Here is a 40,851-nt window from a genome sequence, read left to right as displayed (position 1 = left end):
CTCGCCTCGGCCCAGGCCTTCCTCTACGCCGCCGCCGTCATGATCCTCGTCCGAAGGCTCGGGCGAGCATCATGACTTATCGGACGGACTCTCAGGATGCGAAGCCCTCATCGGTACGAGCCTCGACAAAAGTCGCACATCGGAAAAACCGGCTCGTTCTCTGCAAGATCACGCGGCGAACGCTTGTAGGAGTGTCCGTCTGGTCCGGATCGAGGGCACGGGGAGTGCCAAGCGGCAGGGGACCGAGCGTCGGCGGTCGAGGTGGGCGAGACGTCGGGCCATCGCATCCGAATAATGACCGTGACGGCACGCGGCTTGACGAAACGCCCCCCATGGGGCATTGACCGCGCCGGAATTCGGCCGGGGCTTCCCGGCCTTTTGCGTTTCGCCCGCGCTGGCGCCGCCACCAGCGATTCGCCCCTCGACCCGCTTTAGGAGCGCCACGCCATGGCTAAGGCCGTTACCGTCAAGATCCGCCTCGTCTCGACCGCCGACACGGGCTACTTCTACGTCACGAAGAAGAACTCCCGTACGCAGACCGAGAAGATGGTCATGAAGAAGTATGACCCGGTCGCGCGCAAGCACGTCGAGTTCAAGGAAGCCAAGATCAAGTAAGTCCAACTCCCGGACGCCGACCGCCTTCGGGCCGCCTCGGTGCAACCGGGAGCGAGATATGAGGCGTCCGCTTCCTCGGGAAGCGATGCGGCAAGGCCGCTCCGGCATCGGGGCGGCTTTTTCGCATTCCGGTGCCCGCTTCATTCGGCCTCGCCGCATCCTCACGGATTGCTGACGAAGGAGCGGCTCCGCGTAACGCTCGCGCAAGCGATTGCGTCTAGGGTCGACGCATGAACGCCTTGCCCAGCTGCCTCGCTCCGGCCGGTATCGGCCTCACCATCGCCTCGGCCGCCACCGTCCTGGAACGGTCCGGCTATGCGCATTCACCCGAGATCACCTTGGGGGCCGCCCTGGTGGCGACCGCGCTCGTCGTGTTGATGCGCGCCGCCCCGACCTGGTTCCGGGTCAGCTGACGTTTTCGCCAGGACGCGGCCGGCCGTAAGGCTCAGGCGCGGTCGAGCCGGGCCGTCAGCATCCGCACCTTGAGGCGGGGCGAGAACGGCAGGCCCGCGAGCACCCGCTCCCGCCGCACCACATCGCCCGCCCGCGGTCCGCTCACGCCGACGACGCTCTCCCCCCGCGCGGCGATCCGAGCCGGTAGGGCGGTGTGCGCCCGCCGCATCCGGCCGAGCGCCATGTCCGGCCGCGCCGTGCCGACGAAGCGGTCGAGGCTGCGGATCCAGCCCTCCGCCGGGATGTCGCCCGGCTCCAGGCAGAGCAACCACTCGCGCCGCGCCACCCGCGCGCCCGCGCCCCACGGGTTGCCGCCGGGCGGGCGCACCACCAGGGTCGCGCCGCTGCCCTCGGCCACCGTCTCCAGTGCCGGGCAGGATTCCGCCGTCACGATCACTGCGTCGCCCACGAGCCCGGCGGCCACGCCCGCGACGAGTGCGCTCAGCGTGTCGGCGAGGCACTCGATCGCGGCGGGGTCGGCGGATCGCGCCACGTGGATGAGGCCGGAGATCATGCGGAGCGAATACCCGATTTTCCGCCCCCGCGAAGCACTCGTTGCGCTGCCCTCGATGCATTTCGATGAAGTGGTCACCGGTTCGCCGAGAGAAGGCGCGTCGAAACAAAGACCTGAAGGCGCCGACCCGATGCCATCCGGTCGGATACGGCTCTCGCCTTCGATCGCCTCGGAGGACGGACAAAGCCTGCACCGGCGCGAAACCTGTGCATCCCCGCTTTTCATGTTCGCGTTATGTTCTTAAGACAAAGGCGAGCGTGGCCGCGGCATGACGGTGGAGTTCGGGGTGGGTAACGGACAGACGCCGCTTCGGGGCAAGCGGAGTGGCTTCTCAAGCGGCGGTTCCCAGGTGGCGCCGGAGGCGCGGCGCGGGCGCGGGGCGACGGCCAACCCGGAGGGGCGCTTCGAGGCGACCCGGCACGAGACCTTCGACGACGGCTGGCCGGAGCAAGGGGAGCGCGTGCGGCGCACGGAGGTGACGTCGGAACGCGCCCGCCACATCATCACCCGCAACGCCTCGCCGGACATCTCGTTCGACCGCTCGATCAACCCGTATCGCGGCTGCGAGCACGGCTGCGTCTACTGCTTCGCCCGGCCGAACCACGGCTATGTCGGGCTCTCCCCGGGGCTCGATTTCGAGACGCGGCTGTTTTCCAAACCCGATGCGGCCGTCCTGCTGGAGCGCGAATTGTCGGCGCCGGGCTACCAGCCACGGACCATCGCGCTCGGCACCGCGACCGACCCCTACCAGCCGATCGAGCGCACGCACGGCATCACCCGCGCCGTGCTGGAGGTGCTGGCCCGTTTCCGCCACCCGGTCGGCATCGTCACGAAGTCGAACCTGATCCTGCGTGACCGCGATCTCCTCGCCGAGATGGCGGCGCAGAACCTCGTGAAGGTGGCGATCTCCGTGACCACCCTCGATCCGGATCTCGCCCGCCGCATGGAGCCGCGCGCGCCGCATCCGCGCAAGCGCCTGGAGGCGATCCGCGTTTTGAGCGAGGCGGGCGTGCCGGTGATGGCGATCGTCGCGCCCATCATCCCCTCGCTCAACGATCACGAGATCGAAGCGATTCTCGAAGCCAGCCGGACAGCAGGCGCGCGCGAGGCCAACTACGTGCTGCTGCGCCTGCCGCACGAACTCGACGAGCTGGTGGGCGACTGGTTCTCGGAGCATTATCCGGGGCGCAAGGCGCACGTCTTCTCCCTGCTGAGCGGGGCCCGCGGCGGCAAGGCCTACGACGCCGCCTTCGGCACCCGCATGATCGGGCAGGGCCCCTATGCCGACTTGATCCGCCGCCGCTTCGCCCTGGCCAAGCGCCGCCTCGGCTATCCGGACGAGCCGGTGCGCCAGACGACCGAGCTGTTTCGCCGGCCGGAGCGAGCGGGGGATCAACTCGCGCTGTTTTGAGGAGACTCAGGGGGGAGTCGCGTCACGCGTCCGAGAGGGCGCGGGCGGCCTCGAACCGCCCCGTGAAACTCACCCGGTGATGCGGGCTGCGGCCTTGCGCGGTGAGGCCGGCGAGGTGGGCGGCGGTGCCGTAGCCGGCGTTGCGCTCCCAGGCATAGGCCGGGTGGCGCAGGGCGAGGCGGCGCATGATCTCATCGCGGCATGTTTTGGCGACGATGGAGGCGGCGGCGATCTGCGGCACGAGGCGGTCGCCGCCGATCACGGCGCGGCAGCCCTGCGTCAGGCCGGGGATCGGATCGCGCCCATCCACCAGCACGGTGGCGTCGAGCCCGAGGCCCGTCACCGCCCGGCGCATGGCGTCGAGGGTCGCCCCGCGCACGTTCACCCGATCCACCAGCGCCCGCGAGCCCGCCGCGAGCGAGACCCGCGCATGGGCCCGGATCAGCGGGGTCAGCGCCTCGCGCGCGGCGCGGTCCAGGCGCTTGCTGTCGTCGAGCCGGGCCAGGATCTCCGGCGGAAAGGCCACGGGGTCGAACCACACGGCCGCCACCATCACCGGACCGCACAGGGCGCCGCGCCCGACCTCGTCGCAGCCGATCACGGCCGGATAGGTCGCGGCAAGCGCGGGATCGAACGGGCGCGGGGCTTTGACGGATTTCGGTCGAGGGGCCATGGCGCGGACCCTGGCATCCTCGCACTCACCCGTCATCCCGGGGCGGGTCAAAAGCCCGCGGACAACCAGGGCGCAGCGAGCATGAAGCCGCCGCCGTCCGATCGGTCCTGTCGGCTTCGCTCAGCCGGGGCGCGGCAGCGGGGCGCGGCTCGGATGGCGGGCGGCGCCCCGGACCGATCCGAGGGCGTGAGCGGTCGCGATGTTGTCGTAGAACTGGCGCGCGCTCTCGGCCCAGGTGTAGCGCATCGCCTCCGCCCGGCAGCGCTCCCGCGGGATCGCGAGCGCGGCGAGGGCCGCCGCGCGCAGATCCGCATCGAGGGCGCCCGCGCCGGTGCCGCCGATGACGTCGAGGGGGCCGGTCACGGGATAGGCCGCCACCGGCAGGCCCGAGGCGAGCGCTTCGAGCAGGACGATACCGAAGGTATCGGTCAGGCTCGGGAACACGAAGGCGTCGGCACGCGCGTAGACTCGCGCCAGCGCCTCGCCGGTCAGCGCGCCGAGGAAGTGCGCGTCCGGCGCCAGTGCCTGGAGCCGCGCCCGGTCCGGCCCGTCGCCGACCACGACCTTGGAGCCGGGCAGGTCGAGGCTGAGGAAGGCGGCGAGGTTCTTCTCGACCGCGAGCCGGCCGACCGAGAGGAAGATCGGCCGCGGCAGATCGGGAAACGGGTTCGCCCCGTCGTCGCCGTCACGGGGGCGGAAGAGGTCGGTGTCGACGCCGCGGGTCCAGCGCATCAGGTGGGTGAAGCCGCGCCCCGCCAGCTCCCGTTCGAGGGAGGGCGTGCTGACCATGGTGCCGCTCGCTGCGGCGTGGAAGCGGCGCAGCCAAGCATAGCTCCAGGCCTCCGGCACGGGGGCGCGGGCGGCGAGATATTCGGGAAAGCGGGTGTGGTAGCTCGTGGTGAAGGCCTGCCCCCGCGACAGGCAGGCGGCGCGCACGGCGTGGCCGATCGGCCCTTCGGTCGCGATGTGCACATGAGTCGGCGCGAGCCGCTCCCAGCGTGACAGCACCCGGCCGCGGGTGATCAGCGAGAGCCGGATTTCGCGGTAGCCCGGCATCGGCAGGGAGGGGAAGTCGGCCGGCGTCAGCATCAGCGGCTCGACGCCGAGGCCGGCGGCGGCCTCGGCCATGCGCTCGACGGAGCGCACCACACCGTTGACCTGCGGGTGCCACGCATCGGTGGCGAGCAGCAGCCTCATGCGGGTCTCGTCTGTCCGTGAGGGGCGGGCATCACCCCGAAAGCTGGCCGCCGGCTTTCGGGAAACGATGATGCGAAAACAACAGCCCGGAGCGCCGTCCTGGATCCGATATCCAGGGTGGCGCCCTAGGCGACGGCGCGGCGGATCTCGGGCTCGAAGGTCTCCGCCGCGCGGCGCTCGCGCAGCAGGGTCGGGTAGTGCAGCACCTCCATGCGGCCGTCGTAATGCTCGACGATGCCGGTGCAGGATTCCACCCAGTCGCCGGTATTGAGATAGGTCAGCCCCTCGACCTCGCGGTGCGCGGCATGGTGGATGTGGCCGCAGATCACCCCGTCCGCGCCCTGGCGCCGGGCCTCCGTGGCGAGGAAGGTCTCGAACTGCCCGATGAAGTTGACCGCGTTCTTCACCTTGAGCTTCGCCCAGGCCGAGAGCGACCAGTAGGCGAGGCCGAGGCGGCGGCGCACCCGGTTGACCACGGTGTTGACCGCGAGCGCCGAGGTGTAGGCCCAATCGCCGAGATGGGCGAGCCACTTGGAGTGGCGCACCACCATGTCGAACTGGTCGCCATGGATGACGAGGTAGCGCTTGCCGTCGGCCGCGACATGGACCCGGCTGTCGGCGATCTCGATGCCGCCGAAGGTCATGCCGATATAGTCGCGCAGGAACTCGTCGTGGTTGCCGGGCACGTAGACGACGTGAGCGCCCTTGCGCACCTTGCGCAGCAGCTTCTGCACCACGTCGTTATGCGCCTGCGGCCAGTACCAGCCCGAGCGGAGCTGCCAGCCGTCGACGATGTCGCCCACGAGGTAGATCGTGTCGGCATCGACGTCGCGGAGGAAGTCGAGCAGCAGGGCCGCCTGGCAGCCCTTGGTGCCCAGATGCAGATCGGACAAGAAGAGCGTCCGAACGCGGATGGTCGATTCCGGATCCTGTGACACTGGCGCCCCCGGCTCTTCACAACCGCATCGCGACGGGGAAGAGCCAAATCGCATTCCGATCTCAGTTTGATGACGGCGGGGTGCATCATTCTGCCCCGCTTCCGCGCACCGGGCGGTCCCCCCGGTTTCCGGCGCGGCACACGCCCATGGCTCGCCGCAGGCCCCGCCCGCAGCCGGTGCATGCGAAAATCTTTTTGTTTTTCAGTTCAGTTTTTTCCGTTTTCCATTCCCCGGCGCGGGAGGCATAACGGCAGCCAAGGTCATCCGCCGCGCGTGCCTCGGTATGCGCAGCAGCACCCGACAGAGGTGTGGGAATGGCCGCGACGGATGGGAGCGCTGGACACGCAGCAGGAGCGCGCATGAATGCGGCGCCGGGCTGACGCATCGAGGGTTCGGTCCTTTGGAGGCGACCGGCGCGGCTGCACGCGCCGCGACGCGAGCGGCACGATGGCCGCTTCGCCGCTCCGGGACGATCAACGATCCGACATCGCAGGGGTACGGTCCCGGCCGGCGGAAGGCATTTTCGCGCGCGGCTTTGCGGCGGGGCTGAACGACGTTTCGCGGCGGGCTTGCGCCCGCCATCAGGATCGGGCGGGATCGCGGCCGCGAAGGGCCGCTCCGCCCAGAACGACTTAATTGGAGGAAATTCTCATGGCGGCAACGAGACGTCCGGGACGCAACCACCTGTTCGTTCCCGGCCCGACCAACATCCCGGACCGGGTGATGCGCGCCATGATGGTGCAGTCCGAGGATCACCGCTCGGTCGATTTCCCGTCCCTGACGAAGCCGCTGTTCGAGGACACCAAGAAGGTGTTCGGCTCGACCGACGGCACGATCTTCCTGTTCCCGGCCTCCGGCACGGGCATCTGGGAATCGGCGCTGGCCAATACGCTCGCCCGTGGCGACAAGGTGCTGGCTGCCCGCTTCGGCCAGTTCAGCCATCTCTGGATCGACATGGCCCAGCGCCTCGGCCTGGACGTCGTCGTCCAGGAGGAGGAGTGGGGCACCGGCGCCAAGCCCGAGAAGATCGAGGAGGCTCTGCGCGCCGACAAGAACCATGAGATCAAGGCCGTCATGGTGGTCCATAACGAGACCGCGACCGGCGTGACCTCCAATATCGGCGCCGTGCGCAAGGCGATCGACGCCGCCGGCCACCCGGCCCTGCTGTTCGTGGACGGCGTGTCCTCCATCGGCTCGCTGCCCTTCAAGGCCGACGAGTGGAAGGTCGATTGCGCCATCGCCGGCTCCCAGAAGGGCCTGATGCTGCCCGCCGGCCTCGGCGTGATCTGCGTCAGCCAGAAGGCGCTCAAGGCCGCCGAGGGCCAGTCCGGCCGCAACGACCGGCTCGCCCGCGTCTACTTCGACTGGGAAGACCAGAAGAAGCAGAACCCGACCGGCTACTTCCCCTACACCCCGCCGCTGCCGCTGCTCTACGGCCTGCGCGAGGCGCTCGCCTGCCTGTTCGAGGAAGGCCTGGAGAACGTCTACCACCGCCACGCCGTGCTCGGTGAGGCGACCCGTCAGGCCGTGGCCGCCTGGGGCTTGAAGACCTGCGCCAAGTCGCCGGAATGGAACTCCGACACCGTCACCGCCATCATGGCGCCCGAGGGTGTGGATGCGGCCAAGATCATCAAGCACGCCTATGTGCGCTACAACCTCGCGCTCGGCGCCGGCCTGTCCCAGGTCGCGGGCAAGGTGTTCCGCATCGGCCACGTCGGCGACCTGAACGAACTCTCGCTGCTCGGCGCGATCGCCGGCGCCGAGATGTCGCTCATCGACAACGGCGTGAACGTGACCCCCGGTTCGGGTGTCGCCGCCGCCTCCAGCTACCTGCGCGAGAACCCCCTCGCGAAGGCCTAAATACTGGGCCTGATATCTGGGCCTGATTTTTGGGGGCGGCGCCGGTTCCAACGGCGCCGCTTCCGCTAAATAGAGAAAGGCGCCCCGCGGAACGGCCGGCTCATCGGCGGTCCGCGGGAGACGCTTCGAGACAGGTGAGGAACGGGGCCGGCACTGTGCCTCACGAATCGCCCGGTCGCTGACCGTTCTCGCTCCGGCGACGACGGGGCGGCCGGAGTTTTGTGAGCGACAGGATTGCCCGCCGGTCGATCCGGAAGGGGTCCAGAATGACAAAGAAAGTCGTCTTCCTCGATCGCGAGTCGCTCGACGCGACCGTGCGCGAATTCAACTTCCCGCACGAGTACAAGGAATACGAGTCGACCTGGACGCCGGAGGAGATCGTCGAGCGCCTTCAGGGCGCCGAGATCGCGATGATCAACAAGGTGCCGATGCGCGCCGATACGCTGAAGCAGCTTCCTGACCTGAAGCTGATCGCGGTGGCCGCCACGGGCACGGACGTCGTCGACAAGGCCGCGGCGAAAGCCCAGGGCATCACGGTCGTCAACATCCGCAACTACGCCTTCAACACCGTGCCCGAGCACGTGGTCGGCCTGATGTTCGCGCTGCGCCGGGCGATCGTGCCCTACGCGAATTCCGTGCGCCGGGGCGATTGGAACAAGTCGAAGCAGTTCTGCTACTTCGACTACCCGATCTACGACATTGCCGGCTCGACGCTCGGCATCATCGGCTACGGCGCGCTCGGCAAGTCGATCGCCAAGCGGGCCGAGGCCCTCGGCATGAAGGTGCTGGCCTTCGACGTGTTTCCGCAGGACGGGCTCGTGGATCTCGATACGATCCTGACCCAGTCCGACGTGATCACGCTGCACGTGCCGCTGACCCCCGACACCAAGAACATGATCGGGGCCGAGCAGCTCAAGAAGATGAAGAAGTCCGCGATCCTCATCAACACCGCCCGCGGCGGGCTGGTGGACGAGGCGGCCCTGCTTCAGGCGCTCAAGGACGGCACCATCGGCGGCGCCGGCTTCGACGTGGTGGCCCAGGAGCCCCCGAAGGACGGCAACATCCTCTGCGACGCTGACCTGCCGAACCTGATCGTCACTCCGCACGTGGCCTGGGCGAGCAAGGAAGCGATGCAGATCCTCGCCGACCAGCTCGTGGACAACGTCGAGGCTTTTGTCGCGGGCAAGCCGCAGAACGTCGTCGAGGCGTAGCCTCTACGGGTATCCCGCTCTCACCCTCATCCTGAGGTGCCGCGAAGCGGCCTCGAAGGAGCCTCCAGGACCCGCGCGATCCCTGGAGCACCCTTCGAGGCCTCCGCTTCGCTCCGGCACCTCAGGATGAGGGCGGGGGTGGGATCATCCGAATAAATGAGGTTTCGACGGTGACGGCCGTCGCCATGGCGACAGGCGCCAAGCCATCCTTATGAAGCGGTCGTGCGCTTATCCGCGCGGCCAGCCAACAGCCAGAGGCACAATGACCAAGAAGCTTCTCTTCCTGTTCGACACCGATGCGGTTCCGAGCGTGTTCGACACGGTCGTCGGCTATGACGGCGGCGCCGACCACATCACCGGCTACGGCAATGTGACGACGGACAATGTCGGCGCGCTCGTGGACGGCACGATCTATACCCGCGGCGGCTCGGAGAAGAAGTCGACCGCGATCTTCGTCGGCGGCGGCAACATGGCCGCGGGCGAGGCGGTGTTCGAGGCGGTCAAGAAGCGCTTCTTCGGCCCGTTCCGCGTCTCGACCATGCTCGATTCGAACGGCTCGAACACCACCGCGGCCGCGGGCGTCGCCCTCGTCGTGAAGGCGGCGGGCGGTTCGGTTCAGGGCAAGAAGGCGGTCGTGCTCGCCGGCACCGGCCCCGTCGGCATGCGCTCGGCGGCGCTTCTCGCCAAGGAAGGCGCCGAGGTGACCCTCGCCGCCCGCCAGCTCGACCGGGCGCAGGCCGCGGCGGATTCCGTCAACAAGCGCTTCGGCGTCAACGTGAAGGCCGCCGCCACCCCGGACGAGGCTTCCCGCGTCGCCCTGGTGAAGGGTCAGAACCTGATCTTCTCGGCCGGCGCCATCGGCATCGAGCTGCTGCCGGAATCCGGTTGGAAGGACGAGGCCTCGATCGAGATCGTCGCCGACTACAACGCCCAGCCCCCGCTCGGCTTCGGCGGCATCGACGCCATGGACAAGGCCAAGGAGCGCCACGGCAAGAAGAGCTTCGGCGCCCTCGGCATCGGCGGCCTGAAGCTCAAGCTGCACCGCGCCTGCATCGCCAAGCTGTTCGAATCGACCGAAGGCGTGTTCGACGCCGAGGAGATCTACGCGCTCGCCAAGGAAATGGCCTGACGCTCCCGGTCTGAAGGCAGCGCCGGCCCATGTCGGCGCTGCCCCGTGCTAACCAACAAGAATCGGAAGGGGAGGGACCCATGGCCGCGAACGAGACGATCGAAACATTCCTCGACGGCCTGGCGAGCTCGGCCCCGACCCCCGGCGGCGGCGGTGCCGCGGCGATCTCCGGCGCCATGGGCGCGGCGCTGGTCTCGATGGTCTGCAACCTCACCATCGGCAAGAAGAAGTATGTCGAGGTCGAAGCCGACCTGAAGCAGGTGCTGGAGAAGTCGGAAGGCTTGCGCCGCACGCTCACCGGCATGATCGCCGACGACGTCGAGGCGTTCGACGCGGTGATGGGCGCCTACGGGCTGCCGAAGACCACCGACGAAGAGAAGGCCGCGCGCGCTGCCACGATTCAGGAGGCGCTCAAGACCGCGACCGACGTGCCGCTCGCTTGCTGCCGCGTCTGCCGCGAGGTGATCGATCTAGCCGAGATCGTCGCCGAGAAGGGCAATCTCAACGTGATTTCGGATGCCGGTGTCGCGGTGCTCTCGGCCTATGCCGGCCTGCGCTCGGCGGCCCTCAACGTCTACGTCAACGCCAAGGGTCTCGACGACCGTGCCTTCGCCGAGGAGCGGCTGAAGGAGCTGGAAGGCCTTCTGGCCGAGGCGGGCGCGCTCAACGAGCGGATCTACGAGACCGTGAAGTCCAAGGTGAACTGAGCCGTTCGGTTCGTCGCTCCGCGTCCCTCGCCATCATCGCGAGGGATGCGAAGCGATCCAGCGGAACGACGTTTCCGGGCAGGGCTGAGCCCTCGATTGCTTCGGCCCCGCCTCGCCATGACAAGGGAGCGCAAGGACCGAGAGCGGATGTCCGCCGTCCAACCCTGCCCCTCATCCTGAGGTGCCGCGAAGCGGCCTCGAAGGATCCTCCAGGACCCGCGCGATTTCTGGACGATCCTTCGAGGCCCGCTCACGCGGGCACCTCAGGATGAGGGCAAGGGCAGGACGAGCGTTGCTAAACCCCCAGTGCCCGCACCGCCCGATCCTCAGTTTAGAAGCCCGCTAAGTCACTGACGGGCAAGCAAACTGAAGCACTACAAAAGAAAAAATTGAGAGCTGACCCGCTTCCCGAAAAGTAATTTTTCCGCGAAGGTCGGCCCAACAAAAACGACGGAAACGCGAAGGAGGTCTCGATGGACGTTCACGAGTACCAAGCCAAGGAGCTGCTCGCGAGCTTCGGGGTCGCCGTCCCGAAGGGCGCCGTGGCCTTCAGCCCGGATCAGGCGGTCTATGCGGCGACCGAGCTCGGTGGCTCGTTCTGGGCGGTGAAGGCCCAGATCCATGCCGGCGCCCGCGGCAAGGCCGGTGGGATCAAGCTCTGCCGCACCTACAACGAAGTGCGCGACGCCGCCCGCGACCTGCTGGGAAAACGCCTCGTAACGCTCCAGACCGGCCCCGAGGGCAAGCCGGTACAGCGCGTCTACGTCGAGACCGCCGATCCGTTCGAGCGTGAACTCTATCTCGGCTACGTGCTGGACCGGAAGGCCGAGCGCGTCCGCGTCATCGCCTCCCAGCGCGGCGGCATGGACATCGAGGAGATCGCGGCCAAGGAGCCCGAGGCGCTGATCCAGGTCGTGGTCGAGCCGGCGGTGGGCCTGCAGCAGTTCCAGGCCCGCGAGATCGCGTTCCAGCTCGGCCTCAACATCAAGCAGGTCTCGGCCGCGGTGAAGACCATCATGAACGCCTACCGGGCGTTCCGCGACTGCGACGGCACCATGCTGGAGATCAACCCGCTCGTCGTCACCAAGGACGACCGGGTGCTGGCGCTCGACGCCAAGATGTCCTTCGACGACAACGCCCTGTTCCGCCGCCGCAACATCGCGGACATGCACGACCCGTCGCAGGGCGATCCCCGCGAGGCCCAGGCCGCCGAGCACAATCTCAGCTATATCGGCCTCGAGGGCGAAATCGGCTGCATCGTCAACGGCGCGGGCCTGGCCATGGCGACCATGGACATGATCAAGCACGCGGGCGGTGAGCCGGCGAACTTTCTCGATGTCGGCGGCGGCGCCTCGCCCGACCGCGTCGCGACGGCCTTCCGGCTCGTGTTGTCCGACCGCAACGTGAAGGCGATCCTCGTCAACATCTTCGCCGGCATCAACCGCTGCGACTGGGTCGCGGAGGGCGTGGTGAAGGCCGCGCGCGAGGTGAAGATCGACGTACCGCTCATCGTGCGGCTCGCCGGCACGAACGTCGACGAGGGCAAGAAGATCCTCGCCGAGAGCGGGCTCGACCTCATCACCGCCGACACCCTTACGGAAGCCGCGCGCAAGGCTGTCGAAGCCTGCCACGGCGCCAAGCACTGACGAACGGGGGAGGAATCACGCCATGAGCATTCTCATCGACGAGAAGACCCCGATCATCGTCCAGGGTATCACGGGCGACAAGGGCACCTTCCACGCCAAGGAAATGATCGCCTACGGCTCCAACGTCGTCGGCGGCGTCACCCCGGGCAAGGGCGGCAAGACCCATTGCGGCGTGCCGGTGTTCAACACCGTCAAGGAGGCCGTGGAGGCGACCGGCGCCACCACTTCGATCACCTTCGTGGCGCCCCCCTTCGCGGCGGACGCGATCATGGAGGCGGCCGATGCCGGCCTCAAGCTCGTCTGCTCGATCACCGACGGCATCCCCGCTCAGGACATGATGCGGGTGAAACGCTACCTGCGGCGCTATCCCAAGGAGAAGCGCACGATGGTGGTGGGCCCGAACTGCGCGGGCATCATCTCGCCGGGCAAGTCGATGCTCGGCATCATGCCCGGCCACATCTACCTGCCGGGCAAGGTCGGCGTCATCTCCCGCTCCGGAACCCTCGGCTACGAGGCCGCCGCGCAGATGAAGGAGCTTGGCATCGGCATCTCGACCTCCGTCGGCATCGGCGGCGATCCGATCAATGGCTCCTCCTTCCTCGACCACCTCGCTCTGTTCGAGCAGGATCCCGAGACGGAGGCCGTGCTGATGATCGGCGAGATCGGCGGTCCGCAGGAGGCCGAGGCCTCGGCCTGGATCAAGGAGAACTTCTCCAAGCCCGTGATCGGCTTCGTGGCCGGCCTCACCGCCCCCAAGGGCCGCCGCATGGGGCATGCCGGCGCGATCATCTCGGCGACCGGCGACAGCGCCGCGGAGAAGGCCGAGATCATGCGCTCTTATGGCCTGACCGTGGCGCCCGATCCGGGCTCCTTCGGCAGCACCGTGGCCGACGTGCTCGCCCGCGCGGCGTGATCCGCCCGTCCCCTCTTCCGTGCGGGGAGGGGGCTTTGGGGTGGTGCGAACGGCACCGCCTCACCTGACCCTGAACGACCCGCCCCTCCTCGCTTCGGCCTCGCGCTCGGGAGGAGGGGCCTCGTGGATCGGAGTGATCCACCGTCCCGCAGGCCTGTCCACGGGAGTCCGACAAAAAGAACCTCGCCAGGGGGGATCCCATGACCAAGACGCTGCACGCCCGGCCGTCAGCCGCGACCGACACGACCTTCGCGCCGCCGGTCATCACCGGCACGGCCACCGAAGACGCCCTCGACATCCTGTTCCACGCCCTGCTCGACGTGGCCCGCCGCCACGATCCCGAGCTGGAGGACGTGCTGCACGGCCGCGCCGACATCTCTTCCTTCACGCCGGAGATGCTGGCGCGCGCGCTTCAGGTGCAGGGCATCTGGTTCCAGCTCGTCTCGATCGCCGAGCAGAACGCGGCCATGCGCCGCCGCCGCCATGTCGAGCGCGACCAGGGCCGCGAGGCGCTGAACGGCTCCTTCGCCAAGGTGTTGGCCGAGGCCTCCGCCCGGGGCATCGGCCCGCAGCAGATCCACGCGCTGCTCAAGGATCTGCGCATCCGCCCGACCATCACCGCGCATCCCACCGAGGGCAAGCGGGTGACGGTGCTGGAGAAGCTGCGCCGGATCTACCTCGTGCTGCGCGAGCTGGAACTGCCGCGCTGGACCGAGCGCGAGCGCAACGGCCTGATGAACGAGCTGCGCGACCAGATCGAGCTGATCTGGATGACGGGCGAGCTGCATCTGGAGAAGGCCACCGTCGAGCGCGAGGTCGCTTGGGGCCTGCACTTCTTCGACGAGACCCTGTTCGAGATGCTGCCCGAGATGCTGCTCTCGCTCGAAGAGAGCCTCGCGCAGTACTATCCCGACGAGACCTTCGAGGTGCCGCCCTTCTTCCAGTTCGGAAGCTGGATCGGCGGCGACCGCGACGGCAACCCCTACGTCACCGCCAGCGTGACCCGCGAGACGCTTCAGCGCAACGCCCTGGCGTCGCTGCGGCGCTACCGCGACGGCATCACCCATCTCGGCCGAGTGCTCTCGATTACCGAACGCTCGCTGCCGGTGCCCGAGACCTTCCGCAGCGAACTCGCGCATATGCTGGCCGAGTCCGGCGACGCGCGGGCGATCGCCAACCGCAATCCCGGCGAGGCCTACCGCCAGTTCCTCTCCTGCGTGCTGCGCAAGCTTGAAGCGACGATCGCCCGCAACAAGGGCGCCCGCTCGGTCGGCCCGGATTATCCGAGCGCGGACGGGCTCATCAACGATCTGCGCACCCTGGAGAAGGGGCTGGCCGACGCCAAATGCGGGGCGCTCGCCACCGACATCGTGCGGCCCGTGCGGCGGATGGTCGAGATCTTCCGCTTCTCGACCGTGCGGCTCGATCTGCGCGAGAACTCGACCCGCACCACCAAGACGCTGCATGCGCTTTGGAAGCTGCGCAACGGCGACCGCGAGCCGCCGGAGCTGGATTCGCCGGCCTGGAAGGACTGGCTGCTCACCGAGCTGGCCCGGCCGCGCACACCCGAAACCTCGTTCGAGGATTTCGCCGACCGTCTGCCCGACGACGCGCGCGAGACGCTCGCGACTTTCGCGCTGGTCGGCGAGATGCGCGACACCCTCGACCGCGAGGCCTTCGGCGCCTTCATCCTGTCGATGACCCGCTCCACCGTCGATGTGCTCGGCGCCTACCTGCTGGCCAAGGAGGCTGGCATCTTCCTCGACGCGACGGGCACCGAGATCTGCCCGCTGCCGATCGTGCCGCTGTTCGAGACCATCGACGACCTGCGCGCCGCCCCGGCCATCATGAAGGAGCTGCTCGGCATCCCCGTGGTGCGCCGCTCCACCCGCTGGCAGGGCGGGGTGCAGGAAGTGATGATCGGCTATTCCGATTCCAACAAGGATGGCGGCTTCATCGCCTCGAACTGGGAGCTCTACAAGGCGCAGGTGCGGCTCACCGTGCTCGGCAACCATCTCGGCGTGCCGATCGCCTTCTTCCACGGCCGCGGCGGTTCGGTGAGCCGCGGCGGCGTGCCGACCCATCGCGGCATCGCCGCCCAGCCGCCGGGCTCGATTCAGGGCCGCTTCCGCATCACCGAGCAGGGCGAGGTCGTCTCGTTCAAATACGCCAATCGCGGCACCGCCGCCTACCAGATGGAGCTGCTGGCGGCTTCCGTCTTCGAGCACGCGCTCCTCTCGGAGGGCAACGGCAACGGCTCGCGCGCCGAATTCGACGACGCGCTGGAGGCGCTCTCCGGCGCCTCGCGGGCGGCCTATGTCAACCTGCTCCAGGCCGAGGGCCTCGTCGATTACTTCCAGGCGGCGAGTCCGCTCGACGAGATCTCGCTGCTCAATATCGGCTCGCGCCCGGCCCGGCGCTTCGGCGCCAAGTCGCTCTCGGATCTGCGCGCGATCCCCTGGGTGTTCGCGTGGTCGCAGAACCGGCACGTCATCACCGGCTGGTACGGTGTCGGCTCGGGGCTCAAGAGCTTCATCGATGTCCGCGGCGAGGCGGGCGAAGCCCTACTGAAGCGGCTGTTCCGGGATTGCCGGGTGTTCCGCCTCGTCCTCGACGAGGTCGAGAAGACCCTGCTGATGGTCGATCTCGAAATCGCCCGCGACTATGCCGGCCTCGTCGAGGACGAGGGTATTCGCGCCCGCATCTTCGGGATGATCGAAGCGGAATACGCGCTGACGCGGACGATGGTCCTGCGGGTGTCGGGCGACAGCGAACTCGCTCAGCGCTTCCCGCAATTCAGCGAACGCCTGCGCGGGCGGCTGCCGACCATCAATCAGGTCAGCCGCGAGCAGGTCGAGCTGCTGCGCCGCTACCGCAACGAGACCGACGAGGACAAGCGCGAGGCGGTGAAGTCCGCGCTGCTGCTGTCGATCAACTGCATCGCCGTCGGCTTCGGTGCGACTGGATAATGCATACAATCTCGGCGACGTGTTCCGGGCCCGGCTGGACGGCCGGCTCGGGCGCGCGAGATAGAACATCGTCCCGAAAGGTGGCCGCCGGCTTTCGGAAAAGGGCGATGCTTTTCAAGTGCGGCATGCGTCTCCCAGGCGTGACCGCGCGCACGACAAGACGGTCTCACAGAACGGAGGATTCCCCATGAGCTTCACCCTGATCCAGCAGGCCACCCCGCGCCTGCACCGCTCCGAACTCGCGGTTCCCGGCTCCAACCCGACCTTCATGGAGAAGTCGGCCGCCTCGAAGGCCGACGTGATCTTCCTCGATCTCGAGGACGCGGTTGCGCCCGACGACAAGGAGCAGGCCCGCAAGAACATCATCCAGGCGCTCAACGACCTGGATTGGGGCAACAAGACCATGATGATCCGCATCAACGGTCTCGACACCCACTACATGTACCGCGACGTGGTGGACATCGTGGAGGCCTGCCCGCGCCTCGACATGATCCTGATCCCCAAGGTTGGCGTGCCGGCCGACGTCTACGCCATCGACGTGCTGACGACGCAGATCGAGCAGGCCAAGAAGCGCGAGAAGAAGATCGGCTTCGAGGTGCTGATCGAGACCGCGCTCGGCATGGCCAATGTCGAGGCGATCGCGACCTCGTCCAAGCGCCTTGAGGCGATGTCCTTCGGGGTGGCCGACTACGCCGCCTCCACCCGCGCCCGCTCCACCGTGATCGGCGGCGTCAACGCCGATTACAGCGTGCTCACCGACAAGGACGAGGCCGGCAACCGCCAGACCCACTGGCAGGATCCGTGGCTGTTCGCCCAGAACCGCATGCTGGTGGCCTGCCGTGCCTACGGCCTGCGCCCGATCGACGGCCCGTTCGGCGACTTCTCCGATCCGGACGGCTACACCTCGGCGGCCCGCCGCTGCGCCGCGCTCGGCTTTGAGGGCAAGTGGGCGATCCATCCTTCGCAGATCGATCTCGCCAACGAGGTGTTCACCCCCTCCGAGGCCGAGGTCACCAAGGCCCGCCGCATTCTGGAGGCCATGGAAGAGGCCGCCAAGGCCGGCCGCGGCGCCGTCTCGCTCGACGGCCGCCTCATCGACATCGCCTCGATCCGCATGGCCGAGGCGCTGATCCAGAAGGCCGACGCGATGGGCGGCAAGTAAGCTCTTTCCGCATCAAGTGAGGGAATGGCCGGGTTCGCCCGGCCATTTTCGTATGGGGGGGTGCGTTCGGTCGGGGCCGTGGCCTGGGCGGCATCAGCCTTCCGGTACCGGGGTCAGTGCGCGAGCCGTCCGCCGGACGATCCGTCGGCGACAGCACCGCGACGCGCTCCCGGACGCCGTTGGCGAGGCGATCCCGCGCTGTCCAGCACGGATGTCATGACGGCGGATTGCCACGCGAAATAGGGATTGAAGGTCAGCCGCGCGTGGATCTTGTCCGCCTCGCGGTAGCCCCAGTCCGCGTACCAGACCTCCGCGCCGCGCGCACAGGCTTGGGTCGCCGCCTCGTCCTGCCCGTTCCAGCAGATGCGGTCCGTGCCGTGCTCGCCGTAGAGACGGTTCGAGGGGCTGAACAGCACGCCCATATGCGAGAACTGGCTGATGCGCCGCTCCGGCAGCCGGTCGGTGCGCACGAGGATGCGCGCCTCGCTCTCCGGCAGTGCCGGTGCTGCGCCGTACCAGATCAGGCGGCTCGCCGGATGGGTGAAGCGGGTCCGGAACGTGTCGAGCAGGGCCTCGGCGTCGAGCACCGAATCGTGCCGGGCCACGACCATGAAGACCGGCTTGTCATAGGCGCGCGCATCGAGGCGCTGTCGCACGGCTTGGCTGCTGCGATAGAACTGCGCGAACCCGTTGGTCGGCACCGTGAAGTAGCGCACCGCGTTCTGGAGCGGCATGCGCCCGTCGGGCGTCAGCAGCCACGGGCGGAACCGGACGATCAGCGGCGCGACCCAATCGAGCGCCACGGCCGATTGGAAGGCCGGAGAGAACAGCAGCAATCCGGCGATGTCGTCGTGGCTATAGGCGTATTCGGTGACGAGGTTGGCACCTGTGGAGAAGCCGCCGAGATAGACTTCCCCGGCATCGCGGCGGAGCGCCTCTGCCTGCTCCCGCACGACCTGCTGCCACTGCTCCAATTCGACGTCGAGCATGTCCTCGGGCCGGGTGCCGTGGCCGGGCAGCAGCACGGTACGAACGAGAAAGCCGTCGGCGGCGAGTTCCCGGGCGACATCGTGGAAGGACCAGGGCGAGTCCCCGAGCCCGTGCACCAGCAGGATTCCCTTCGTCGGTCCCGCTTTCTTCGATGGGGCGGGGCGCCACTCGCGCGGGGCGTTCAGGGCCACCGCCGTCTCCGACTGCGCTGAGCCGCGGCGGCTCCGCAGCAGGTCGAGCGTCCGCTGCCGGTAATCGGAGAAGCTGGGCGCATCCGGGGGCGGCCCGCCGGGTTCGGCACCGGCGCGCGCACCCGGCGCGATCAGAAGCCCGAGCGCCAGCAGGACGTGCAACACGCGCAACGATGTCATCTCCGGTCTCTCGAAGCGGGGCGGTGGTTGCGGGGGCAGGCGCTGCACCGCCGATCCGCGAAGGCGCGCAGCGGGCTCAAACGCCGGACAGCGCGGTGCGCAGGTCCGCGAAGGCGTCCCGCAGATGCGCGGTGAGCGGCGGCCGCCCTTCGCCTTCGGACCAGCGTTCGATGGCAAGCCGCAGGGCGCCGACGGAAACCATCGCGACCATGCGCAGGGCGTTGCGTCGCTCAGGCTCCGGCCAGAGCCGGTGCAGTGCCTCGGCGGTCACCTGTTCGAGATGCAGGTACTTGGCTTGGTTGCCGGCGCGGAGCTGCGCGTTCGAACGGATGATCCGGTCGATGACGATCGCCTGACCGTCATCGTAATGGGCGGCGAGCTTCAGATGGACGCGCAGCACCGCGTCGAGCGGGGATTGGTCGATCGGCTCGTTCAGGAGGGCGTCGCGGAACACCTCCGGCAGATCGCTCTGCCACGCCGCCAGGATCGCTTCCTTCGAGGCGAAGTAGTGGAAGAAGGTGCGCCGGGCGATGCCCGCGGCCTCGGCGATCGCGTCGAGCGTCGTCGCCTCATATCCCTGGCTGGCGAACAGCCCCAGCGCCGCTTCGGTGACGCGCCGATGCGTCTCGCGCCGCTTCCGCTCCCGCCGGCCTTCCTGGCCTGATTCCGTCAGCTCCATCCCTTCGGCATAGCGATTTTTGCACTGATTGCAAATTTGCACTTAGTGCATTAATTGCCTCGGTCGTGAGAGCCCCGGAGTGGCGATGAAACGTGTGCAATACGACCGTTACGGCGGACCCGAGGTGATGGCGATCGCCGAGTGCGACCTGCCCCCTCTGCGCGATGACGAGGTGCGGGTCGCGACCCGCGCTGCCGCGATCAACCCGTTCGACTGGAAGCTTCGTCGGGGAGCGATGCGGCTCGTGACCGGCCGGCGCTTCCCACGGGCGATGGGGACGGATTTTGCCGGGATCGTCGAGGCCACCGGCGCGGCGGTGCGGCACGTGCAGGCTGGTGATGCGGTGTTCGGCAGCATCGACTTCAAGAAGTCCGGCGCCTTTGCCGAGACGATCATCGTGAACGCTGCCCACCTCGCGGCAAAGCCGTCGCGGCTCTCCTTCGGTGAGGCGGCCAGCCTTCCCATCGCGGCGATGACGGCCTGGGTCGCCCTCCTCGACAAGGCGCAGGTGGGGGCCGGCACCCGCATCCTCATCCATGGATGCGCAGGCGCCGTCGGTGCCTTCGCGAGCCAACTGGCGGTCGCCCACGGCGCCGAGGTGACGGGCACATGCGGACCGGACTCAATCGACACGGCGCGGGCGGCCGGCGTGACCTCGATCCTCGCCTATTCCGATGTGAAGGCCGCGATACCGGGGGCCCGGTTCGATGCCGTCTTCGATACGATCGGGACGCTCGATGCCGGCGTCGGACTGGCGATGCTGGCGCCCAAGGGCGTCTTCATCGACATCAACCCCACCCCGGCCCGGATGCTGCGCGGATTTCTGTCGCGACGCTACCGGCTCGCCTTCGCGAATGCCGGGCTCAAGCATCTCCCCGCGATCGCGCGGCTCGCGCAGGAAGGGGCCTTGCGCCCGAATGTCGGCCGGGAGGCGCCGTTCAGCGAGGCACTGACCGCGATCACGGAGGCGGAAACCGGGCCGCGCCGCGCCGGCAAGACCGTGCTCGTCTTCTGAGCCGGATCGAGCGCGGACCGTGGGGGAGGACGGACGCGTCTCCCCTCCCATGCCGCCCGGCCGCGACCGGCCCGAGATGTCCGCCGGGCCGGCCCGGATCCTACTTGTCGTACTTGATGTAGGCGAAGCGCGGATCGGTCGGCGTGCCTTCCAGCCCGGCGCCCTCCGTGCCCGGCTGCCAGCCCACCACCTCCTCGATCTTCCGGGCCAGGGCGAAATCCTTCTCGGTGATGCCCTTGGCCGCGTGATTCATCAGCCGTACCTCGACCCAGGCATAGGAGGCGGTGAGATCGGGGTGGTGCCACGCGGCTTCCGCCAGATGGCCCACGGTGTTGATCACCATCAGCGTGCTCTTCCAGGAGGCGGTCTTGTAGGTCCGCCGGATCCAGCCCTCCTCCAGCCGCCACTGCGGAAGCTCTTCCTTGAGCCGCCGCTCGACCGTGGCGTCGTCGAGGACGCCTTCACGCGCTTGAGTCATCGTTACCCTCCCGTCGAATAGAGCATCATCCCGAAAGGTGGTCGCCGGCTTTCGGAAAAAGATGATGCGAAAACCTGCTTCGGGACCGGCGCATGCGCAAGCGGCGATCGCAGCGATCGGACGCGCGCATGCCGCAGCGGAAACGCCGGGGCCGGCTGTGGACGGGGCGGGAGCGATTCCCTATTAAAAAATTCAACAGAACCCGTCCGCCCCCGCCGGGGACGGAACGGCCTGACCGATAATTCATGAGGACGCCCATGCTGTCACGGCGCGGAATGCTCGCGACGGCGGCTCTGTCGCTGGCGGCGGCGCTGCCGACGGTCTGCCGCGCGCAGGCGGCGGGCGAGACGTTCCGGCTCGGCGTGCTGCCCTTCGGCACCGCCGCCTGGGAGGCCGCGATCATCAAGGCGCGCGGCCTCGACACGGCCAACGGCTTCACCCTCGATATCGTCAAGCTCGCCGGCAACGACGCCGCCCGCATCGCCTTCCTCGGCGGTCAGGTCGATGCCATCGTCGGCGACCTGATCTTCGCCGCCCGCCTCGGCAATGAGGGGCGGGGCGTGCGCTTCTCGCCCTATTCCACCACCGAGGGCGCGCTGATGGTGCCCGCCGGAAGTCCGATCACGGATCTGAAGGGGCTCTCGGGCAAGCGGCTCGGGGTGGCGGGCGGCGCGCTCGACAAGAACTGGATCCTGCTGCGGGCACAGGGCCGCGAGACGGCGGGGCTCGACCTCGAGAACGTCGCGCAGATCGCCTACGGCGCGCCACCACTGCTGGCGCAGAAGCTGGAGACCGGCGAACTCGATGCGGCCCTGCTCTACTGGCAGTTCTGCGCCCGCCTCGAAGCCAAGGGTTTCAAGCGGCTGATCTCGGCGGACGACGTGATGCGGGCCTTCGGCGCCAAGGGCGCCGTTTCGCTGATCGGCTATCTCTACGAGGGCCACACCGTGGCCGACCGGGGCGAGGTGGTGCGCGGCTTCGCCCGCGCCTCGGCCGCCGCCAAGGACGCGCTGGCGAACGAGCCGGCCCTGTGGGAGACGGTCCGCCCGCTGATGGCGGCGGAGGACGACGCCACCTTCACCGCGCTCAAGCGCGACTTCCTCGCCGGCATCCCGCGCCGGCCCATCGCCGCCGAGCGTGCGGATGGCGAGCGCATCTACGCCGCCCTGGACCGGCTCGCGGGCGCGCAACTCCTCGGCGTCGGCAAGAGCCTGCCGCCGGACCTCTATCTCGATGCTTCGGGCAACGGCTGAAGACTTGGCGATCACCTTGCCGATGACGGCTCCGGCCCCGGTCCTGGTCCTCTGACCGTGCGCATGGCCCTGCTCGCGCGCCTCCTCTCCCTCACCGTCCTCCTCGTCCTCTGGCAGGGCCTCTCCGCCTATGCCGACACGCGGACCCTGCCGTCGCCGAGCGCGGTGTTCGCCTTCATCCTGCGCGAGGCGCAGAGCGGCACCCTGTTCTTCAATGTCGGCGTCACGCTCGCCCGGGTCGCGGTCTCCTTCGTGATCGCCATGAGCCTCGGCGTGCTGCTCGGCATCGCGCTCGGCCGCTCGCGCCTCGCCGACCGGCTGCTCGATACCCCGCTTCTCGTCGTCCTCAACACGCCGGCCCTCGTCATCACGGTGCTGGCCTATGTCTGGCTCGGGCTGACCGAGACCGCGGCCATCGTCGCGGTGGCGCTCAACAAGCTGCCCAATGTCGCCGTCATCATGCGCGAGGGCGCCCGCGGCCTCGACTCCGGCTTGGAGGAGATGGCGACGACCTACCGCTTCGACCGGCGGACCTGGATCGCCCATGTGCTGCTGCCGCAGCTCCAGCCCTTCATGGTGGCGGCGGCGCGCTCCGGCATCTCGCTCGCCTGGAAGATCGTGCTGTTGGTGGAACTGTTGGGCCGTCCCAACGGGGTCGGCTTTGCCATCAACTACTACTTCACCCTCTTCGACGTCACCGCGGTGATCGGCTATAGCCTCGTCTTCATGAGCGTCATGCTCGCCCTCGACTCCCTCCTCCTCCAGCCCCTCGACGCACATGTCCGCCGCTGGCGCTGAACCCGGCGCGGAGACGGCGCCGTTGCTCACGGTGCGGGTGGACCGCAAGGTCTACCGCAAGCCTGGCCGCAAGGCGCGCACGGAGGCCGTCGAGGCGGTGCGCGGCCTCGCCTTCGAACTCCATGCCGGCGAGATCACCTGCCTGATCGGGCCGTCGGGCGCGGGCAAGACCACGACGCTGCGCATCCTGCTCGGCCTCGACCGCGACTTCGAGGGCAGCGTGACGCCCGACCCCTCCGAGGCCGGCATCGCGATGGTGTTTCAGGATCCGCGCCTCCTGCCCTGGCGCACCATCGAGCAGAATGTGCGGCTCGGCCTGCCGCGCGAGCGCCGGGGGCGCGATCTCGACGGCCTGTTCGCCTCGCTCGGCCTCGCCGCGTGGCGCGCGCATTATCCCGGCGCGCTCTCACTTGGGATGCAGCGCCGGGTCGCGCTGGCGCGGGCGCTGGCGCTGGAGCCGCGCATCCTCGTCCTCGACGAGCCCTTCGTCTCCCTCGACGATGCGGCGGCCGCCTCCCTGCGCGCGCTGGTGGTCGAGGCGGTGGCCGAGACCGGCACGAGTGCGCTGATGGTGACGCATAACGTGGCCGAGGCCATCGAGATCGCCGACCGTCTGCTGCTGGTCTCGCCCCGGCCGGCCCGGCTGCTGGCGAGCCTGCCCCTCGACCGGCCACGCGGCGAGCGGGACCGCCTCTGGGCCGATGCAACCCGCCAGGATCTGGCCGCCCGCTTTCCCGGCATCGTCGCTCAGTAGAATCACGCCCGAGAGAATCGCGTGCGGCCGAGGTCGCCGACGCGTCGATGGGGCATCGGAGGCGGCCGCAGCCCGCTCTGCGCTGCCCCGTTGGGGATGGCTGCCGTTCCTTAAGGATAAACGGAGCGGTTCATTGCAAAAATTTCCCGGTCGGCAGGAGGCTGATCGAGCAGCGGAGGACCCCGTCGGTGCAGCCTTTGAGGAGCCGGATTGTTTGCAGTGCGGCATCGCAAGCAGGCGCGCCGCGCCCCGCGAGCAGGAATTAAAGTGCCGCGGGCGCATGGGCGATGGGAAAATTTGATCATCCCATGCGAGCAGTGCATTCGTATCCGTGGTAGAGGCGTGAAGCTCGTCAAAACAAACTTGAGAAGTGTGCGCCGCCCATCAAATTGTGCGGTGCAAAAAGCAAAATTGAGCAGGCAAGTTTCCTGATAAAGGCCAGCGCGAGTGCGACATTCGACGCACGAAAGCGAGTTGACGGCGCCCGAAATTTTCTTAGAGTTCGTTCAAGCTTCGGTTCCAGGGAGCCGCTAAGGGATGCGGACCCAGCCGGGTAAGTCGCCGGAAACTATGGAATAATCCTAATTTCTGTGCGGCGGGCGCGAGCTGCCGAGGCGAATATCATCCCTGTCGCAAACAGCAGGTCAATCAACGCTGGGTAGCGGGCTGCTATCCAGCGGCGGATAAGACTTGTCGGAGGAATCCATGAGAGCGGTACATCTCCTCGCACTCGGTGCGGGTCTCGCGGCTGCAAGCCCGGCCCTGGCCAACGAAAGCGTCATGAAGGGCATCGCCAACCCGGCGGAGCAGGTGCTTCAGACGGTCGATTACGCCAACACCCGCTATTCCAAGCTCGACCAGATCAACGCCAGCAACGTCAAGAACCTCCAGGTCGCCTGGACCTTCTCGACCGGCGTGCTGCGCGGCCACGAGGGCTCCCCGCTCGTCGTCGGCAACATCATGTACGTCCACACCCCCTTCCCGAATATCGTCTACGCGCTGGACCTCGACCAGGGCGCCAAGATCGTGTGGAAGTACGAGCCGAAGCAGGATCCGTCCGTGATCCCGGTCATGTGCTGTGACACGGTCAACCGTGGTCTGGCCTATGCCGACGGCGCGATCCTCCTGCACCAGGCCGACACCACGCTCGTCTCGCTCGACGCCAAGTCCGGCAAGGTGAACTGGTCGGTCAAGAACGGCGACCCGTCCAAGGGTGAGACCAACACCGCCACCGTTCTCCCGGTGAAGGACAAGGTCATCGTCGGCATCTCCGGCGGCGAGTTCGGCGTGAACTGCCACGTCACCGCCTACGACCTGAAGTCGGGCAAGAAAGTGTGGCGCGGCCACTCCCAGGGCCCCGACGCCGACATGATCATGGACCCGGAGAAGACGACCCATCTCGGCAAGCCGGTCGGCAAGGACTCCTCGCTGAAGACCTGGGAAGGCGATCAGTGGAAGACCGGCGGCGGCTGCACCTGGGGCTGGTTCTCCTACGATCCCAAGCTCGACCTGATGTATTACGGCTCGGGCAACCCCTCGACCTGGAACCCGAAGCAGCGTCCGGGCGACAACAAGTGGTCGATGACCATTTGGGCGCGTAACCCCGACACCGGCGCGGCCAAGTGGGTCTACCAGATGACCCCCCACGACGAGTGGGACTTCGACGGCATCAACGAGATGATCCTCACGGATCAGAAGATCGACGGCAAGGATCGTCCGCTTCTGACGCACTTCGACCGTAACGGCTTCGGCTACACGCTCGATCGCGCCACCGGTGAGCTGCTCGTCGCCGAGAAGTTCGATCCGGTCGTGAACTGGGCCACCAAGGTCGACATGGACAAGGGTTCCAAGACCTACGGCCGTCCGCTGGTCGTGTCGAAGTACTCGACCGAGCAGAACGGCGAGGACGTGAACTCGAAGGGCATCTGCCCGGCGGCGCTCGGTACCAAGGACCAGCAGCCGGCGGCCTTCTCGCCCAAGACCAACCTGTTCTACGTGCCCACCAACCACGTCTGCATGGACTACGAGCCGTTCCGGGTCACCTACACCCCGGGCCAGCCCTATGTCGGTGCGACCCTCTCGATGTACCCGGCCCCCGGCTCGCACGGCGGCATGGGTAACTTCATCGCCTGGGACGGCGTGAACGGTAAGATCAAGTGGTCCAACCCCGAGCAGTTCTCGGCATGGGGCGGCGCGCTGGCCACGGCCGGTGACGTGGTCTTCTACGGCACGCTCGAAGGCTACCTGAAGGCCGTCGACTCGAAGACGGGTAAGGAACTCTACAAGTTCAAGACCCCGTCGGGCATCATCGGCAACGTGATGACCTACGAGCACAAGGGCAAGCAGCACGTCGCCGTGCTCTCGGGCGTCGGCGGCTGGGCCGGCATCGGCCTCGCGGCCGGCCTGACCGACCCGAACGCTGGTCTCGGCGCGGTGGGTGGCTATGCGGCCCTGTCGAGCTACACCAACCTCGGTGGCCAGCTCACGGTGTTCGCTCTGCCGAACAACTAAGTCGCTTGCGACATAGAGCCTAAAGGATGCCGGCGCGAGAAATCGCGCCGGCATCTTTATGATTTTATGATTATGCTGTAGGGCCTGCTTGGTAGCCGCACAGTTTACGTTGCGGTGCAACATGATGGTCTCGGGAGAAACGTCGTTGTCTTCGATGAAAAGAACCGCTCTTCTTGGTCTCGTCGGTGCAGCCTTGCTCGGAGCGGTTCCCGCCGCCACCGTTGCCTTCGCCCAGGACGCCAAGCCCGAACTCACCAACAAGCTCGATCCGAACGCCAAAGAGATCGACGAGCCGGTGCTCAAGGCCGCCGCGGCGGTGAAAGAAGAGGAAGGCAAGTACTTCGATAAGGACGGTCACCCGACCTTCCACATTACCAACGACGGCAAGAAGGTCGATTGGTTCACCTATTCCGGCTATCGCCGCTATCACGCCGAGTGCCACGTCTGCCACGGCCCGGACGGCATGGGCTCGACCTACGCGCCCGCCCTCAAGGATTCGCTGAAGCGCCTCTCCTACGAGGAGTTCTACGGCATCCTCGCCGGCGGCAAGCAGGAGGTCAGCAACACCTCCAACCAGGTGATGCCCGCCTTCGGCGATAACAAGAACGTCATGTGCTACGCCAACGACCTCTACGTGTACCTCCGCGCCCGCGCTGCCGGTGCCTGGGGCCGTGCCCGTCCGGGCGAGAAGGAAGACAAGCCCGAGAGCGCCAAGACCGTCGAGAAGGAGTGCCTGGGCGGCTGATGACCCGCTCAAGCGCACCCGTTGCGGTCGCGGTCGCCGCGCTCCTGCTCTCAGCAGGGGCGCGGCCCGCTCAGGCGCAGCACCTGCCGGATCTGGTCACGCAGGATGTCCTGCGTGTGTGCAGTGATCCCGGCAACATGCCGTTCTCCGAGCGCAAGGGCGGCGGTTTCGAGAACAAGATCGCGCAGATCGTCGCCGACGAACTGAAGGTCAAGCTGCGCTATTACTGGCTGACCCAGGGGCCCGGCTTCGTCCGCAATACCCTCGGGACCGGCCTGTGCGACCTGATCATCGGCACGTCGGGCGGGGACATCGTCCAGGCGACCAACCCCTATTACCGCTCGGCCTACGTTCTGGTCGCACGCAAGGGCGAGTTGGCGGATCTCAAGCGCCTCGACGACCCGCGGCTGAAGGACAAGCAGATCGGCATCATCGCCGGGACGCCGCCCTCCAACCGGCTGAGCGAGCTGAAGCTCGTCGGCGAGCGGATCCATGCCTACGCGCCCTACGCGTTCGGGGCCGAGCGCAAGCATCAGACGGTCGCGGCGGAAGTGATCGCGGATCTCGCCGAGAAGAAGATCGACGTGGCGATCCTCTGGGGGCCGGCCGCGGGCTGGCTGGCCAAGCAGAGCGGCGCGCCGATGGATGTCGTGCCGCTGCTCCACGAGCCGGGGCGGCCGCCGCTGACCTTCCGCGTCGCGATGGGCGTTCGCCACAACGAGAACGACTGGAAGCGCAGCCTCAACGCCGTCCTGCGCAAGCGCAAGGCCGACATCGAGGCGGTGCTGCGGGACTACGAAGTGCCGCTGCTGGCGGAGGAGGACGGCAAGCCTCTCGACGCCGCGGACGAGTGATCTCGGAAGAGAGGATACAAAGGCCCGAACCCCGGTTCGGGCCTTTCGTCATTCGGCCCGTTCGATCCCCGTCGAATCGAGTTTCGCCAGAGCCTGCGTGACCGTTTCGCCGCCGATGACGAGGTCGGGGGCGATCTCGGCGAGCGGCACCAGCACGAAGGCGCGCTCGCGCACGAAGCGGTGCGGCAGCACGAGGCGTTCGTCGGAAACCTGTGCCCCCTCATAGGCCAGCACGTCGATGTCGATGACGCGCGGCCCCCAGCGACGCTCGCGGACGCGGCCCAAAGCCGCCTCGATCGACAGGCAGACCTCCAGCAAGCCGTGCGGCGTCAACTCGGTGTCGATGGCGACCGCCGCGTTGAGGAACCAGTCCTGATCGGTGTCGCCCCAGGGCGGCGTGCGGTAATCGGCGGAGCGCGCCACGACCCGGATGCCGGGCGTCGCCGCGAGATGCTCGACGGCCTGGGCCAGCATCGCGGCCTTGTCGCCGATATTGCTGCCGAGCCCGAGATAGGCGCGCGTCATCTCGTCTCCGTCGTCGCGGCTCTGTCGGGGCGGCCCCGCACGATCTCGATGGCCGCGTAGTCGAGCACGACGGGGATCGGCGCGCTCGGCTTGTCGATCCGCACCGCGATGGTCTCGATCCGGGGAAACCGCGCGAGGCAGGTCTCGGCAATCGTCTCGGCCAGGGCCTCGATCAGGGCGAAACGCCGGTTGGTGGCGATGTCGAGGGCGATCTCGGCCAGATCCGCATAACTCACGGTGGCGGCCACGTCGTCGCTGCGGCCGGCCGGCGCGAGGTCGAGCCGGCATTCCAGCGAGATGTAGAAGCGCTGGCCGAGCCGCTCCTCCTCCGGCAGCACGCCGTGACGGGCGAAGACCGCGAGGCGGTGGACGAGGATGCGGTCAGCCATGAATCGTCCCACGCGCCCCATCCGGGCGCATCACCGCGTCGAGCACCCGCAGCGCCTCGACATGCGGCGCCACATCGTGGACGCGCACGATGTCGGCGCCGAGCAAGCCGGCCAGCACGTGCGCCGCGAGCGAGCCGACGAGGCGGTCCTGCGGCGCCGTCTCCCGGTCGTGCAGGCGCCCGAGCAGGCTCTTGCGCGAGACGCCGACGAGGAGGGGAAAGCCCAGCGCCCGAATTTCGGGCAGGCGGCGCAGGGCTTCGAGATGCTGTTCCCAGCTCTTGCCGAAGCCGATGCCGGGATCGAGCACGATGTCGCCGTCGGCGATGCCGGCGCGGCGGGCGATGTCGAGGGAGCGCTCGAAGAAGCGCAGCATGTCGGCGATGATGTCGAGCGAGCCGTCGATCGTCTCGCGGTTGTGCATGATGATGACCGGGGCGCCGTGATCGGCCGCGACGCGGGCGATGTCCGGCTCGCGCTGCAAGCCCCAAACGTCGTTGACGAGGGTGGCACCCGCCTTCAGCGCGGCCTCCGCCGTGGAGGCCTTGTAGGTGTCGATCGAGATCGGGACGGACAGGCCGGGGGCCACGGCCTCGATCACGGGCACGACACGGGCCTGTTCCTCGGCGGCCGGGACGGGCGTGTGGCCGGGGCGGGTCGATTCACCGCCGATGTCGAGGATGTCGGCGCCGGCCTCCGTCAGCGCGGCGGCCTGGGCGCGCGCCGGCTCGACGCCCTCGAAGCGGCCTCCGTCCGAGAACGAGTCCGGCGTGACGTTGAGGATGCCCATCACCAGCGTGCGCCGGCCGAGGCCGGGCAACAGGGTGTTCAGGCGCGTCGGCGGAGAGGAGGCGTCGGGTGGCATCGCGGATCAAAGCTGTCGGGCCGGGTTTGGCGGCCGGGAGCATCGTTCCGAAAGGCGGATTCCGGCTTTCGGAAAAAGACGATGCAAAAACAAGACGCTAGAGCGTCGTCTTGGATCGGGTGTCCAGAACGACGCTCTAGCCCCTCCGGCACGGTTACGCCAGATCCAATCCGCCTCGACCCCGTCCGGCCCGGCGTGCCTCAGGAGGCGCCGCGGTAGCAGCGGATCTCCGCCTCGGCCTGGGCGCGGCGCAGCTCGGCCACCTTGTCGTCGAACATCTTGGTCGACTTGAACGCGGCGGTGCGCTGGCCGATGCCCTGGCGCATCGACAGGATGGTCGAGGCCTGGACGTAGCGGTCGTAGGGCAGGATCGAGGCCATCGCGTCGAGGGAGCAGGAGCATTTCTCCAGCGCCTCGCGGGTCTGCCCGTTGGCGGCCATGCAGCCGAACACGTAATCGGCCCGCACATCCGTCGGATAATCGTTGTCGTCGGCCCGCGCCGGCGCGGCGAGCATCGCGGCCGCGAGCAGCGCGGCGGCGAGCGCCTCAGGAATCCTTCTGGTCATAATCGAGCCTCTCTTCGAGGAGTTCGCCGCCATCGGGCTTCAGGGTCCGTGCCTGGAGCGAGACGATCTCGCCCGGGACCTCCGGCGCGACGACGAAGGTGTAGGTGGTGGTCTCGAAGCCGCGCATCCGCTCGGTCAGCGGGTCGCCGAGGAAGGGCTGCATCTCGACGCGGAAGCCTTCGAGCGTGCGGCCCTTGAAGGTGACCTGCGTCGGCGTAACCGTCGCCTTCTCGCGCAGCCCTTTGCGGATCGCGTTCTTGATGTAGCGCGGGTTGGCCTCGAGCAGGCCGGCGAGACCCTTAAGGTGGTTCTCGAGGAACAGGCTCAGCACGGGGTTGCCGGGCATGTCGTTGAACGGGCCGGCGGGGACGCGGTTGCCGCCGGAGAACATCTGCACGCGGATATCGCGGCTCTCGGCGCTCTTGCCGGGCTCGATCGTGAATTTGATCGTGTCGTTGAGCGGCGGCCCGTAAGGCCCGCGCTCGATGCCGCTGCGGCGGCTGTAATCGTAGGTCAGGGTGCTGCCCGGCGCGGTGTTCTTCATCTGCGGCTGCTCGAACAGCAGGTCGCCCGCGCTCGGTACGGCGCCGCCCTTCGCCGCCGAATCCTTATTTGTCGAACCTTGGGCGGCCGTGTCCGGGGCTGTCGCGGGAGCGGTGTCGGAGGCCGCCCAGGCGGACGGCGTCGTCACGAGAGCGGTCGAGAGGGCGACCGCCAGAATGGATCGTCTCAAAGGGGTGCCTTTTCGCTCAACGGGTTTTGCACATTCGTCCCGATGCTGCGGTATATATAGTCGGGCGGGGTCTCGGCAGCCTCTTCCTTGGCAAGATCCCGCATTTTCGCGTGCAGCGGCGAAAGGGAGCAGGCCGGATCGGTGTTGGCCGCGTCGCCCGTGAGCGCCAGCGCCTGGCAGCGGCACCCGCCCCAATCCTTCTCGCGCCGGTCGCAGGAGCGGCAGGGCTCCTTCATCCAGGACGTGCCCCGATAGGCAGCAAAGGCCGGGGATTGGGTCCAGATCTCGCTGAGCGAGTGGTCGGTGACGTACCAGAATTCGAGGCCGGGGATGGTCTCGGCGGCGTGGCAGGGCAGCACCTTGCCCTGCGGCGTCACGTTCATGAGCTTGCGGCCCCAGCCGCCGGCGCAGGCCTTCGGGTACTTGGCGTAGTAGTCCGGCACCACGAGGTCGATGACGAGCTGACCTTTGAGGCGCTCGCGTGCGGCCTCGACGATGCGGATCGACTCGTCGACCTGGCTCTTATCCGGCATCAGCGCGGCGCGGTTCACATAGGCCCAGCCGTAATACTGGGTGTGGGCCACCTCCAGCCGCTTGGCACCGAGCTTGACCGCGAGGTCGATGAAGCCCGGCACCTCGTGGATGTTGCCGCGATGGATCACCGAGTTCAGCGTCAAGGGCAGGCCGAGTTCGGTGACGCGGGCAGCGAACTGCATCTTCTGCGGCTGCGCGTTCTTGAGGCCGCCGATTTTTTCCGCGTTGGCCGCGTCCACCCCCTGCACCGAGAGCTGCACGTGGTCGAGCCCGACGTCGTAGAGCGCATCGAGCTTGGCCAGCGCACCGCCGACACCGGAGGTGATCAGGTTCGAGTACAGGCCGAGTTCGGCGCATTTGGCCGTGATCTCGACGATGTCGGGGCGGGCGGTCGGCTCGCCGCCGGACAGGTGGACGTGCAGCACGCCGAGACCCGACGCCTCCGTCAGCACCCGCAGCCATGTCTGCGTGTCCAGCTCGGCCGAGCGCCGGTCGAGCTCCAGCGGGTTCGAGCAGTACGGGCAGCGCAGCGGGCAGCGGTGGGTCAGCTCGGCGAGCAGACCCACCGGCGCCGGAATGACGTCCACGGGGGATGGGGCGGGGGTCGGCGCATTCATCGCTCCAGAACCCTTTTTTGCGCGAGGCCAGCCAGCATCGGGAGGATGTCGGCTTCGATGATGGCCGGGTCGGCGTCGTAGGTCTGGCCCAGGATCCGGGCGATCTGCGAAACCGTGTTCTGGCCATCGACGAGCTTGAGGACCGCGACGGCGTTGTCGTCGAGGTCGAAGGTGCGCTCGGGCGCAAGCAGCACGTGCTTGTTGCGAACCTCATCGAAGCGCAGGCGCACGCCGCGGGGCAGGCGCGGCACGTCGCTGCCCGAGAAGGCGGTGGGTTCCGCCGTTGCCGTCGTCGCGGCGGGGCTCGCCTCGGCGGAGTTACTCTCGGCGACGAGGCCCTCGCCCGGCTGCCACGCATCCGGCGGCACCATGCCGGGGGCGACATAGGCGAAGTAGAGCGCGTCGAGCTGCGTCCAGAGCACGGTGCACTTGAAGGTCAGCGCATCCATGGCCGCCCGCTGCATCTCGGGCGTGGTGGCGTGCCGCTTGACGTAATCGAGGGCGAAATCGGCGTCGCGCGGGGCTTGGGTCAGGCGCTTGTCGAAATAGGCCAGCGTGTCCTTGGTGATGAAGTCGTAGTTCTTCAGCATCCCGGCGACGCGCTCGGAGATGATCGTCGGCGAGAACATCTCGGTCAGCGAGGAGGCGATGGCTTCCAGCAGGCTGCGTTCGGAGACGAAGTGGACATAGGCATCGACCGAGAAGCGGGTCGCCGAGAGAATGCCCTTGGTCGAGAGCACGTAATCGCGGGTGAAGCCGACGCCTTCAGCGAGCTTGAGCCAGCGCTCGATGCCGCCGTCGCCCTCATGGTCGCCGTCGTGATCGACGATGCGCTGGCGCCAGATCCGGCGAAGCTGCGCGTCCGGCAGGCGGGCGAGCAGCGCCGCGTCCTTCACCGGGATCATCGCCTGATAATAGTAGCGGTTGAGCGCCCAGGCCCGGACCTGATCCTTCGAGAGCTTGCCGTCGTGCAGCAGCCGGTGGAACGGGTGGAGGTTGTGGTAGCGCCGCGCGCCGATGTCGCGGAGCGCCGCCTCAAGCTCCTCATGGCTCAGCAGGCGTTGCTCGGTTTGCGGGACGGGCGGCGGGAATTGGGCGGTCATGGCGTTCGGTTTCCCCCGAGCTTCGAGTCGCGTTTCCTGGATTTCTTTTTAAATGGGGCCCGGTGCCGATCGGGGCAGGGCCGCTGCCACGCGATTGGATCGTGCAAAACATATTCAGTCCGGCACTAAATTTCTAGACCGGACTCGTCCTGGGACGGCGGCCCGATCAGAGATCGAGGGTCAGGCCGTCATGGGCGACGGTCCAGCCGCGCTCTTCGACGCTCGCGCGCTCGGGCGAATCCTCGACCAGGACCGGATTGGTGTTGTTGATGTGAACGAAGACCCGCTGGCCGATCTCGATATCGGCGAGGGAGGCGATCGAGCCGGTCTCGCCGTTCATCTGGATATGGCCCATGCGCCAGCCGGTCTTGGTGCCGACACCAGCGCGGATCATGTCGTCGTCCTCCAGCACCGTGCCGTCGAACAGGAGCGCGTCGGCGCCGGCGATGCGGGCTTTCAGATCCGCCGTCACCCGGGCGCAGCCGGGGATATAGGCGAGGCGCTTGCCCCCGGCCTCGATCATCGTGCCGACCGTGGTTTCGGTCTCCGCCCCGATCTCCATCGAGGCGTCTTCCAGCCAGAGCGGCACCTTGCCGGGGACGGAGAACAGCGTCACCGACAGGCCGGGCACCGGCTCGAAGGTCTCGTCGAGGGCGATCGTCTGCCGCCTCACCACCTCCGCGGCCATCACGTCGAAGATGCGGTTGTCGGAGACGGAGGCCAGAATGCCGGGCGTAGCGTAGAGCGTGAAGGGCTGGCCCTCACGCAGGGTCAGCAGGCCCGCGACGTGATCGACATCGCCATTGGTCAGCAGCACCGCGTGGATCGGCGAGTGGCGCAGGCCCTCGCGCGGATGCATCGGCGGATTGGCCTGGATCTGCTGGCGGATGTCGGGCGAGGCATTCAGCAGGAGCCAGCGTTCCCCGTCGGGGGAGACGGCGAGGCTCGACTGCGTGCGCGGCCTGACGCGGGCATCGCCCGCCCAGGCCAGGGAGCAGATGGAGCAGCGGCAGTTCCATTGAGGAACGCCGCCGCCCGCCGCCGAGCCCAGGATCACGACATGCATGGTGAGAACCCGCTGATGCCTGCAACCCCGACCCGGCTCAAATCACCTTAGTTGAAGGTGTCGATCTCGGCCGACTCGTAGCTCGTGACTTCCATGCCGACGCAGATCTCGGAAACGATGGGGGCAGCCCACTTCATGGTGTCTCTCCTCGACTTTATGAAACGCCGGAACCCCTCGATCCGCTGATTAAGAGGATCGTAAGATACTGGCGACGCACTCGTTTTCGCGTGCCGGAGGTATATCGCCAATTCCGGCCCCGCCCGCAAGAGCCAGCTTGCCGTTTCTTCCCAAGTTCGCGCCGGGTTCAGCCTAACTTCGCGTGAGTCGAGGGTTAGATTTTGGTCGGAGAGCGAAATGCCGCGGGGGTCAATGGCGGAAATCCTGGCCGCGCAGATCGAGCATGAAGCCCTTGCCGCGCACCGTGACGATCACCGGGCCGCCGAGCCGCACGAAATCCGAGAGCTTCGAGCGTAAGTAGCCGACATAGACATCGACGACGTTGAGGGAGAGGCCGCCCTGGCTCGCCCAGAGCCGGTCGAAGATTTCGCCGCGCGAGATCGGCCGGTTCACCTCCTGCATCAGCAGGGCGAGCAACTCCGCCTCGCGCGGGGTGAGGCGCGCGGAGGCTTCGCCGAAGCTGACCTGACGGATGTTCACGTCGAGGGTCAGCCGGCCGGCGGTGAAGACGGTGCGCGGGGTGTCCGCCTCGCGGCGGCGCAGCAGGTGGACTTGGAGCCGGGCCAGCAATTCGTCGAACACGAACGGCTTGACGATGTAGTCGTCGGCGCCGAGCGCCAGCCCCTCGGCCCGGTCGCGCACCTCGTCGCGGGCGCTCAGGAACAGGATCGCGCCGGGATAGCCGCCCTCGCGCAAGGAGCGGCAGACATCGTGGCCGGACCCGTCGGGCAGGGTGATGTCGAGCACCACCGCCTCCGGCGCGTCGTCGCGGGCGGCACTCAGCGCGTCCTCGACCCGGCCGGCCACGCCGACGGAAAACCCTTCCGCCTCCAGGCCGCGGGCCAGGATGCCGCGGATGTCGATGTCATCCTCAACGATCAATACGCGCGTCGTCATGCGGCGCCGATCCTCTCGTGTCCTGCCCCGTCGGATTCCGATGCGACGCCATCGTCGAGCGAGGGCAGGTCGATGACCACCCGCGCGCCGCCGTGTTCGGCTTGGCCGAGGCTGATCGCACCATCATGGCGCTCAATGACCCATCGCGCCAGCGCTAAACCTATGCCGAATCCCGCTTCTCCCGATCGGGCCTCGCGGCGGAAGCGCTCGAACAGCCCGTCCCCGCCCGCGGGAAAGCCGGGGCCGTCATCGTCGATCGTGACCAGCGCCCGGCTGCCCTGCGACGTGTCGCGCCCGCTCAACGAGACGGTGATGCGGGTCAGGCCGGTGGCGTGGCGCAGGGCGTTGTCGATCAGGCTCTCGACAACCTGACGGAGCCATTCCGGATCGGCGGCGATCTCGATGTCGTGGTCGCCCGGTTCCAGCACCAGCTCGACCCGGCGGCGGGCGGCTTCCGAGCCGGCGCTATCGACGGCATCGGTCAGCACCTCGACGGCGCTCACGGCGCGCCGGTCGAGCTCGATCTGGCCGGATTCCGAGCGGGCCACCCGCAGCAGATCCTCGACCCGCCGCTTGAGACGCTGCGCCCGTTTGCGGATGGTGGTGAAGACCGGTCCGTAATCCACGGTTCGGCCGGCGGCGCGCTCCGCCGAGCGCTGGGCGAGGTCGCATTCGCCCAGGATCACCGTGAGCGGCGTGCGCAACTCGTGGCTGACATCGGCGAAGAAGCGGCGCCGGGAGCGATCCACCATCTCTAGCCGCTCGTTGGCCGCACGCAGGTCGGCGGTGCGGGCTTCCACCGTCTCCTCCAGCGCGGCGCGGTCGGCGGCGAGCCGGCTCTCGCGGCGAGCGAGCCGCGCCGCCATGCGGTTGAAGTTCGCGACCAGAAGCCCGAGTTCGTCGCGGGTCTCGACCGAGAGCCGGGTTTCGAGCGCGCCGCTGCCGACGGCCCCGGCCGCCCGGCGGATCTCCTCGATCCGCGCCAGGGTCGGGCGCGTGACCGAACGGTAGAGCACCCCGACGAAGGCGAGCGCCAACACCGTCGCGGCCAGCGCGGCGGCGGTGAGCCGCCGCGACAGCGTCCGGGCCGCCTCGGAGCCGGCGGCCATGCTGCGCCGCTCGGTCTCGATCAGCAGGGAGAGCGGCGGTCCCGTCATCGCGCCGAAGGCGTTGAGCGCGCCCTGCATCGCCGTCTTGCGACGATCCGGATCGGCCTCGCGCCGCACCAGGGTGACCTGACGGTCGAGCATCGCGCGGGCCGCGCGCACATTGGCCAGCGGCCGGGTGCGGGCGACGTACTGGATCCGGTCCTCCAGGTTGGCGCTGGTCGCCATGCCGCTGCCGATGGCGTCATCGACATGGTTGAGCGCCTGATCGACCCGGTCGCGGGTCACCGACAGGGCTTCGGGCGGCGCGTCCGGATTGCCGACGCTCTCGATGGCGGCAAAGCCGTACTGCGCCAGCCGCCCCGACAGTTCCGCCAGAAGCTCCAGCCGGTGCTGGGCCGCCAGCGTCCGTTCGATGACGTTCTCAGTCAGCCGGATCGACCACAGCACGCCGGTCGCCGCCAGCAGGGCGATCAACGCCGTGCCGCCGAGCAGGAGAGCGAACCGGACTCTCAGCGAACGCATGGTCTCCCTCTCCGCCGCAGCAGCGGCGGGCGGACCATGTCACCGCCGGGGCAGGGTCTCAAGCCGGCTCGCATTGCCGGCTTTTCCCGGTCCGCTCGTCGATCGTTCCTACAGGTCGTTCGGCAGGCTCGCCCTGGGGGCGCAGCGCCAACTCTTCACGTGATAGTCCGGATGCTCCTCCTGCCACGCCGCGAGCGTGCTCTGCGAGTTGCGCAGACACAGGAAAGGGTTCGGATTGTCGTAGTTCAGGTTGATCCGCTCGTCGTGGCACTTCGCCGGCTGGGCGATCAGGCAGACGGACAGGAGCAGGAACATGCGCGCGGCCTCGGCTCGGAGGGGCGCGGTCGGCTCGACCGGATCGGTGTCCCGCGCCTTGGTCCAAGGCAAGGTGGGAGAATCCGGCAGGCCGGCAAGTCATTTTTCTGCGACTTGCCGGCAGCTTTCGGAAAAATCGTGCCGGATCAGGCCGGCACGAAGAGTTCGCCCTTGCCGATCGTCGCGAGATCGCCGGAGTAGCGCCGCAGCGTGCCGCCAAGCAGGCTGGCCTGCGCCGCGCCGAGATGCTTGAGGCTCTGGGCCAGCAGCCGGACGAAGACGAGGTCGGGCGTGCCGGTCTCGACGAAGGTCGGCAACAGCGTGCCGTGGCTGCCCGCGATCAGCGTGCCGCGGCGCATGCCGTAGCCCGGATGGTCGCCGAGCGCGCCGGAGACGACGATGGTGCCCGCGATCATGCGCGAGCCGGCGTAAGCACCGGCCGAACCGGCGAGGATGATGCCGCGGCGCATACGGTCGCCGAGATGGTCGCCGGCCGCGCCCTTGATGACGAGGGTCGCGCCGTCGAGCCCGGCCTTGGCGGCGTAGACGGCGCCGCCCGCGTGGTCGCCGGCATCACCTTCGATCGTGATGGTGCCGCCGGTGGCACCGGTGCCGGCATAGGGGCCGGCCGAGCCGGTCACGGTCAGCGTGCCCGCCGCCATGCCTTCGCCGAGGCGCTGGCCGACATCACCCTCGACCCGGATCGCGCCTTGCGAGAGCGCCGCGCCGACCCGGTCGAGCCGGGACGAGCCGCCCTCGATCACGAGGCTGTCGGAGCCGTCGAGGCTGATCTCGAACACGTCGCCGAGGGTCAGGCCACGGCGGCTGGTGCCGATGGCGAGCTTGCCCGCCTCGGCTTCGGATAGCCCGCTCAGGGCGAGCGGGGTGATGTTGAGAAGGTCGACCCGCTCCGGCAGATCACCGCGCAGTCTCAGCGTGCTCATGCGGCGGGTTTCTCCAACAGGTCGCGGAGGTGGTAGTGGTGCCGGCCGAGATTGCCGCCGTAATTGCCGGCGGTGACCGCGACGAGGCCGTGCTGTGCGCCGATCTCGGTGGCGGCGTGCAGCGCCGCGCGCATCGATTCGGCGACCGCGGCCGAGGTCAGGGCGTCGATGACGATTTCCAGCACCACGCCGCATTCGGGCGGCAGCGCCGAGCCGGCCCGGCCCTTGAGCGTCGGGCAATAGGCGTCGTTGGTCGAGGCCATCATGCCCTTGGTGCGCCCGCCGACCTTCGAGCCGGAGCGGACGATGCCGCCGGGGAAGGGCAGGATCGCGCCGGGGATCGCCTTGGCCGCCTCGACCGCGATCTCGGCGACGATGAGCGTGTCGGCGTGCTTGCGGCCGAGGAACAGCAGGTTGCCGCCGCCGACCGCGCCATCCACCGCGCGCACCGAATCCTCGCACAGGAACTCGCCGTCCATGACGGGGATGCGCCAGTAGCGGCGCATCTTGCCCTCATGGTCGGGCAGGCGCTTGGCGACTGCGAAGCCGTCACCGAAATAGCGGATCGCGCCGCCGAGCTTGATCTTGGTCGGGCCTTCGACGCCGGCAAAGCAGGCGGTGCCGGGGCAGGTCAGGATGCACTGGCCAACGCGCTTGAGGAGCTGGTCCTTCAGCCCGTTCGGCTCGAAACCGAACAGCAGGATGCGTACGCCCGGCCGCCCGTCCGGTGTCTCCTCGGGGGAGAGTTCGGCGTCGATGCCGGCCTCGGCGCCGCAGCCGATCACCGACGTGGCGAAGCCCGTCATCACCGTCGCCGCGATCATCGCCCATTTCGGCGTGTCGTTGGTGACGATGATCGCGGTGCCCGCGACGTCGAAGGCTTCGGCGAAGGTGTCCTCGACCTTGATGCCGTTGAGGGTGAAGTCGCTCATCGATTCGATTCCATCACCCTCGACATCACGCCCGGCACGCCACGTCTTCGAACGTCCCGGTATTCTCGGGGAACGCAGCGTCCGGCACCGCGAAGGTGTCGAGCCCGGCGCCGAAGCGGTCCTGCAGGTAGCTCTCGGCGCGCTTTTCCATGCCCGCATCGGCCTCGACATCAAGGCTGAGCGTCTTGCCCGAGAACCAAGCGACGACCTCGCCATCCTCGACGATGGGCTGGCCGTCCTTCAGCACGAGCTTGGCCCGCGAGAACATCGCCGTGCGGTCCTTGTCGTCGCGGTAGATCGCGACGTCGGCCTTGGCGCCCTCGCGCAGGTGGCCGCGATCAGTCAGGCCGAGCAGCTTGGCCGGGCCGGAGCGGGTGAGCTGGGCGATTTCGCTGAAGCTGTACTCGCGCTCGATCTTGGGCAGGCCGGAGCGCTCGCCGACGATCGCCGGCAGCGTTGCGATTTCCTTGGCGCGCTCCTCGGCATCCATCAGCAGGTGGATGATGCGCGGATATTCGGTGAAGACGCCGCCATTCGGGTGGTCGGTCGTTAGGATGGTGCGCTCGGGGTTCGAAGAGAGCAGCATCAATTCGAGGCCGATCGCCCATTGCAGCGAGGAGACCGGGCCGCGCGGCCGGTAGAGGAACGGCACCACGCCGCCGCCCTCGGCATCACCCGCCGAGATCACCCACTTCTTCGGCTTGGCGCCCTTGCGGCCACCGAACTGGCGCAGGATGTCGAGCGAGATCGTCACGGTCTGGCCGAACACCACCTGACCCACGTCGTAGGTCGCGTTGGGGTGTTCCTCCATCGCCGCGTTGATGCGCTCGGCCGCCGAACGGAAGCCGCCGGTCATCGGGTTTTCGGGATCCACCACGCCGTAGGCGTAGAACTGAGCATGGGCAAAGTGGATGCGCCGACCTTCGGCCGCTTCCAGCGTCGCGACGAGCGAGTCGTCGGCGCCGGGCAGGCCGAGATTGTTGCAGTGAACATGCAGCGGATGCGGCACGCCGATCTCTTCCACCGCGTCGAGCAGGGCCGACATGATCTTGCGCGTCGAGAGCCCGTAGCAGGGGATCTCGTCGTCGAGGCTGAGCTTGAGCACGCCGTCCTTGAAGGCCGAGGCGCCGCCCGCGTTGATGCACTTGACGCCGAGGCCCCGCGAATGGGCCAGCGTCTGCTGCACGAGATCGCGCACCGCCTGCTTGCCCTCGCCATCGCGCAGGAGCTGAAGCAGGTGGTCGTCGTTGCCGAGCACGGCCAGACCGCCGCGGTCGAGCAGGGGGATGTCGGCGAGTTCGAGATGGGTCGCGAGCGCGTTCGAGGGCGGCAGCGCCGGCTCGACCGCGGTGGTGTAGCCCATCCGCGCATAGTTGGCGCCGATCCAGCTTCCCGAACCGCCGGCATGGGCGAAGGGATGGCCGTTGGGGGCGGATTCGCTGACATAGAGGTCGGGCAGCAGCAGGCGGCTCATCACCACGTTGCCGCCGGCGATGTGCGAGTGGACCTCGACGCCGCCGGCCATCACCACGCAGCCCGTGGCGTCGATGGTTTGGTCGGGGGCGCGCTCGCTCGGGGCGACGACGCGGCCATCCTCAATCCAGACGTCGCCGATGGCGTCGCGCCCGGCCGTGGGATCGACCACCCGTCCACCGTGGATACGGGTCAGCATGAGACACCCTTCTCGATGAGGCGGTCGCGGATGCGGGTGAGC

General features: G+C 68.2%; 41 protein-coding genes (1 of these 41 only partly in view). 18 read left to right on the top strand and 23 right to left on the bottom strand.

What is annotated here, in order from left to right; translation table 11 throughout:
* The first annotated feature begins 447 nt into the window (after positions 1-447).
* Together rpmG and ASF53_RS07435 are read left to right on the top strand one after the other, a co-directional pair.
* Positions 448-615, top strand: coding sequence for a 50S ribosomal protein L33 (gene rpmG, locus ASF53_RS07440; RefSeq protein WP_003602581.1), 168 nt, complete (start codon positions 448-450; stop codon positions 613-615).
* 230 nt (positions 616-845) lie between these two features.
* Positions 846-1,028, top strand: coding sequence for a hypothetical protein (locus ASF53_RS07435; protein ID WP_056196308.1), 183 nt, complete (start codon positions 846-848; stop codon positions 1,026-1,028).
* Positions 1,029-1,060: 32 nt separating this feature from the next.
* On the opposite strand, the gene ASF53_RS07430 is transcribed toward ASF53_RS07435, so the two are convergent.
* Positions 1,061-1,582, bottom strand: a complete 522-nt coding sequence (locus ASF53_RS07430) for a hypothetical protein (protein ID WP_056196302.1) — start codon at positions 1,580-1,582, stop codon at positions 1,061-1,063.
* Positions 1,583-1,850: 268 nt separating this feature from the next.
* On the opposite strand from ASF53_RS07430, the gene ASF53_RS07425 reads away from it, so the two are divergent.
* The gene (locus tag ASF53_RS07425) at positions 1,851-2,993 is read left to right on the top strand and encodes a PA0069 family radical SAM protein (protein WP_056196299.1); all 1,143 of its coding nucleotides are present in this window, start codon (positions 1,851-1,853) and stop codon (positions 2,991-2,993) included.
* Positions 2,994-3,015: 22 nt separating this feature from the next.
* Here the strand turns inward: ASF53_RS07425 and rnhB are convergent, their stop codons facing one another.
* From rnhB to ASF53_RS07410, 3 genes are all read right to left on the bottom strand, one after another.
* Positions 3,016-3,666 (bottom strand): ribonuclease HII, encoded by a 651-nt coding sequence (gene rnhB, locus ASF53_RS07420; protein WP_056196297.1) that lies wholly within the window; start codon positions 3,664-3,666, stop codon positions 3,016-3,018.
* 120 nt (positions 3,667-3,786) lie between these two features.
* Positions 3,787-4,863 (bottom strand): glycosyltransferase family 4 protein, encoded by a 1,077-nt coding sequence (locus ASF53_RS07415; RefSeq protein WP_056196294.1) that lies wholly within the window; start codon positions 4,861-4,863, stop codon positions 3,787-3,789.
* A gap of 125 nt (positions 4,864-4,988) precedes the next feature.
* Positions 4,989-5,801: a UDP-2,3-diacylglucosamine diphosphatase gene (locus ASF53_RS07410; RefSeq protein WP_056196290.1), complete on the bottom strand. Its 813-nt coding sequence runs from the start codon at positions 5,799-5,801 to the stop codon at positions 4,989-4,991.
* A 651-nt stretch (positions 5,802-6,452) separates the two neighbouring features.
* On the opposite strand from ASF53_RS07410, the gene ASF53_RS07405 reads away from it, so the two are divergent.
* The 8 genes from ASF53_RS07405 (at position 6,453) to ASF53_RS07370 (ending at position 17,398) form a co-directional block, all read left to right on the top strand.
* Positions 6,453-7,661 (top strand): aminotransferase class V-fold PLP-dependent enzyme, encoded by a 1,209-nt coding sequence (locus ASF53_RS07405; protein WP_056196286.1) that lies wholly within the window; start codon positions 6,453-6,455, stop codon positions 7,659-7,661.
* 266 nt (positions 7,662-7,927) lie between these two features.
* Complete coding sequence (locus ASF53_RS07400) at positions 7,928-8,872, top strand: D-2-hydroxyacid dehydrogenase (protein ID WP_056196283.1); 945 nt, start codon at positions 7,928-7,930, stop codon at positions 8,870-8,872.
* A gap of 262 nt (positions 8,873-9,134) precedes the next feature.
* Complete coding sequence (locus tag ASF53_RS07395) at positions 9,135-10,001, top strand: NADP-dependent methylenetetrahydromethanopterin/methylenetetrahydrofolate dehydrogenase (RefSeq protein WP_056196280.1); 867 nt, start codon at positions 9,135-9,137, stop codon at positions 9,999-10,001.
* A gap of 80 nt (positions 10,002-10,081) precedes the next feature.
* Positions 10,082-10,708: a methenyltetrahydrofolate cyclohydrolase gene (fchA, locus tag ASF53_RS07390; RefSeq protein WP_056196276.1), complete on the top strand. Its 627-nt coding sequence runs from the start codon at positions 10,082-10,084 to the stop codon at positions 10,706-10,708.
* A gap of 473 nt (positions 10,709-11,181) precedes the next feature.
* On the top strand, positions 11,182-12,354 hold the full coding sequence (locus ASF53_RS07385) for a malate--CoA ligase subunit beta (protein WP_003597633.1): 1,173 nt from the start codon (positions 11,182-11,184) through the stop codon (positions 12,352-12,354).
* A 22-nt stretch (positions 12,355-12,376) separates the two neighbouring features.
* Entirely contained in the window at positions 12,377-13,267 is an 891-nt protein-coding gene (gene sucD, locus ASF53_RS07380) for a succinate--CoA ligase subunit alpha (protein ID WP_056196273.1), read from the top strand.
* Positions 13,268-13,467: 200 nt separating this feature from the next.
* On the top strand, positions 13,468-16,236 hold the full coding sequence (locus tag ASF53_RS07375; protein WP_056196268.1) for a phosphoenolpyruvate carboxylase: 2,769 nt from the start codon (positions 13,468-13,470) through the stop codon (positions 16,234-16,236).
* A gap of 187 nt (positions 16,237-16,423) precedes the next feature.
* Positions 16,424-17,398 (top strand): HpcH/HpaI aldolase/citrate lyase family protein, encoded by a 975-nt coding sequence (locus tag ASF53_RS07370; protein ID WP_003597628.1) that lies wholly within the window; start codon positions 16,424-16,426, stop codon positions 17,396-17,398.
* A gap of 113 nt (positions 17,399-17,511) precedes the next feature.
* On the opposite strand, the gene ASF53_RS07365 is transcribed toward ASF53_RS07370, so the two are convergent.
* Together ASF53_RS07365 and ASF53_RS07360 are read right to left on the bottom strand one after the other, a co-directional pair.
* Complete coding sequence (locus ASF53_RS07365; protein WP_082482530.1) at positions 17,512-18,759, bottom strand: alpha/beta hydrolase; 1,248 nt, start codon at positions 18,757-18,759, stop codon at positions 17,512-17,514.
* A 76-nt stretch (positions 18,760-18,835) separates the two neighbouring features.
* Positions 18,836-19,438 carry a TetR/AcrR family transcriptional regulator gene (locus ASF53_RS07360; protein ID WP_056196265.1) on the bottom strand — a complete coding sequence of 201 codons (603 nt, stop codon included), beginning with the start codon at positions 19,436-19,438 and terminating at the stop codon, positions 18,836-18,838.
* A gap of 85 nt (positions 19,439-19,523) precedes the next feature.
* Between ASF53_RS07360 and ASF53_RS07355 the strand changes: the two genes are divergently transcribed.
* Complete coding sequence (locus ASF53_RS07355; protein ID WP_056196262.1) at positions 19,524-20,453, top strand: NAD(P)-dependent alcohol dehydrogenase; 930 nt, start codon at positions 19,524-19,526, stop codon at positions 20,451-20,453.
* A 100-nt stretch (positions 20,454-20,553) separates the two neighbouring features.
* Here the strand turns inward: ASF53_RS07355 and ASF53_RS07350 are convergent, their stop codons facing one another.
* Positions 20,554-20,931 carry a 4a-hydroxytetrahydrobiopterin dehydratase gene (locus ASF53_RS07350; protein ID WP_056196258.1) on the bottom strand — a complete coding sequence of 126 codons (378 nt, stop codon included), beginning with the start codon at positions 20,929-20,931 and terminating at the stop codon, positions 20,554-20,556.
* Positions 20,932-21,188: 257 nt separating this feature from the next.
* Here ASF53_RS07350 and ASF53_RS07345 point away from each other — a divergent pair, with 257 nt between their 5' ends.
* The 6 genes from ASF53_RS07345 (at position 21,189) to xoxJ (ending at position 27,846) form a co-directional block, all read left to right on the top strand.
* Complete coding sequence (locus ASF53_RS07345) at positions 21,189-22,184, top strand: ABC transporter substrate-binding protein (protein ID WP_056196253.1); 996 nt, start codon at positions 21,189-21,191, stop codon at positions 22,182-22,184.
* 63 nt (positions 22,185-22,247) lie between these two features.
* The gene (locus tag ASF53_RS07340; RefSeq protein ID WP_056196250.1) at positions 22,248-22,982 is read left to right on the top strand and encodes an ABC transporter permease; all 735 of its coding nucleotides are present in this window, start codon (positions 22,248-22,250) and stop codon (positions 22,980-22,982) included.
* On the top strand, positions 22,963-23,736 hold the full coding sequence (locus ASF53_RS07335) for an ABC transporter ATP-binding protein (RefSeq protein WP_056196246.1): 774 nt from the start codon (positions 22,963-22,965) through the stop codon (positions 23,734-23,736). Before ASF53_RS07340 ends, ASF53_RS07335 begins: the two co-directional genes overlap by 20 nt.
* Positions 23,737-24,441: 705 nt before the next feature.
* The gene (xoxF1, locus tag ASF53_RS07330) at positions 24,442-26,247 is read left to right on the top strand and encodes a lanthanide-dependent methanol dehydrogenase XoxF1 (RefSeq protein ID WP_056155863.1); all 1,806 of its coding nucleotides are present in this window, start codon (positions 24,442-24,444) and stop codon (positions 26,245-26,247) included.
* A 193-nt stretch (positions 26,248-26,440) separates the two neighbouring features.
* Positions 26,441-26,992 carry a methanol metabolism c-type cytochrome XoxG gene (xoxG, locus tag ASF53_RS07325; protein WP_200943179.1) on the top strand — a complete coding sequence of 184 codons (552 nt, stop codon included), beginning with the start codon at positions 26,441-26,443 and terminating at the stop codon, positions 26,990-26,992.
* Positions 26,992-27,846 carry a rare earth element methanol dehydrogenase accessory protein XoxJ gene (gene xoxJ, locus ASF53_RS07320; protein WP_056196241.1) on the top strand — a complete coding sequence of 285 codons (855 nt, stop codon included), beginning with the start codon at positions 26,992-26,994 and terminating at the stop codon, positions 27,844-27,846. Before xoxG ends, xoxJ begins: the two co-directional genes overlap by 1 nt.
* Before the next feature lie 48 nt (positions 27,847-27,894).
* On the opposite strand, the gene folK is transcribed toward xoxJ, so the two are convergent.
* From folK to fhcB, 16 genes are all read right to left on the bottom strand, one after another.
* Complete coding sequence (gene folK, locus ASF53_RS07315) at positions 27,895-28,371, bottom strand: 2-amino-4-hydroxy-6-hydroxymethyldihydropteridine diphosphokinase (protein WP_056196239.1); 477 nt, start codon at positions 28,369-28,371, stop codon at positions 27,895-27,897.
* A complete protein-coding gene (gene folB / locus ASF53_RS07310) occupies positions 28,368-28,760 on the bottom strand; it encodes a dihydroneopterin aldolase (protein WP_056196238.1) in 393 nt (130 codons plus the stop codon). Before folB ends, folK begins: the two co-directional genes overlap by 4 nt.
* Positions 28,753-29,622 carry a dihydropteroate synthase gene (folP, locus tag ASF53_RS07305; protein WP_056196234.1) on the bottom strand — a complete coding sequence of 290 codons (870 nt, stop codon included), beginning with the start codon at positions 29,620-29,622 and terminating at the stop codon, positions 28,753-28,755. The genes folB and folP overlap by 8 nt, the downstream gene beginning before the upstream one ends.
* Positions 29,623-29,822: 200 nt before the next feature.
* A complete protein-coding gene (locus ASF53_RS07300) occupies positions 29,823-30,188 on the bottom strand; it encodes a hypothetical protein (protein WP_056196231.1) in 366 nt (121 codons plus the stop codon).
* The gene (locus ASF53_RS07295; protein ID WP_056196226.1) at positions 30,169-30,921 is read right to left on the bottom strand and encodes a hypothetical protein; all 753 of its coding nucleotides are present in this window, start codon (positions 30,919-30,921) and stop codon (positions 30,169-30,171) included. The genes ASF53_RS07300 and ASF53_RS07295 overlap by 20 nt, the downstream gene beginning before the upstream one ends.
* Positions 30,918-32,072, bottom strand: a complete 1,155-nt coding sequence (pqqE, locus tag ASF53_RS07290; protein WP_056196223.1) for a pyrroloquinoline quinone biosynthesis protein PqqE — start codon at positions 32,070-32,072, stop codon at positions 30,918-30,920. Before pqqE ends, ASF53_RS07295 begins: the two co-directional genes overlap by 4 nt.
* A complete protein-coding gene (gene pqqC, locus ASF53_RS07285; protein ID WP_056196220.1) occupies positions 32,069-33,175 on the bottom strand; it encodes a pyrroloquinoline-quinone synthase PqqC in 1,107 nt (368 codons plus the stop codon). The genes pqqE and pqqC overlap by 4 nt, the downstream gene beginning before the upstream one ends.
* 166 nt (positions 33,176-33,341) lie before the next feature.
* Positions 33,342-34,241: a pyrroloquinoline quinone biosynthesis protein PqqB gene (gene pqqB / locus ASF53_RS07280; protein WP_056196217.1), complete on the bottom strand. Its 900-nt coding sequence runs from the start codon at positions 34,239-34,241 to the stop codon at positions 33,342-33,344.
* Between the two features lie 47 nt (positions 34,242-34,288).
* A complete protein-coding gene (gene pqqA / locus ASF53_RS07275) occupies positions 34,289-34,378 on the bottom strand; it encodes a pyrroloquinoline quinone precursor peptide PqqA (protein WP_012317526.1) in 90 nt (29 codons plus the stop codon).
* A 229-nt stretch (positions 34,379-34,607) separates the two neighbouring features.
* The gene (locus ASF53_RS07270) at positions 34,608-35,315 is read right to left on the bottom strand and encodes a response regulator transcription factor (RefSeq protein WP_012453681.1); all 708 of its coding nucleotides are present in this window, start codon (positions 35,313-35,315) and stop codon (positions 34,608-34,610) included.
* Positions 35,312-36,946 carry a sensor histidine kinase gene (locus tag ASF53_RS07265; protein ID WP_056196213.1) on the bottom strand — a complete coding sequence of 545 codons (1,635 nt, stop codon included), beginning with the start codon at positions 36,944-36,946 and terminating at the stop codon, positions 35,312-35,314. Before ASF53_RS07265 ends, ASF53_RS07270 begins: the two co-directional genes overlap by 4 nt.
* 108 nt (positions 36,947-37,054) lie before the next feature.
* Positions 37,055-37,333 carry a hypothetical protein gene (locus ASF53_RS07260; protein WP_286134190.1) on the bottom strand — a complete coding sequence of 93 codons (279 nt, stop codon included), beginning with the start codon at positions 37,331-37,333 and terminating at the stop codon, positions 37,055-37,057.
* Between the two features lie 74 nt (positions 37,334-37,407).
* Entirely contained in the window at positions 37,408-38,205 is a 798-nt protein-coding gene (locus ASF53_RS07255; RefSeq protein WP_056196210.1) for a formylmethanofuran dehydrogenase subunit C, read from the bottom strand.
* Positions 38,202-39,137: a formylmethanofuran--tetrahydromethanopterin N-formyltransferase gene (gene fhcD / locus ASF53_RS07250; protein WP_015822365.1), complete on the bottom strand. Its 936-nt coding sequence runs from the start codon at positions 39,135-39,137 to the stop codon at positions 38,202-38,204. Before fhcD ends, ASF53_RS07255 begins: the two co-directional genes overlap by 4 nt.
* Before the next feature lie 25 nt (positions 39,138-39,162).
* Positions 39,163-40,809 (bottom strand): formylmethanofuran dehydrogenase subunit A, encoded by a 1,647-nt coding sequence (locus ASF53_RS07245; RefSeq protein WP_056196207.1) that lies wholly within the window; start codon positions 40,807-40,809, stop codon positions 39,163-39,165.
* A protein-coding gene (gene fhcB, locus ASF53_RS07240; protein ID WP_056196204.1) for a formyltransferase/hydrolase complex subunit B crosses the window boundary here: on the bottom strand, positions 40,803-40,851 show its 3' end. 1,040 nt of this gene lie beyond the right edge of the window; the window shows 49 of its 1,089 coding nt (coding positions 1,041-1,089); its start codon lies beyond the right edge, outside the window; its stop codon occupies positions 40,803-40,805. The genes ASF53_RS07245 and fhcB overlap by 7 nt, the downstream gene beginning before the upstream one ends.

Origin of the sequence: Methylobacterium sp. Leaf123 (assembly GCF_001423405.1) — a bacterium.
Taxonomy (GTDB): domain Bacteria; phylum Pseudomonadota; class Alphaproteobacteria; order Rhizobiales; family Beijerinckiaceae; genus Methylobacterium.
The sequence above is the reverse complement of the archived record's forward strand: the minus strand, read 5'-3'. Positions and strand labels throughout refer to the sequence as shown.

Coding starts and splice junctions, on each gene's coding strand:
- ASF53_RS07405 (WP_056196286.1), top strand. CDS start 6,453: ATGGCGGCAACGAGACGTCCGGGACGCAACCACCTGTTCGTTCCCGGC.
- ASF53_RS07300 (WP_056196231.1), bottom strand. CDS start 30,188: ATGACCAGAAGGATTCCTGAGGCGCTCGCCGCCGCGCTGCTCGCGGCC.
- ASF53_RS07360 (WP_056196265.1), bottom strand. CDS start 19,438: ATGGAGCTGACGGAATCAGGCCAGGAAGGCCGGCGGGAGCGGAAGCGG.
- sucD (WP_056196273.1), top strand. CDS start 12,377: ATGAGCATTCTCATCGACGAGAAGACCCCGATCATCGTCCAGGGTATC.
- ASF53_RS07370 (WP_003597628.1), top strand. CDS start 16,424: ATGAGCTTCACCCTGATCCAGCAGGCCACCCCGCGCCTGCACCGCTCC.
- folB (WP_056196238.1), bottom strand. CDS start 28,760: ATGGCTGACCGCATCCTCGTCCACCGCCTCGCGGTCTTCGCCCGTCAC.
- ASF53_RS07340 (WP_056196250.1), top strand. CDS start 22,248: ATGGCCCTGCTCGCGCGCCTCCTCTCCCTCACCGTCCTCCTCGTCCTC.
- ASF53_RS07375 (WP_056196268.1), top strand. CDS start 13,468: ATGACCAAGACGCTGCACGCCCGGCCGTCAGCCGCGACCGACACGACC.
- fchA (WP_056196276.1), top strand. CDS start 10,082: ATGGCCGCGAACGAGACGATCGAAACATTCCTCGACGGCCTGGCGAGC.
- ASF53_RS07425 (WP_056196299.1), top strand. CDS start 1,851: ATGACGGTGGAGTTCGGGGTGGGTAACGGACAGACGCCGCTTCGGGGC.
- ASF53_RS07345 (WP_056196253.1), top strand. CDS start 21,189: ATGCTGTCACGGCGCGGAATGCTCGCGACGGCGGCTCTGTCGCTGGCG.
- ASF53_RS07400 (WP_056196283.1), top strand. CDS start 7,928: ATGACAAAGAAAGTCGTCTTCCTCGATCGCGAGTCGCTCGACGCGACC.
- pqqB (WP_056196217.1), bottom strand. CDS start 34,241: ATGCATGTCGTGATCCTGGGCTCGGCGGCGGGCGGCGGCGTTCCTCAA.
- ASF53_RS07435 (WP_056196308.1), top strand. CDS start 846: ATGAACGCCTTGCCCAGCTGCCTCGCTCCGGCCGGTATCGGCCTCACC.
- ASF53_RS07365 (WP_082482530.1), bottom strand. CDS start 18,759: ATGACATCGTTGCGCGTGTTGCACGTCCTGCTGGCGCTCGGGCTTCTG.
- pqqA (WP_012317526.1), bottom strand. CDS start 34,378: ATGAAGTGGGCTGCCCCCATCGTTTCCGAGATCTGCGTCGGCATGGAA.
- ASF53_RS07245 (WP_056196207.1), bottom strand. CDS start 40,809: ATGCTGACCCGTATCCACGGTGGACGGGTGGTCGATCCCACGGCCGGG.
- ASF53_RS07415 (WP_056196294.1), bottom strand. CDS start 4,863: ATGAGGCTGCTGCTCGCCACCGATGCGTGGCACCCGCAGGTCAACGGT.
- ASF53_RS07355 (WP_056196262.1), top strand. CDS start 19,524: ATGAAACGTGTGCAATACGACCGTTACGGCGGACCCGAGGTGATGGCG.
- ASF53_RS07385 (WP_003597633.1), top strand. CDS start 11,182: ATGGACGTTCACGAGTACCAAGCCAAGGAGCTGCTCGCGAGCTTCGGG.
- ASF53_RS07430 (WP_056196302.1), bottom strand. CDS start 1,582: ATGATCTCCGGCCTCATCCACGTGGCGCGATCCGCCGACCCCGCCGCG.
- ASF53_RS07395 (WP_056196280.1), top strand. CDS start 9,135: ATGACCAAGAAGCTTCTCTTCCTGTTCGACACCGATGCGGTTCCGAGC.
- xoxJ (WP_056196241.1), top strand. CDS start 26,992: ATGACCCGCTCAAGCGCACCCGTTGCGGTCGCGGTCGCCGCGCTCCTG.
- pqqC (WP_056196220.1), bottom strand. CDS start 33,175: ATGACCGCCCAATTCCCGCCGCCCGTCCCGCAAACCGAGCAACGCCTG.
- fhcD (WP_015822365.1), bottom strand. CDS start 39,137: ATGAGCGACTTCACCCTCAACGGCATCAAGGTCGAGGACACCTTCGCC.
- ASF53_RS07270 (WP_012453681.1), bottom strand. CDS start 35,315: ATGACGACGCGCGTATTGATCGTTGAGGATGACATCGACATCCGCGGC.
- folP (WP_056196234.1), bottom strand. CDS start 29,622: ATGCCACCCGACGCCTCCTCTCCGCCGACGCGCCTGAACACCCTGTTG.
- ASF53_RS07255 (WP_056196210.1), bottom strand. CDS start 38,205: ATGAGCACGCTGAGACTGCGCGGTGATCTGCCGGAGCGGGTCGACCTT.
- ASF53_RS07265 (WP_056196213.1), bottom strand. CDS start 36,946: ATGCGTTCGCTGAGAGTCCGGTTCGCTCTCCTGCTCGGCGGCACGGCG.
- pqqE (WP_056196223.1), bottom strand. CDS start 32,072: ATGAATGCGCCGACCCCCGCCCCATCCCCCGTGGACGTCATTCCGGCG.
- rnhB (WP_056196297.1), bottom strand. CDS start 3,666: ATGGCCCCTCGACCGAAATCCGTCAAAGCCCCGCGCCCGTTCGATCCC.
- rpmG (WP_003602581.1), top strand. CDS start 448: ATGGCTAAGGCCGTTACCGTCAAGATCCGCCTCGTCTCGACCGCCGAC.
- folK (WP_056196239.1), bottom strand. CDS start 28,371: ATGACGCGCGCCTATCTCGGGCTCGGCAGCAATATCGGCGACAAGGCC.
- ASF53_RS07350 (WP_056196258.1), bottom strand. CDS start 20,931: ATGACTCAAGCGCGTGAAGGCGTCCTCGACGACGCCACGGTCGAGCGG.
- xoxF1 (WP_056155863.1), top strand. CDS start 24,442: ATGAGAGCGGTACATCTCCTCGCACTCGGTGCGGGTCTCGCGGCTGCA.
- ASF53_RS07335 (WP_056196246.1), top strand. CDS start 22,963: ATGTCCGCCGCTGGCGCTGAACCCGGCGCGGAGACGGCGCCGTTGCTC.